The following is a 57671-nucleotide window of genomic DNA, read 5'->3' as shown; positions in this document are numbered from 1 at the left end:
CAAAGCATGAGAACCGACAATCACCACTCCAGTTGCTTGTGTAGAAGTAATTTTCAGTAATCTAGCCACCAAACCTGCGGTTAATCCTTGGAAAAACACCGTCATAATAATGGTCAAAAAAACCAATGCCTTGATTGAATCTCCGCCATTAAATCCCCTTTGAGTTAACAGAATCGCAAACAAAGAAGCAACGGAAGCAGAAACAATTCCTCTGGGTGCAATCCAACAGACAAATAGTTTTTGTCGCCAATTTAAGCCACTATTCCAAGTACAAAGAAGGATACTAATTGGGCGTACCACAAACATTAATACCAAAATGGTAAAAACGCTACCCCAACCTAAAACAAATAAACTGGCGATCGACAAATCTGCTGATAGCAAGATAAATAAAACAGAAACGCTTAAAATAGTCAACTGTCCTTTAAAGCGTCGGATTAAACGTTCTTCGGGAACGGCAGATGCTCGCAAAACAATTCCTGCAACTACAGTAGTCATCAGTCCCGATTCGCTGCGAATCATTTGCGCTAGGGTAAATAAACCCCACAAACCCGCCAAAACTACTAAGTTTTTCAGTTCTTCCGAAATAAAATTGGCTCTTTTCAGAATCCAACCCAGCAACCAACCACCACTAGCACCGATAATTCCCCCAATACCCAAGCGCAGGAATAGACCGCTGAAAGCTAAAAGCGGGTTAGCATTCGGGTTGAGGATGGTATCTAAAACCACCACTGCCAGAATCGCACCTACAGGGTCAATTAAAACCCCTTCTCCTTCTAAGAGGGTAGCAACTTGCCGATCGACCTTCACCTGTTTAAGCAACGGACTAACCACAGTTGGCCCTGTAACCACTACCAAAGAAGCATAAAGGAAAGCGATCGACCAAGGAAACTCACCCAACCAATGCGCCGCCATGCCACCGCCAATTAAAGTAATTAGCGTGCCGATAGTCACCAAATTTCGCAAACTACCAGAAACCCTTCCCAGTTCCCGTAATTCCAGGTTTAGTCCCCCTTCAAACAGAATCACAGCTACCGAGAGTGCCACAATTACCTCTAAACCAGTACCCAGCAAATTGGGATGCAACACACCCAAACCACTTGGCCCTAACGAAATGCCAAATACCAGTAAGAAGACGATACTAGGAACTTTCAGAAATTCCGCGATCGCCTGGGCACTTATGCCTGCGATGATAGTAATGACCATCAACAGGGTAATATCAAAGGATGCTTCCATAGGTCTTTATTAACTTGCAGGCTAACAATCAGAGCAGGGAACAGAGAACAGGAAAGTCTTAGGTTAAGCAATTTCTCCTTTTGTCCCTTTGTCTTCATATTTTGGGTTTGGTCAAAATGCCTCATTTATAATGCACAAATGCTTTGCCGATCTTGAGTGAGTACACGGATTAATATGGTGATTGTTACTACGAATAAATCGCCGCACCAAGGCTCGATCGCAGAGGTTTTTAGCGGAGAGGAAAAGAAATAAATTCTTCCTAAAGCCAAAAGTAGATTTAAAGTTTTTTTATTCTACTACCTGCTTTAATCATTTTTTCATTATGCAATGCTCCGTAAATATCTGCCAGCTGTTTAAGATAAGTACGTTGAGCGGCAAAATCAGGATTGCGAATAATTTTATCAGGATAGGGGTAAGGTGAAAGTGAGGATGTAAAGATAGAAATGCAATCCGTAAATTTTTCACTGCGCCAAGTAAATACTTCTTGGGTAATCACGCGCAACCCTGCCGCTTCCGCAGCAACACGGAAAGTCTGAGCGCTGACATCGAGCGATCGCCAACCAGTAAACTCATCTTTTTGTAAATCCGAGTATTCACCCATATTAGAATGATGAATCCAACCGCATCCGGTTTCTGTTAATTTAGCTGCAAGTTGTTGCAAATAAGCAGCTAAAGTCGGTTGGTCAGCATGAACTAAAGAATCAAAACTAAAAGCAAAATCGATCGAATTATCCTCAATCATTGCCAAAGAAGAACCATCATTGACAAAATAGCGAATATGGCTATGTTTCTCAAACCTTTCTTGGCAAATTTGCATACATTTCTTCGACAAATCGACTAAAATCAACTCTTGACACAAGTCTTTGAGAAATTCTGTCCACCGTCCCGCACCGGGCGCTATTTCCAAAATTCTGGCAGCTGGAACAAACGGATAAAGTCTGGGCATTAGCACTGCATACCATTGAATCGGAATATTACCCCAATTTCTCGACCATTCAGCACCACCCTCAGACCAATCATAGCTATCATTCCAAGTCTGGTAGTTCTCCTCTATAGTTGGCATTAATTACACTCCTCTCGCTGTCTTTATTGGGGATTGGGTACTGGGTGAGTTTAGAGTTAATGAATTTCCCCTAGTTCCTAGTCCCCTTCGTTAGTTTTGAGTTTTAAGTTTTGAGTTTTGAATTAATAACTTAAAACTCATAACTCAAAACTCAAAATTTTCCTAGTCCCCATTCACTCTTTGAGCAACAAATAATAAAGTTGCCCGCTACTCTTCATCACGCCTGCTCGATCGCCCGCTAACTGACCAGTTCCCATGAACACATCCACCCGACCTGCGCCTTTAATCGCACTTCCGGCATCTTGATCCAAGACAAAGCGGCTAACTTGGCGAAATTCCATCTCACCTCTGCGCTTGGGGAAAGGTAAGGAAGTGTTAATTAAGGCTAAAGCACCTGGGGGCATTAAATCTTTGTCGGTAGCGATCGACCTTTCCGGGGTCACTGGTACGTTAGTGTAGCCCGTTGCTGGCGCACCACCACTATCCCGGAAGAAAATAAACGGGTGATAACGTGGCAGATAAACGCTCAATTCTTGGGGATAATGGCGGAAAAAATCGATCATCACGGGCATTGATAGCCCTGATAGCGGTAATTTGCCATCTTTCGCCAGTTCTCTACCCACGCTGATGTAAGGATGATCGGTTTTACCTGCATACCCAACACTCATAATTCTGCCATCGGGTAATTGCAGACGGGCAGAACCTTGAATGTGAATTAGAAAAGCTTCCAGGCGATCGCGCAACCAAGCTAGTTCTAACCCTCTTAATCGCCCTTTTTCACCCTGTAAACCGTCTTTCCCTTCCAATTCCAATCTTGTTGGGTGCGGACGTTGCCAACTGGCAAAATCAGGTGGTAAGCGGTAAATCGGATAGCGGTAATTTTCATCTGGTGTCAGACTAGCTTGATAAATTGGCTCATAGTAGCCTGTAAATGTCACCGTTCCTCTGCGATCGTGACCGACGGATTGGTAAAAGACAAACTCTCGTCTTACAGCTGCTCTTAATTGTGCTGGAGAATCAGAGTTAATTACCAATTGGCGAAACCTTACCAAACTCCGTCGCACCCTAGCTAAAGTAATTCCCGTTACAGGATATTTAGCGTAAGCTGCCGCTGCTTTGGACGATCGCAAATATCGCAGACTATTGGCAATAGACTCCAATAAAGCCTGTTTATCTCCCCTTTGTCCGGGACTACCCCAGAGGCGATCGTCTAAACCTAACTGTTGCTCCTGTGGTTCCGTAATCGGTTGCAACGGTAAGCTACTGTTAGGAATCGGAATCTGAGCAAACATTATGCCCAAACTAAGGGCGAAAGAACCTAGCGTATTAATCATCAAGCTACTCGGTCAATACTGGATGTGAATATCGGTTCTAGTCGTCGAATCGTTCGACACTGGATGTGAACACTGGTTCTACTCGAATCGCCAATATCCGGGATGGTCGTACCACCATGTATTCTCCCTGAATGTTCTTAATTGGAACGTTAATAAAGTCATTGGAGGAAGATTTTGGCACCAGTTCCCCGCTGTACCACTTTTGAAAGTCTTGAATTGTCGGGAAACGCACCTCTTCCCTGTGACCACCTTCGATTAATAGGTGTACTGCATATTCAGAAGGAGTTCTGGGCATAACAGAAAACTATTCTCTACTGTATGGAAACATATTACGGGCAAAAGTTACTCGAACTGACAAAATTTTCAAGAACTGCCCAATTTAACAGCTTTAAGAAAATAAATTATACCTTGCTAGTTGCGCTTCGATCGCACTTGGCAGCATTTCCTCTAATTCTTCGGCATCTTTAAACGACAATCTTTGGTATTTTGGCAAGTCAAAGGGAAATTGTCCCCTCATTTCCGGTCGTTCCATTTGCGCTAACAAAATTTGTTCGCTACGCTTGCTTTGGAGCGCATAACCCAGTTCTAAGCAAACTTTGGGACTAGGAATTAATTGTGCTGGCGTTCCTTCACCTTCAAAACGAGCGATCGCTGTACTATCAGCAATAAACAATAAGCTTTTGCGGATTTTCCGCATCATCATCTCACTCAACCGCAGCGGGCTATCGGTAGGACGCTGTGATTCTACCAGTTTTAGTGTTAAACGCGATCGCTGATTCAAAATTTCTACCGTATTTTGCAACCCTTCCCGCAAAGCTTCACTCGCTAAAGCATATTCTTTTTGATAACACAGGAAAATTGTCGGTTCTAAATCCGCCATTACCGATTGTTTGGTGAAATAGATCTCATGACTGCATAAATCGATGTTGGCAATGGTATAGCCACCGCTACCCTCAATGTAAAATTCTACAGTTTCCCCATCCAAATATTTTTCAAACCAGGCCGATCGCTTGACTTCCTGGCTATCTTCCAAAAAATCTGCCCGCAACCCCGACTTTAACAAACTATTCTTACTGAGACGCAAATCATGGGTACGTTTCTCCAGTTCTTTCAGTGGCTCATACTTCTGGAGATACCAAGCTCTCAGCGCAATAATCGCCATAATACTTAATTTAATTCAAATAGCGAAGTTCAGACTTATATTTTAAAGTCTTTCTGCAAAACTCGCTTTTATCTTTGGAAATCCTTTACAACACAACAACACCCAAGCCTTACTTATCGAGTGATTTCCTGTGATTGGTAATACTATCTAGAGTTACATTGATTGAAAAACCATTGTATTACTCTCAGTTAACCAGCTTAGGAAATATCAATGTTCCGGTTGGGTGTTGTTTTCGGACGAGACAGACGTAAGTTAAACAGCTGTTTTTCCTCTTTTTTACTTAAGTAACTTGACACCAGGCTGTTTGATCTGCCAGGGAAGCTTTTCTTTGCTTCTATTGTTAGAATAACAGCCCTTTTATTGGAGAGCAAGCCTATGAAAATAAACTTTACTTTGATTAGTGCGAACACTCACAAAAATGTAATAACTTAGTTGCTAATTACTAAAAAATAAGTACGTTGTTGCGCTTCAGCGCTTTCATCTAAAGCGCTAAAGCGCAACAACGTACCCCAGCAACAACATTTTCTGATTAGACGATCGCTAAATTCCGAAAACTCAACAAATGAATTGAAAAGCTAATATTTCTGATCTCTACTCTCCCAACTAGACAAAGCAGAAACTCAAATGGGACACCAAATAAATAATCAAGCTACTACAGCAATAAGAAGTTTAAGTTAGCAGATTTAGATACAGTTGAGTCAGCAAGCCACTTCGATCGCCAAAAAAATAAATCTTTCCTCCCCTAGCTATTCCCAATTTTAGTAGGAGTAACTAACAGTATTGCGATACATCTTCACCGCATTCATCAGCTAAGTAACACAAAGCACGAAAGCGTAATAAAGATACCTCTTCATAAAGCGGATTCAACTTACACAAAGGCGGAATATGAAATAAACTCCGACCAAACAGTTTCACATCACGCTCAAAAGGACATTGCGCTGGAATCATCTCACACAAACGATGCGCTAATTCTGGATCTCGAACGTCTATATTGTTCAGTATCCGCCGCAAAGGTTGTAGCAAATCAAAGCGTTTTTTCGGACTTCGATGGTTACTTGTGTTTCCAACTGTAACATTTTCTTGATTTGTCCAAATCCAGGTTGTAACCTGAGTGTCTTCTATGGTAGATTGAGATACATTCATTTTTCATAACTCCAAGCTTCCCAAGAGGAGGTTATCTTCCTCTATGGTTTGACTACATGATCTCAAATGGTTTTGCCGGATTACTACAGCCATTTGATTGATCTTTTGCGGGTTGGAATTCCTAAAAACTCCAACTTACGGATGAGTTGTAGCTTTAGCTTTCCACAACTCCATTTTATACTGATTACAATCAGGATGTTTTTAATTCCGTAGGGCTTATACTTAGATGCGGTCAGAAAACAAGCGTTTCAGGATTTGTTAAGTCATTATTAATTGTTTTTGCTCAATAAATGACTAAGGCAATTGAAAGGTTATTTGATGACTTCGTACAGTATAACTCACTAGAAATTAAAGCCCGGTTTAGTATAGCCACTTTAGAGAAGCATTGACAAGCCATAAAATAAAGTTTGAGTAATTCTACTAATTATAAAAAGGCGATCGGTGAATAGGTATAATTACCAAATTCACCAATCACTAACTAGCGAATACCCAAGATGGAGTATATCTGGAACTAGAATTTCCTCTGGGAAATTTTCTTAGTTTCTTAAGAAGCTACTCTAGCGGTGACGCGACGACGACGACCAGTAACTTTAGAGGGGGGTAGTTCTGGTGTTTGTAACAGGAAGACTAATAGCGGACGACTTTGGAGTTCGCGGCGTAGTAGTCTAGCAATCGCCTGTTCTAGTTGAGCTTGTAAGCCAGTCCAGTCTACTTCTACTTCTTCAGTATCGAAGTTACGGGCAAATTCTCGCCAGCGATCGCTCAACAAGTTTTCGATGGTTTGTTGTACCAATTTTTGTAGTAAACTCTGCTCGACGGCTGTTACTACACCACGCAAATGTACTTCTGGTCTAGCTGCGAGTTTCCCATCCCAATCTACAGCAGCAGCGATGGTAACTACTCCATCTTCGGCTAATTGTTGCCGTTCTTTGAGGACATTATCGTGAACTACACCAGCACTATCTACCAGTTGTAAACCAGATGGGACTTTACCTGCGATCGCAATGCTATCTTCAGAAAGTTCGACCACATCGCCGTTATCTACAATTACCATATTTTCTGCCGGAACTCCCATATTTTGAGCAGTTTCGCTGTGTTTCACTAACATACGGTGTTCGCCGTGAACTGGTAAAAAGAATTTCGGACGAGTTAAAGCTAACATCAGTTTTTGGTCTTCTTGACAGGCGTGACCAGAAACGTGAATGCCTCTTTCTCTACCGTAAACTACGTTAGCACCTTGGATCATCAACTTGTCGATCGTATTGACAACTGCGATCGTATTTCCGGGAATTGGATTAGCAGAAAATATTACTGTGTCACCCTTGCGAATTTTAATATGGGGATGTTCTTGATTAGCAATGCGAGTCATCGCCGCTAAAGGTTCCCCTTGCGACCCAGTAGTAAGAATTAAAACTTGTTCGTCTGGTAAATTTCGCGCAACTTGCCAAGGTTGGAGTAAATTATCCTCACATTTGATATAACCTAAATTTCGCGCATGGGCAATCACATTTAACATAGATTTACCCAACACCGAAACAATCCGATTATGCTTTTTCGCCAACTCCAAAACAATATTGATTCGGTGTACCGAAGAAGCAAAAGTTGTCAGCATAATCCGTCCAGTAGCTTGACCAAAAATGCGGTCTAAATTCGGATAAACGGACATTTCCGAAGGTGTTTGTCCGGGGACTTCCGAGTTAGTTGAATCACTCACTAAACACAGAACACCTTTTTCGCCATGTTCCGCTAACCTTTGGAAATCAAACTTTTCGCCATCTACAGGAGTGTGGTCAATTTTAAAGTCACCTGTGTGAATAATCACTCCCACTGGGGTATGAATAGCCACTGTAAAACTATCGGCAATTGAGTGAGTATTGCGAATAAATTCTGCGAAAAAGTGAGTACCAATTCGCACAATATCACGAGGCAATACTGTTCTTAATTCAGTTTGTTTAGCAACTCCAGCTTCTTCAAGTTTACCCTGCAATAATGCCATTGCTAAACGTGGGCCATAAATCACCGGAATATCAAATTGTTTTAGATGATAAGGAATACCGCCAATATGGTCTTCATGACCGTGAGTGACGATCATGCCTTTAATTTTATGGCGATTTTCCTTCAAATAGGTAGTATCTGGTAAAACAATATTTACCCCGTGCATTCCATCTGTAGGAAAAGCTAAACCAGCATCTAAAAGAATAACTTCATCATCATATTCAAAAATGCAGGTGTTTTTTCCGATTTCATGTAATCCCCCCAACGGAATAATTTTTACTGTTTGAGTTGCTTTTGCAGAATTTGTATCTTGAGTCATTTGCATCCTTTGATTTTAGTAACAAGAAATTTGGTTTTGGTATATGCGGTAATTAGTAATTGGCTAATTTAATCCCAGATTGAATCTTCAATCTATCGCTTAAAATTTGCCCTATTCTCTTTACCTGTTAGCTCTTAATTTTTGTCTAACTGTCCAGAGTTTTATGGAAAGAAATATTCAATTGTCAAAAACTTGGCTTAGTCATTCCTGTTAAATTAAGGAAAGTTTTTCTAAAGCTGTTTTTAATTTGTGAATTTCTTCATTTGATGGTTCGCAAAGCGGCGGGCGAACGCTGCCAATATCCCAACCTTTTAATTTTAAAGCTGTTTTTACAAGAATTGGATTTGTGGTGATAAATAGTGACTTAAACAAGGGAAGAAGTTGTAAGTGTATTTTTAATGCTTCGGAAGTTTTACCTACTTCAAAGGCTTGCACCATTTGCTGAATTTCATTGCCGACTAAATGGCTGGCAACGCTAACTACTCCAGTTCCGCCAACTGCTAATAAGGGCAATGTCAAGGAATCATCTCCAGAGTAAATCTCAAATTCTGGCGGGGTGAGATTGCGAATTTGACTGACTTGATCCATACTGCCGCTTGCTTCTTTAATAGCGACAATGTTGGGAATTTCTGCCAAACGAGCCACTGTTTCTGGTGCCAAGTTTTGCCCGGTGCGACCAGGTATATTGTAGAGCATTATTGGCAGATCGGGAAAGCTTTTGGCGATCGCCTGAAAATGCTGGTAAAGTCCTTCTTGAGGTGGTTTGTTATAGTAAGGAACCACTTGCAGAGAACCATCTATTCCTATTTTAGCGGCTTTTTGGGTGGCTGCGATCGCTTCTTCAGTTGAATTAGAACCTGTTCCGGCAATAATTTTCGCTTTTCCGGCTACCGCTTGCTGTACTACCTGAAATAATTCTAATTCCTCTGCTAATTTCAGTGTTGGAGACTCACCCGTAGTCCCACAAATCACAAAAGCATCTGTACCATTTTCTGCCAAATGTCCGGCTAGTTGCTCTGCAACTGTATAATTTACACTGCCATCTTCATTAAAAGGTGTAACTAAAGCGGTTATTACCCTACCAAACTTTCCCACACTCTTTTTTCTCCTAATGATTTGCTTCCTAATTTATATCTTTACTTCTTGCCAGAAATAGCCAATTCTGGAGTTACCAGTGAATTTTCCTTCACTAATAATTCAGCAATTTGTACGGCATTCAAAGCTGCACCTTTGCGAATTTGATCGCCACTAAGCCATAGTTCTAACCCATTAGGATTAGAAATATCTTGCCGAATTCGACCTACTAAAACATCATCTTTACCGCTTGCTTCGATCGGCATCGGGAAATAATTAGCTTGCCAATCTTCTACCAGTTTAACCCCTGGTGACTGACTCAGAATTTCCCTGGCTTTTTCCACAGGAAAGGGTCTACCAAATTCTAGGTTAATCGCTTCTGAATGTGCCCGGAGTACGGGAACCCGAACGCAAGTTGCCGTAATTCGCATTTCTGGATTAGCAAAAATTTTCCTAGTTTCATTGACCATTTTCATCTCTTCTTCACAATACCCCAATTCGTTCAATTTGGAGTTATGAGGGAACAAATTAAATGCCAAAGGATAGGGGAAAATTTCTGTTTTTGCTGGTTCACCTTGTAAAATTGCCTGGGCTTGTGCTTTCATTTCTTCCATTGCTCTAGCACCCGCACCGCTAGCAGATTGGTAGGTTGCTGCTACTAGGCGCTGTATTGGCTCTAGTTGGTGTAGGGGCCAAACCACTACTGCCATTAAAATAGTCGTACAGTTGGGATTGGCAATAATTCCTTGGTGAGTAAATGCTGCTTGGGGATTAACTTCTGGGACGACTAAAGGTACATTGGGTTCCATACGAAAAGCGCTGGAATTATCAATTACTACTGCCCCAGATGCCATTGCTTTCGATGCCCAAATTCTGGAAGTAGAAGCGCCAGCAGATGCTAAAACTATATCTACATTGTTAAACACATCTTCGCTTACTGCTTCTACAGGCAGATTTTCTCCTGCGAACTGTATAGTACGTCCAGCAGAACGGGGAGAAGCCAATAATTTCAAGTCAGCTAGGGGAAATTGACGACTTGCCAATAATTCTAAAAACTCAGTACCGACTGCTCCTGTTGCTCCTAAAATTGCTACTCGATAGGTTTTTGCCAAAGTTGATTCCTCCGAAAATATTGTTTGCTGCTAAAAGGTTGAGAGTTCATTAAGTATAAGTTCTAGTTGTAAATTTTTCTACAACTATGGGGGTTTGGGTTTGCAGGAATTGAGCTTGTTTGCCTTAAACTTAGGGCGAGCAGAGACTCTTAACCTATTAAGTGTGTAAGTAATCAATACGATCGCTTATTTATTGTTTAGTTATATCGGTAATTTAAAAACATATACACTAATTATGCAAATTTTACAAAATTCTTGACTTTATAGATTAAAGATTAACCTGGGATTCGGCAACAAATGAGTATGCTATATGTACTATCATCAGATACGAACCCAAAACAGAAAAGCACCACCTCATGCTTGAGGCTGTAGTCAGAACTGACTTATGCTCGTCTAGTTTGGCAAATACCAGATTAGCTGGTTGCTTGCACCAGCATATCACGGTGTAAGACCTGCGATCGGGGATAGTCCAAAATTTGAGAGCATGATAGCCCTAAAACTGGGGCTAAAGTTAAGCTAACAGGCAGTGGCTGGAAAAGCCAGGGCAAGCATTACTGAAAAAGAAAGCCCTAGCCCCTGTTTTAGCCAAAAAATAATCAATTTCAGTTATTCGGAACCGGAAAATTCATGAAAGTTACCCAGGAAAAGCTTCCCGCTAGCCAGATTGGTCTGGAAATAGAAATTCCCCCTGAAATGTCCAAAAAAGCTTACGAGCACGTTATACAAGACTTGGCTCGCAATGCTAACATTCCTGGATTTCGCAAAGGCAAAGTACCCCGGCAAATACTTCTCCAGCGCTTTGGTGCGGCGAGACTTAAAGCAGCTGCGTTGGAAGATGTAATTCGCGATGGCGTACAACAGGCTGTGAAGCAAGAGAATATTAATGCTATTGGGGAATTCTATCTCGATACTCCCCAAGAGGAATTAGTGCAGAAGTTTCAACCAGGAGAAGCTTTAACTATATCTGTGAAGGTGGATGTGCCACCGGAAGTGAAATTAAACCAATATACTGGTTTAGATATTAAAGTTGAAGAAGTAAAGTATGACCCAGAGCAAGTTGAGCGATTTTTGAGCGATCGGCAAAAGGAAATTGCTACATTAATTCCTGTAGAAGGGAGAACCGCCCAAGAAGGAGACGTAGCTGTAGTAGATTTTCAGGGTCGGACAGTGAGTGAAGAGGAAGGCGGTGAGGATACCCCTATTCTCGGTGGTGAAGCCGAGGACTTTCAGGTAGAACTAACAGAGGGAAAGTTTATTGAAGGTTTTACAGATGGGATTTTGGGCATGAACCCAGGAGAAACTAAAGATATTTCAGTAAAATTTCCCCAGGAGTATCCACAAACTGATTTAGCAGGTAAATCCGCTATTTTTACAATTACTCTTAAGGAACTGAAAGAGAAAGAGTTACGAGAATTTAATGATGACTTTGCTCAAGAGGTTAGTGAGTTTCAAACTTTGGCAGAGTTAAGAGAAAGCTTGGAAAAGAGGTTTCAAGACACAGCGAAAAGTAAAACTGATACGAATAAAACAGAGGCGATTCTGCAAGCATTGCAAAACCAGATAGAAGTAGATTTGCCGGAAACTCTAATTCAACAGGAAGTAGATTCTATTTTGACTCAAACAGCAATCCGACTGAGTAATCAAGGAATTGATGTGAGAAAGCTGTTTACTCAGGATATGGTAACGCAAATGCGACAGGTATCGCGGGGTGATGCGATCGATCGTTTAAAGCGCAACCTAGCTCTTCAAAAAGTCGCTAAACTAGAATCTATCGAGGTAGAACCCGCTGCTATTGAAGCTAAAATGCGAGAGGTAAAGCAGGAATTTAACGATGAGGATAATATCGACCCAGAAAAGCTCCGAGAATTTGTAAAAGAAGACTTACTGAAAGAAAAAATCATTAACTGGCTGACAGAACATTCTAATATTGAGCTAGTGCCAGAAGGTACATTAGAAATCAGCACCCCAGAAGCATCTGAGTCCACCGCAGAAATAACTGTAACTCCAGAAGCAACTGATGAGTCCACCGCAGAAATAACTGTAACTCCAGAAGCAACTGATGAGTCCACCGCAGAAATAACTGCAACTCCAGAAGCAACTGAGTCTACAGCAGAAATAATTGTAACTCCAGAAGCAACTGAGTCCACAACGGAAGCATCTAGCACGGATGAGTAATTAATAGCAGGGATAAGCTGTTCCGCATTTAAATTGGATTGTTTGGAAACAGAAGAAAATTGGTCTAATTCTCTCCCCTGCCCCCCTGCTCCCTGCTCCCCTGCTCCCCTTCCCCCCTGCTCCTCTGCAATCTCAATAAGTGATTTAAATGCGTGACAGCAACTGGTGGGAATACATAATCAATTTATGAAAAACTTTGATTATGATTCTCACTAATCGGCAGTGGAAAAGTTCTTAAAAGCTGATTAAAATCTTCTAACTTCTTGTCTTGCCAATTTATCTTAATTAAAATTAATTAAAATTTGGATTTGCTTACGATCGTCCTAAGTTCAGTAATATCTAAAAATTAATAGCTGAAAATACAGTAAAATTTGCTAAGGATAGCGAAAAATTTTACCTAACTTAACTAAAGGTAGAGTCAAGGATTAGGAAAAACTTTGGGTGAGATGCCCAAAAATTAGAGTAATTCGATATAACGGATATAGATACCTATTCACTTAGCAATCCCAGTTAAGAAAATTAATTGTTAGCTCTCACCCATCGATCGTCTTTTTATGGTTTCATCAGACTATCCCATCTACTCATTTTCGAGCTTGCATCAAATGGAAATTCCGAACCAAAGCCCAAAGAATATGCTCCCAATGGTAGTAGAACAAACAGGCATGGGAGAAAGAGCTTATGATATTTACTCCCGACTGTTAAGAGAAAGAATAGTGTTTCTGGGTACACAAGTTGACGATGACGTAGCAGACTCATTAGTAGCTCAATTGCTATTCTTGGATGCTGAAGACCCAGAAAAAGACATCCAACTGTATATCAACTCTCCAGGGGGTTCAGTGACAGCAGGGATGGCAATCTACGATACCATACAGCAGATTCGCCCCAATGTAGTGACTATCTGTTACGGTTTAGCCGCTAGTATGGGAGCGTTTTTACTGACTGCGGGAACTCGTGGGAAACGGATGTCTCTGCCTAACTCGCGGATTATGATTCACCAACCGCTAGGTGGTGCCCAAGGTCAAGCAGTAGACATTGAGATTCAAGCCAAAGAAATTCTTTATCACAAACGTAAATTAAATGAATTATTGGCTTATCATACAGGTCAACCTCTAGATAAAGTAGAAGTAGATACCGATCGCGATTTCTTTATGTCAGCAGCTGAAGCTAAAGACTATGGTCTCATCGATCAGGTAATTACCAAGCAAAACATCCCCCTGTCGGCGAACGCCGCTACTACACTCAAGTAAGAGGCATTTATGTCTAAATACGACTCCCATTTAAAATGTTCCTTTTGTGGCAAATCTCAGGAGCAAGTACGCAAACTAATTGCTGGGCCGGGAGTCTATATCTGTGATGAATGTGTTGACCTGTGTAACGAAATATTAGAAGAGGAGTTGTTAGATACAAATCCGGCAACTCCCCAAGCAAACAGCAGGCAAGAACAACCACAGAAGCGGCGTTCCCGCTCGGCTCATCTTTCCTTGCATCAAATTCCCAAACCGAGAGAAATTAAGAAATATTTAGATGAATATGTAATCGGTCAGAATGAAGCTAAGAAAGTCCTGTCGGTAGCTGTCTATAACCATTACAAACGTCTCAGCTTTATTCAGTCAAAAAATAATGGCAAGGTCAGTGCTGACGACACCGTAGAATTACAAAAATCAAACATTTTGTTGATGGGGCCAACTGGCTGCGGGAAAACACTGTTGGCGCAAACTTTGGCAACGATGTTGGACGTGCCATTTGCGGTGGCAGATGCCACAACTCTCACAGAAGCGGGTTACGTTGGGGAAGATGTGGAAAATATCTTACTCCGATTGCTGCAAGTGGCAGATTTCGACGTGGAAGAAGCCCAAAGAGGAATTATCTACATCGATGAAATTGATAAGATTGCCCGCAAGAGTGAAAATCCTTCGATTACCAGAGATGTATCTGGGGAAGGTGTACAGCAAGCTTTGCTGAAAATGTTGGAAGGAACGGTAGCTAATGTGCCGCCTCAAGGTGGACGCAAGCACCCCTATCAAGACTGTATCCAACTCGATACCAGCAATATCTTGTTTATCTGCGGTGGTGCTTTCGTTGGGTTAGAAAAGATTATCGAACAACGGATTGGCAAACGCAGCTTTATGGGATTTGAGGTTGACTTAAATGGAGCGGAGATTAGTAAGCCAAGGGAAAAGAGAACGGCCGATCTTTTGAAGCATCTGGAACCGGATGATTTGGTAAAATTTGGTATGATTCCAGAGTTTATCGGTCGGATACCTGTGGTGGGAATGGTTGAGCCGTTGGATGAGGAAAGCTTGACGGTAATTTTGACTGAGCCTCGGAATGCTTTAGTTAAGCAGTACCAAAAACTGCTGAAGATGGATAATGTTCAGTTAGATTTTAAACCAGATGCGGTGCGAGCGATCGCTCAAGAAGCCTATCGTCGCAAAACTGGTGCTAGAGCATTACGGGGAATCGTGGAAGAGATTATGCTCGATGTCATGTACGAGTTACCTTCCCGGAAAGATGTCACTCGTTGCATGATTACCAAGGAAATGGTAGAAAAACGCTCTACCGCAGAACTCTTGTTACATCCTTCCTCTTTACCAAAACCAGAATCAGCGTAAAATGGTCGTTGGTCGTTGGTAGTGGGTAGTTGGTAGGAAACAATTAAATCTACATAACTACCTATTGAGTAAAAACGAATGACCAATGATTAATCACAAATGACCAATAACTAATGACCAATGCCATTAATTAAAATTCGTGGTGTCGAGCATTTTTACGAATGGATTCGCAGCGAAACTGGAAAAACAAAACCAGTAATGGTTTTTGTTCACGGTTGGGCGGGTTCTGGTAGATATTGGGAAAGTACGGCTCAAGCTTTAGCAGATGATTTTGATTGTTTACTCTACGATTTGCGAGGTTTTGGTCGTTCCCGTTTGCCTTTAATAGAAGCAGAAGATGCAGCTAAAATAACTTATGAATTGGAAGAATATGCTGAAGATTTAGCAGCATTATTAGATGCTTTCCAGTTGGAAAAAGTTTATCTTAATGCTCACTCAATGGGTGCTTCGGTAGCGACACTATTTTTAAATTTGTATCCCCAGCGAGTGGAAAAGGCAATTTTGACTTGTAGCGGCATTTTTGAGTATGACGAAAAAGCTTTTGCTGCTTTTCATAAATTTGGTGGTTATGTGGTAAAAGTTCGTCCCCGCTGGTTAGGAAAAATTCCCTTTGTGGATAAACTTTTCATGAAACGCTTTTTATATCGTCCCTTACCAAGTGCGATTAGTCGATCGTTTTTAGAAGATTTTCTCACAGCAGATTATGAAGCAGCTTTAGGAACTATTTTTACTTCTGTGAGTAAGGAAGCATCGGAAGTAATGCCGAAAGAATTTGTTAAATTAACAGTGCCAACCTTGTTAGTTTCGGGGGAATTTGACCAAATTATTCCCGCAGAAATGGGGCGACAAGCAGCAAATTTAAGTGATAAGGTTGAGTATGTTTTAATTCCGAAAACTGCTCATTTTCCCATGTTGGAAGATGCAGAAACTTACTTACAAAAGGTGAAAGTATTTTTGGGAGTTAATGATTGAAATAAGCTAATTTTGTTGAAATTGAGTTAATAACCACCTATAAACTTGTCCTTGATCCATTTGACGAGTGCGCCGAAAAGCTTCGTTTAATAATGAAATTTTTAATCCTGGTAATATGTGGGATTCAGTAATTCTACGACTGCCATTATTTTCAATCAAAAAAGCTATAACTTGGACGTTTGGTACATCAACAATCCAATATTCCTTTACTTTTAACTCTTCATATATTAAACGTTTTTCACCTTTATCATCTGCTAATGAAGTGTTAGCTACTTCTATAACTAAGGTTGGTGGAGGATAAGTATCTAAGTCAATAATTGAAGTTCCATAAGGAATTATGTTAGCATTTTCACCAATGTAATAAGATACGTCAGGTTGCACGTCTTGAACCCCTGTTTTACGGTAAGTGCAGTTATCTTTACCAGTTAAAGCAATTTGTTTAAGTGCAGCAAATAAGCCGACAGCAACAATAATTACAGTATGATCGCTGGCATGGTCGTTTCCTACTGGTGACATTTCAATCCTCATTTTTCCATTGTGATAGTAGCATTTTGCTTTTTCATAGTTGGGATTGTCAACTATTTCTATATATTCATTCCAACTAGCTTTTATCCAGGTGTCAGTTACTATTTCCGTCAAACTTTTGCTCATAATTCACCTTTATTTAAATCAAGGTAGAAATAACTCAGATTTACCGATCTTCAATTGGATTTAATTTAACTAAAACTTAACCAACTAAAAATTTGTTTAGCTGTTAGTTCTAGGGGAATTCCATTAATTACTGGTAACTGATTAGTACCTTGAAAAATTTCGATTTGCTGACCGGGAAACATGGCGATAATACTTTCGGTGTCTAAGTCGATCAACCAACCTAATTCTGTGCCGTTTTGGGAGCAATGCAACAATTTACTTAGGACTAATGTTTGTTTTTGGTCAGGGGAAAGAATTTCGATCGCCCAATCAGGATAAATTTCAAATCGATTAGCAATTCTTCCCGATGATTTAGTGGGAATTCTTTCCCATCTAAATACTGAAACATCAGGGACGATCGATTCACCACCAAAAGTGCAGCGTAGTTCGGGAAATGCTATAGCAATTTTTGGTTTTTTCGCTACTCGGTTAATCTCTTCACAAATTTCTAGTTGCAGTAGACTATGTTCGCCTTGTCGAATTGGTTTTTGAATGATTTCTCCCTTAATGAATTCTGATGCTGGATTAGTTTCGGGAGATTTAAAAAAATCTTCTAGACTGCTCTTAGATTGAATATTTCCGGTCATAGTTTCTTTATCCTAAACCTAATTCTCGCTTGAGTAAGTTAATGGAATTAATCCCAATGTAGTTTTCACAACAGATTAATTGAGGAGGGCGAATTAAATCATCTCTTGCTTCAGCAACCACAGCTTTAACAGTAGCAAAACTAGCTTGGTCGCTAACAATAACTCTGGCGCTGCGAACTAAAGCATTAAGTTTATAAGTATCGCCTTTTTGGGCTGTCATTACTAGTAAATCTTCTCCGCGTAAACTGTGAACGATCACTTCGGCGGCGCGAAGAATACCAGAACTGAGACTAACTAAACCTAAACAACTATCTTTTGGTAAAGTGCTGACAATTTGAATTTCTTTACTGTAGTCGTAGATGTCGATCGGAATTACTCGCACAGATTTGGGAGCAACGATCGCTTCTGCTTCACCAATAAAATAGCGACTAGTAACCACTGTACCAGAATGAGTTTGTTCTAAAGATTTTGCTAGTTGTTCTAATGGAACTAATTGTACGGGAATTCCCAATGCTTGTTCTAATTCCTGTACCATTAATTCACCAACTCCAATATCATAAATTGGGGCAGTGACAAGAACGCGAGCGCTACAACGTAAACGCCAATCAATTTCTCCTAAAAACAACTCTCTGGCTTGGCTGAGATTACAACCTTGTGCTAAAAGTTTATCTAAACTTTCTTGGACAATTTTACTAGCATCGGGGTATTGTTCTAAAATGGGCGACTTAATTTTAGTTCCGCCTTCGTGACCTTGAGCGCGAACGTAAATTCCCGACCCAGCTTGAGAGTCTACTAATCCTATCTCTTCTAAATGACGATAGACTTTGCTAATAGTGTTGCGGTGTAAACCCGTTTGCATGGCTAATGCTCTGGTGCTAGGAAGGCGATGTCCAGGGGGAAATTGACGGGATGCGATCGCGAACCTAATCTGATTAAATAGTTGGGTAGAAGCCGGAATTTCACTATCAGGCTGAATATGAAATTGAACCATACCAGAGCCTCCAAGGACTCCAAATAATTAATTAACTGAGTTGACGTACACACCAAGACACCAAAAATCCTTATTTTTGTCTGTATCTCCAGTTTATGGTCATCCTACCCAAAAATGTCTATCCAAAAATTGCCATAACTGCATCGTATCCTTTCCCAAGCTAATTCCCTGGTAAACTCCAAAACAGCTAGTAAATCGCCATCTAGGTTTTCCTGTGCTTAGAGTAGCAAAAAATGGATAAGTTCTAAAATAGTTATGGAAAACTCGGCGCTGCAAATACTGAAGCTTTTTGATAGCACAGTGGAGTTAAAAAATCAACATTATGCAAATGACGAAGATTGTTTCTTGGTTCAGTCGATCGATCGAATATAGCCTTATCCTTCTCTTGGCAGTAGCCATTTTTTGGAGTGCAATGGCAGTATTACCTTCCGCAGCAATGGCACAAAATCAAGTAGAGATTTTGGATACAACATCTCTACCGAAGAATTTATCGACAGCGGAACCCCAAAAGGCAAGCATCGATTCCTTACAAAGGAACAGTAGTTTTGTCACCGCAGCAGTTAATCGCGTTGGTTCAGCAGTAGTAAGAATTGATACCGAACGTACTATTAACCGTACTGTCGATCCATTTTTTGACGATCCATTTTTCCGGCGTTTTTTTGGTGAAGACTTTGCCACACCAAGAGGTCCCCAACAAGGATTAATGAGGGGTCAAGGTAGTGGTTTTATTATCGATAAAAATGGTGTAATTCTGACTAATGCTCATGTAGTTGACCAAGCAGATAAAGTTACTGTGACGTTGAAAGATGGGCGAACTTTTGCGGGTAAAGTGCAGGGAGTTGATGAAGTAACTGATTTAGCAGTGGTGAAAATTGACCCTAAAGGCAAATTTTTACCTGTAGCACCTTTAGGAAATTCTTCTGCCGTACAAGTGGGAGATTGGGCGATCGCAGTTGGTAATCCATTAGGATTAGATAACACCGTTACCCTTGGCATTGTCAGTACCTTAAAACGACCCTCCGTAGAAGTGGGAGTTCCCGATAAACGACTTGATTTTATTCAAACTGATGCCGCAATTAATCCAGGTAATTCTGGCGGTCCCTTATTAAATAGTTCGGGAGAAGTAATCGGAATTAATACTGCCATTCGTGCCGGAGCAACGGGAATTGGTTTTGCAATTCCGATCGATAAAGCCAAACAAATAACTGCTCAATTAATCAGAGGCGAAACAGTCGCTCATCCCTACATTGGCATTCAAATGGTGACATTAACGCCTGAATTGGCAAAAGAAAACAACAACGACCCCAATTCTCCCCTTACAGTACCAGAGATTTCTGGTGTATTAGTTATGGGAATTTTGCCTAATACTCCGGCGGCTCAAAGTGGTTTACGTCGCGGAGATGTGATTGTAGAAGTTGACGGTCAACCCGTGAATAATGCCACAGTTTTGCAAAATATTGTGGAAAACTCTTCTCTGGGTCAAAACCTAAAATTAACCGTACAGCGTGGTAATCAAACCCAACAAATAGCAGTACGCACAGGACAATTACAGTCTTAATATCAAAAATTCCTGAGTAGGGATAATTCATGAATTATCCCTACTCAGGAATTTTTATTAAATGAGTTTTGAATTGAATTAATAATAACTCAAAACTCAAAACTCATAACTTAAAACTATTCAAAATCGTCATCTTCATCGTCTTCCATTTCATCATCCCCATACATTTCATCATCAATTAATTCATCAGCATCAGCTAGGAAAGAGTAATTGTTACGACCTTTAGTAGTAGTGGGTTCGACATCGCGATCGTCCTTAGTGATGTTGTCCATGCGATAATTGCGGGCAGTTCGATCGTCCAACACCACCTCAGACAAATTCACCTCATCATCAAGCACACCACTACCGTCATAACCTAGATCGATATCTGGAATAGACATCGCCTCTTCATAAGCATTGAATCCAGTACCAGCAGGAATCAACCGTCCAATAATCACATTTTCTTTCAGTCCCCGCAACCAATCAGACTTGCCTTCAATAGCCGCTTCCGTCAATACTCTAGTCGTTTCTTGGAACGAAGCAGCTGAAATGAAGCTATCAGTATTCAAGCTGGCTTTTGTAATCCCTAACAGCACCGGAGTATACTGAGCCGTAGCTGCACCAGTAATAGACATCGCCTCATTGACTTGCTCAACTTGCCGCAGTTCTACCAATTCCCCAGGCAACATTACGGTATCACCTCCGTCATCAATCCTGACTTTAGAGGTCATTTGGCGGACAATTACTTCAATGTGTTTATCAGAAATTTCAATCCCTTGAGATTGATAAACGGATTGCACCTCGTTGACTAAGAAAGTTTGACAAGCTCTTAAAGCAGCTAGTGAAGCTTCGTAAGTGCCGCGACTTTCCCGATTCAGTTCAAAGAAGATTTCCAGAATTTCATGGGGATTTGATGGACCATCAGTTAAAGGTTCCCCAGCATCTACTTCTTGTCCATCGCCAACGATAACGTTTTGTCCCAGCCCAATAGGATATTCAGCTATTACGCCATCAGATTCAATGACTTTGATTTCGTGAGGTTCGTCATCACCATAGACAATTTGTACGGTTCCAGGGCGACGGGCGAGAATACAAGCTTCTTTTGGTTTTCTGGCTTCTAGGAGTTCTTCAATTCTAGGTAAACCTTGAATGATATCTCCGGTTTTGGTTCTTTCAAACACCAGTAAAACTAAATTGTCTCCCCGTTGTACCAAATCCCCGTCATCAATATGCAAAATCGCTCCACTAGATACCCGATAAGGACGAGCAATTCGCATTACGACTTGTATACCATTCTCACCTCCTTTAATATCAACTACCATGCCAGAGGAAGGTGCTTCTATACCTGGAGCTACTGGTGTGCCATCGGTAATTAAATCGTTGACTTTAACAAAAAGCTCTGATTTATTGGTGAGGGTGGTTTCTATGGTAATTAAATCGGTATCTCTAACTACTAAGACCCGACGAATAGCTTCTGCCCCTTCCCGAATCCCGCGAATTTCTCCAGCTTCTTTACACTGAATTTCGGTGCGGGCGACTACTGCTCCAGGGGGGATTTGTTGCCCGTTCTGTACTAGTAAGCGAGTGTGCGTGCTGCCTTGGGTGGCATCTGCGGCTACATCTCGACGAATGACTAATGATTCTAGAATCACCAGTTGCAGACGCATTACTTCTGAGTCATCTTCGTCTGGAATTAGCTCAATATCTGCTGCCAGCTGGGGCGCATCTCTGCCAATCTCTAAAACTAGTTGAGTCCGCAGTAAGTCTAAACCTTCTACAGATTTGACTCGCTCTCCATCTTTGTAAGGTAGTCTTTGGACAGCCCGCAGTTCTAAGGATTGGGCTGCGTCTACCCCCCCTGTTTCTCCCCCGTTGCCGGAGGGGACTAAAGGGGGGGTAAGGGCAAGGGTAGTATTTTCTGTTTCGGAGTCTGAGTCTCCTGCTGCTTTTGATGATGCTTTTTGGGTGGGAACGTTTGGATGATTGGGGATATGAAACTCCTGAACTGGGCGCAGTAAGAGGGCTGGGCCTTCGGGGGTTTCGATGTATTCTACGTAGCGCAACTCTTGGGGGTTGATGTCGGGATAGATTTCTTGTCCTGGGTGGACGAGACTGCCCACGCCTTCGGTCATGATGGAACGGAAGTCAGGTGCGATCGCTTCCAGGTCATCAATTAAGTGTAAGTCTCCCGGTTTAATCACGATTTCCCGGAGAATATCGTTCTTCTGAACGACTTCAATTACCCCAGAACTGGCACAGAAGATGTCTTTGACTACTTCTGTTCCGGCTTCGATAAATTGTCCATCTTCAACTAAAAGTAGTGAGATGTCTTTGTTAACTTCGTGAGCTTCTTCGGGTATCCAAAGCAGTGTGCCGCCTTGAACTACTTCATAACCTTGTTTGGCTTTGCCGCGTTTGGCTACTTCGACTCCGGCATATTTGATGATACCGCCTGTGTTGGTGCGGTAGCGATCGTCTATCAATTCCGCTACTACTTGGTTATTTTGTACTTTTGTCCCGGGTGCAGCTTTTAAGGAGAAGAGTTGTCCGCCTTGGGTTTCAATCAGGTAATGATCGACTCCTTGGTATTTTTCCGCACGCACTCTGGCTGTATCTAAAAGTACAGAAGCGGTGATAATTTCTATTTCCCGCGCTAATCCAGTATTGTTATTTTCTTGCGGTAAACGAACTACGCCACCATGTTCGCTGACCAGTTTGGTTTCGGCGAGGACGCTGTTAGCTGCGATTTTGTTGTTGTTTTTAACTACTGGTTCGGCTCCAGGTGGTAAGTTGTATACTTCTCCTGAGAGTACCCAGACTAGTCCCCCACGTTGGGCGATTCTGGTAGTGTTGCCTTGGCGATCGGTTTTTTCTTCCGGGATCAGATCGGCAAATTTGATTTCTCCGGCTAAGTCAGAAGCCACATCTTTTACTGCTTTTTCGGTACTCCGACGGACGTTGCGCCCAGTAATCGGTACTTCTGCAAGCGTTCTCCCTGGTTTAACTTTGCTGTTGTCTGCGGCTAGGAGAGTTGAACCTTGGACGATCGAGAAGGTTTCGCTATTCGGGGTTGGGGGTTGGGGGTTGGGGGTTGGGGAAGAGTCTTTTTCCCTAACCCCTACACCCTGACCGTTCGGCTGACGCTCACGGAAGCCCCTATCCCCTCCTGTAACAGTGATTTCGCCGTTAGTTTCGGCTATGAAGGCTTCTTCACCATGACGGGTACGGTGGGGACGAACTCGGAGGCTGCGACTATATTTAACTGTGCCTTCGATGCTGGATTTGATGACTTTGGCTACTTCCCCAGTAAATACCCCCCCTGTGTGGAAGGTTCTCATGGTTAGCTGAGTTCCGGGTTCCCCGATCGACTGCGCTGCAATAATCCCCACAGCTTCGCCCAAGTCTACCATTTTGGCGTGAGCCAGACTCCAGCCGTAACAAGCTTGACAGACAGAACGGGCGGCTTCACAGGTGAGAGGACTGCGAAGCATCACTTCCTCTACTTTAGCTTTGCCGAATTCGGCAGCTAAGTCATCGTCGATCGCTTGGTTACGTTTGGCAATGATTTCTCCGGTGCTAGGGTGGATGACATCAAGGGCTAACATCCGTCCTAATAGGCGGTCTTTTAGGGGGATGAGAACGCGATCGCCATCAGTCATCGGCTTCATCGAAATGCCCCGATTCGTACCGCAGTCTAATTCCCGAATAATCACATCTTGGGAAACGTCTACCAAGCGACGAGTCAAGTAACCAGAATCCGCCGTTCTTAACGCCGTATCTACCAACCCCTTACGAGCACCGTAAGAAGAAATAATGTATTCAGTAACCGTTAATCCTTCCCGGAAATTAGTTTTAATTGGTAAGTCAATGATTCGTCCTTGAGGATCTGCCATCAATCCCCGCATTCCTACCAGCTGGCGCACCTGAGAAATGTTACCTCTAGCACCGGAAAACGCCATCATATAAACAGAGTTCAGCGGGTCTTTTTTGCGGAAGTTAGTAACAACTTCATCTTTAAGAGTTTCTGAAGTACTGTTCCAAGTATCAATTACTTTTTGAAAGCGTTCTACTTCGGTAATTTCCCCTCTAGAATAACGCTGTTCGGTGTTCCGAATTTCTTCTTCTGCTGCTTCTAAAAGTTGGCGTTTGCTTTCCGGTACTTTTAAATCATCTACAGATATAGATACTCCAGCTTTAGTAGCATAGCGGAAACCTAAATCTTTCAGTTTGTCTGCAATTTGGGCAGTTCTGGCAGTTCCATAATTGATAAATGCCCAGGTAATTAATTTTTTTAATTGACCTTTGTCTACAACGTGATTACGAAATACTTGTTCTTCTGTCATGACACTTTTTAGTTTTGAGTTTTAAGTTTTGAGTTTTGAGTAGGGGCAATTCATAAATTGCCTCTACTTAAAACTTTTCTAACGGATAGCGTTTTCGATCGTCTTATTGAAGATAATTCTTCCTGGAGTTGTGCGAATATATTGGCTAATTAAATTACCTTCCGCATCTTCCCGGACTCGGCGTAAAACTGCACCACTTTTCTCACTCACATAAATTTTAAGCACAAACTGTCCATCCTCAGAACGCTCTTCACTTTCCAGTTTTTCTGGTTCCTGATGTACAACTTTGCCATTAAATCTCACCATGATATTTGAATGCAGATTAATTTGTTTTTGTTCGTAGGCAATAATTACATCATCAAAAGTAGGAAAATAACGGTCTTTATCCTTAGCAAAAGCCGGATTTTCAGCCGTCAAATAATAACAACCCAGAACCATATCTTGGCTAGGAGTAACAATGGGACGACCAGTTGCCGGAGACAAGATATTATTAGAAGCTAACATCAGCAATCTTGCTTCCGCTTGAGATTCCAAAGACAAAGGAACGTGAACCGCCATTTGGTCGCCATCAAAGTCAGCGTTAAATGCGGGACAAACTAAAGGGTGTAATTGAATCGCCCTTCCTTCCACCAAAATTGGTTCAAAAGCTTGAATCCCTAATCTGTGTAGCGTAGGAGCACGATTTAATAATACGGGATGTCCTTCAATTACCTCTTCCAAAACACTCCAAACACTTGGATCGTTGCGTTGAATTAACTTTTTCGCTGCCTTAATATTATTGACTAAGCCTTGGCGAATTAAGCGATGGATGACGAAGGGTTGGAAAAGTTCGATCGCCATTTCCCTCGGCAACCCACACTGGTGAATCTTTAATTTCGGCCCCACCACAATTACCGAACGACCAGAATAATCCACCCGTTTACCTAACAAGTTTTGCCGGAAACGTCCTTGCTTCCCTTCAATAATATCCGACAAAGATTTCAGCGGACGATTATTAGCACCAACCACCGTTCTACCACGCCGACCATTATCAATTAACGCATCGACAGCTTCTTGTAACATCCGTTTTTCGTTACGGACAATGATTTCAGGAGCTAAAATTTCCTGTAATCTAGCTAAACGGTTATTCCGATTAATTACCCGACGATACAAATCATTTAAATCCGAAGTCGCAAACCGACCACCATCTAACTGCACCATCGGACGTAAATCAGGCGGAATCACCGGAATAACTTCCAAAACCATCCAATCTGGCTTAGAACCAGTAGCGACAAAGTTATCCATTACACGCAATCTTTTAATCAGTTTGGCGCGTTTTTGTCCCTTAGCCGAAGCAATTTCTTCGCGTAATTGTTCCGCCTCTTTTTCCAAATTCAAATCTTGCAATAACCGTTGCAACGCCTCCGCACCAATCCCCACCTCTACACCTGCAAGTTGGGTATCCTCACTATAAATTTGATCCTCAATTTCCATCCACTGATCTTCACTCAGTAGTTGCTTATAAGTGAGGTTAGGCGCATTACCAGGATCGAGAACTACATAGGCATTAAAGTAAACAATTTGTTCCACATCCCGCAACGGCATATCCAAGAGAATCGCAATATAAGAAGGAATTCCCTTGAGATACCAAACATGGGCAACTGGCGCTGCCAATTTAATATAGCCCATGCGATGCCGACGCACTCTAGATTCAGTTACTTCTACGCCGCAACGTTCGCAAACAATACCTCTATGTCTGACTCTTTTGTATTTACCGCAATGACATTCCCAATCTTTTGCAGGGCCAAAAATGCGCTCGCAAAATAAGCCATCCATTTCTGGCTTCAGGGTACGGTAGTTAATAGTTTCTGGCTTGGTTACTTCACCAACAATTTGTCCATTAGGTAGAGTTCTTTCTCCCCAGATGCGAATTCTTTCTGGTGAAGCAATACCAATTTTTACATAATCAAAACGCTGTTCCAGCTTTGCCATCTTTTCTTCCTAATTACTCATAATCCTGGGTATTGGGGACTGGGGACTGGGGACTGGGTACTGGGTACTGGGAATGCTTGATTTTTATCTTCCCCAATCCCTAGTCCCTAGTCCCCAGTCCCTCTCATGAAATTATTCTTCTTCCTCTACCAAATCCTCACGAGTCAAAGACTCATAAGTTGGCTTGCTAGGAGTCCGACGACCTCCTACATCTGCCATCAAATCAACTTCTACATCTCTGGTGCTACCATCCTCTTGGGTTTCCACCTTATGTACGGCAATATCCAATCCCAAAGATTGCAATTCCCGCATTAATACTTTGAAAGATTCTGGTGTACCGGGACGAGGAATTGCCTTACCCTTAACAATGGCGTTGAGGGCTTCATTCCGCCCCTGCATATCGTCAGATTTTACCGTCAGCAATTCTTGTAAAGTGTAAGCTGCGCCGAATGCTTCTAGCGCCCACACTTCCATTTCTCCAAACCGCTGACCGCCTTGTTGCGCTTTACCACCCAAAGGTTGTTGTGTTACTAGAGAGTATGGGCCAGTAGAACGGGCGTGAATCTTATCATCGACCAAGTGTACCAATTTCAGCATATAAGCTTTTCCTACTGTCACAGGCCGATCGAACGGTTCCCCAGTGCGCCCATCATAGACGACAATCTTACCCGGGTGTTCTGGTCGAAACAGCCACTCTTTCCCTGTTTCATCCCTCGCTTGATCTAACTTGCCATGAACCGTCGCCCGTGAAGCCTCCTGTCCGTAGCGTTCGTCAAACGGGATAATCTTAAACCGATAGCCCAAATTTTCTCCCGCCCAAGAAAGCAAGCATTCAAAAACTTGTCCCACATTCATCCGCGAAGGCACGCCCAAAGGATTCAACACAATATCTACCGGAGTACCATCTGGCAAGTAAGGCATATCTTCCACAGGCAGAATCCGAGAAATAATCCCTTTATTACCATGACGACCTGCCATTTTATCGCCCACTTGGATTTTCCGTTTTTGGGCAACATAAACGCGAACGACCATGTTTGCGCCTGGGGGTAGTTCGTCGCCTTGTTCGCGAGTAAACACCCGCACATCCACAACCCGACCTTTTTCACCGTTCGGTACTCGCAGGGAGTTATCCCGCACATCTCTAGCTTTTTCCCCGAAAATTGCCCGCAGAAGTTTTTCTTCAGGGGGTTGGTCAGATTCTCCTTTCGGTGTAACTTTACCAACCAGAATATCTCCCGATTCTACCCAAGCCCCAATCCGAATAATTCCGGTTTCATCCAGTTGTCGGAGGGCATCTTCCCCAACGTTGGGAATTTCACGAGTAATTTCTTCTGGCCCTAATTTAGTTTGTCTGGCTTCAATTTCAAATTTTTCAACGTGAATTGAAGTGTAAATATCCTGACAGACTAGACGTTCGCAAATCAGGATCGCATCTTCGTAGTTATAGCCTTCCCAAGGCATATAAGCTGCCAAGATGTTATGTCCTAATGCTAGTTCGCCGCCTTCTGTAGCTGAACCGTCTGCCATTACTTGACCCGCTTGGACGCGATCGCCGACATGAACTAAAGGTCTTTGATTCAAGCAAGTATCTTGGTTAGAACGTTGATATTTTTGCAGAACGTACTCAATCTCTTTCGGTTGTTCTTCTTTCCCGTTGCTTCCTTGTATTAATGCCGGACGAACTCTGATTCTTTCCGCATCAACATAAGTAACTTCGCCATCAGTCCGGGAAACAATCACCATCCCGCTATCTCTAGCAGCTTGGGCTTCTAGTCCTGTACCTACTAAAGGTCGTTCCGGTCTAAGTAATGGTACCGCTTGTCGCTGCATATTGGAACCCATCAGCGCCCGGTTCGCGTCGTCATGTTCTAAGAAGGGAATCAAAGAAGTAGCAACGGAAATAATCTGTACCGGAGAAACAGCTACATAGTCTACTTGGTCTGGACTAGTGGTAGTAAATTCTTGCCGATAGCGTACTGGAACGGTATCACCTAAAATTCTGCCATTTTCGTCGATCGGAATATCCCCAGGTGCTACCCGCTTGTCGTCTTCTTCGTCAGCGGTCATGTAAGCTGGAGCCAAGTGAGATTGCACTATAGCATTTTCTACTCGCCAGAAGGGGGTTTCCAAAAAGCCATACTGGTTAACTCTAGCATGGGTAGCCAAGGAACTGATTAACCCGGCGTTCGGCCCTTCTGGAGTTTCAATAGGACAAACCCGCCCGTAGTGTGAGGGGTGAATATCCCGAACGGCAAACCCCGCCCTTTCTCTGGTCAATCCTCCAGGGCCGAGTGCAGAAAGTCGCCGTTTGTGGGTTAATTCTGCTAGGGGGTTAGTTTGATCCATGAACTGCGAGAGTTGAGACGAACCAAAGAATTCTTTAATCGCCGCAACTAAGGGTTTGGGGTTAACTAAAGATGCAGGTGTCAAAACTTCCGCATCCGAAACGGTCATCCGTTCTCTGATTATCCGTTCTAAACGGTTTAACCCCACGCGGACTTGGTTTTGCAGCAGTTCCCCCACACTACGAACGCGACGGTTGCCTAAGTGGTCGATGTCGTCTGTGTTGCCAATGTCAAATTCCAGGTTGATTAGGTAGTCAATGCTGGCAAGAATGTCTTGAGGTGTGAGTACTCGCATCGTGTCTGGAACACTGAGGCGGAGTTTGCGGTTGAGTTTGTAGCGCCCAACTCTACCTAAGTCGTAGCGTTTGGGGTCGAAGAACCGCGAATCTAAGAGTTGTTGACCACCGGAAACGGTAGGTGGTTCTCCGGGACGCAGTTTGCGGTAGAGTTCCATTAAGGCTTCTTCTTCGGAAGGGTTGCCTTCTTTTTCCAGGGTTTTTTGGAAGTATTCTGGGTGACGTAGGGCATCGAAGATTTCGTTGTCTGCTAGTCCCAAGGATTTTAAGAGGACTTGGGCGGAAAGTTTGCGGGTTTTGTCAATTCTGACCCAAACTAGGTCGTTTTTGTCAGTTTCAAATTTTAGCCATGCGCCTCGGTTGGGGATGAGGGAGGCGGAGTAGGTACGCCGACCGTTTTTATCTACTTCTGATTTGTAGTAAACTCCAGGGGAACGGACGATTTGGTTGACGATGACTCGTTCGGCACCGTTGATGATGAAGGTGCCTCGGTCTGTCATTAAGGGTAAGTCGCCGATGAAGACTTCTTGTTCTTTGATTTGTCCGGTTTCTTTGTTAATTAATCGGGTGGGTACGTACATTTGGACGGCGTAGGTACTATCTCGGCGTTTGGCTTCGTCTACGTCGTATTTTGGTCTTTTGAGTTTGTAGTCTTTGCCTAAAAAGTGTAGTTCTAGCTTTCCTGTATAGTCGGTGATGGGGGAGAAGCTATTGAGTTCTTCGATTAATCCTTCTTCTAGGAACCAACGAAAGCTGGATCGTTGAATTTCTACTAGGTCAGGTAGTGTAACATTGTAAGGAGCGACTTGGGTGGTATCGTTCATTTGGTCAGCAAGCATAGTTATTTTTTAAGTTGTAGGCGATCGCAAACAGAACAGATCAATCAACTGATTTTAGATTTTCAACTTGGGATTTGTTGATTAAGCGAAAACCTAAAATCAAAAATCGAAAATCCTTGGGATGAAGCATCCTCAATCCTGAATCGAAGGTAGGGAAATCTGTGTAGTTGTTTAATTGCAAGTCTTGAATCTCAGCAAAGGTTTTGTTGATTACCACTAAACAATCCCAAATTCAAAAAATCGATTTTTATTTCTGAATTGTGCTTGTGAGCATTTTGCATTGACTAAGTTTTGTCACAGAATGCTGCTCTTGGGTTTAAAAGTTACCATTACCTCGTTAAACTAAATTTAGCTGGGAGTGCGAAATCTCTCTTCAGATAGTCGGCTGTTTGTTGTCCAATAACGTAAGTTCCCTTCGCGCCAGCTTGTGCGACAGCACGTATCGAGTCGATCGTACTTGATGATATTGATATCGCTTTCAAGACTGCTCTCATAAAGTTAAACGTTGGTGGTTAGTAGAAAAAGGCTCTAAGACAGAAGGCAGAGGAGAAGGAAAAAAGATTTATACACTCACCTTTCTTACCTTTTTTTGGTTATTTCTGCCGCGTTGCACTAAGCGAGCAAATTTAAAAATATCAGGCTTTTCACCTCTGGTGTCGGTAGAGCAGTCTGCTGTCAGGCTTATCTCTGTCATTTGCCTTCGTACTTCTTTTGTGGCTATGATATTGTAGCGTAGCAATAGTGTTTAGGCTAACTCGTAGATTCACGGTTGTTCCCCCACTGTATTTTCCCCCTTAAACATTATGGCGCAATGTTACCCATATTGGTTGACTAAAAACGGTTTTTTTAGTACGGGAAGCCAGAATTTTTTAATTGGTGCTTGGTGGCATTAACTATCTTCAGTTGAAAAAGGTAAAAGAGCTTTGTTTAAGCTGATTTGAGCCTTTTGGTTTCTGCTTTTTTACACTGGTCTGTTGTAGCAAGTTACGGTTTACACTCCATTCGCCGTAATTGGCAGACTAAATAATTGACAAGCGTTTTTAGTTGTGGTAATTGCGATCGCTTCTGGTGTCACGCCGCGTAAATCAGCTACAAATTCTGCCACATAGCGAACGTAAGCTGGTTCGTTGCGTTTCCCGCGCTTGGGAACTGGGGCAAGAAATGGGCAATCAGTTTCCACTAGCAACCGATCTTCAGGAATCATTTTGGCTGATTCTTGAATTGCGATCGCATTTTTGAATGTTACTACACCACTCAGGCTAATATAGAAACCTAAGTCTAAAAACCAGATGGTTTCTGCGGGAGTGCCGCCCCAACAGTGCATAACTCCGGCAACTGAACCAGAATTTGCCCAAAAATCCTGCATGAGATCTCGCATTCGCGAGGCTGCGTCTCTACAATGAATAATCACTGGCTTTTGCAATTTCCGGGCAATTCCCAGTTGAGCGAGAAAAACTTCTTCTTGCTGTTGTTGGTTTTGCGCCTTGTAAAAATCCAATCCCATTTCGCCTATAGCGACTACTTTGGGATCGGAACTACATAAAGATAATATTTGCTCTTGGGTGTTGACTGTCCACTTTTCGGCATCCAACGGATGTAGACCTACAGCAAAAAACAGTTCGGGAAAGCGTCTAGAAAGCGCTTGAATGGCTGAGAATTCTCCTGGATGGACGCAAGAGTGGACTAGTGAGATAACTCCCGCATCGCGCCAGCGTTGTCCAACAGCATCTAAGTCTGCTTCAAACACATCAAAATTGATGTGTACGTGGGTGTCAATCAACTGCATGGTTAGGAGAAAGTTTTAAGTTTTGAGTTTTGAGTTTTGAGTTAGAAAGATAGTTTAGGAAGTTTTGGGTTAATAAAATTTGCCCATCTTCCCATCTCCCTATCTCCCCATCTCCCCTGCCTTCTAGGAAGCTGTTGCTGTTGCTGGATTAGTATGACGCTTTAGGGTTTTCGCCAGACGAGATTTTTTCCGTGACCCATTGTTGGGATGTATTACGCCTTTTTTCACGGCTTTGTCGATTTTACTGTAGGCAGCTGACATCCGCTGCTGTACTTCTGTGAGCGATTCTGGGGTAGGATTAGCAGCGTAGGTGTCTACAGCTGCAAAATATCCCTTCATCAGCGTTCTAACGGCTGATTTGTATGCTTTATTACGCAAACGGTTGCGTTCGGCAATTTTTACGCGCTTGATAGCGGATTTAATATTAGCCACTGCTGTTCTTCCGAAGCTACTCTATCTAAATAAACATTGAAAGTCCTAGAAAAACTAATATAACATCTATGCTGACGCGGGAGCGATCCGCGATCGAAATCTCAAGTTAAGCTAGAGAAACAAATTATTGGGCAAGCCTGGAAAGTAGGGACGAGTTGATCAAACATCCTGAATCTAACAATACAGATGGTTGGACAACTAACCCCGCAAAATTACCAGGGTGGCTGTGCCCCCAAACACAAACGGGTAACTTCCTAAGATTGCATTCCTAACTCCATGCTGCGAATCATCACTGAGCGGACTGAGGCAGAAGCAGAATTGCGGCGTATCCGCGATCGCACTTCTACTGACCAGATTGTTCACAAAGAAGCAACGGTTCGGGAAGTCCTTCAGCGCATTAAAGCGCAAGGCGACCGAGCGGTATTGCATTATACGGCGGAATTCGATCGACAAAACTTAACACCAGAAGAGTTGCGGGTCAGCGGTTCCGAAATGGATGCTGCTTATCAGCAGGTGTCGAAAGAGTTGCTAAATGCGATTCTTCTGGCAAAAGAACAGGTTGAAGCTTTCCACCGACAGCGAGTACCGAAATCCTGGGTACAATTTAAAGATGACGAAGTAGTGTTGGGTAAACGTTACAGACCAGTAGACAAAGCAGGAATTTACATTCCCGGTGGTCGTGCCGCTTATCCCAGTACTGTGATCATGAATGCGATTCCGGCTAAAGTAGCTGGAGTACCTCGCATCGTCATGGTTACGCCTCCAGGGGTAGATACAACGATTTCCCCCGCTGTGTTGGTGGCAGCACAGGAAGCAGGGATTACGGAAATTTACCGCGTTGGGGGGGCGCAAGCGATCGCTGCTCTAGCTTATGGGACAGAAACTATACCTAAAGTAGATGTGATTACTGGGCCTGGTAACATTTATGTCACGCTGGCGAAAAAACTGGTTTATGGTACTGTGGGCATAGACTCGTTAGCAGGGCCATCAGAAGTGCTGGTGATTGCTGATAAAACAGCTAATCCAGTTCATGTGGCGGCTGATTTGTTGGCGCAGGCGGAACACGATTCAATGGCTTCCGCAATTCTAGTGACTACTGATTCTACTTTGGCGCATAAGGTGCAAGCTGAGGTGGAACTGCAATTAGTGGATCATCCGCGCCGAACTCTGACGGAAAAAGCGATCGCTCACTATGGCTTAATTGTTCTGGTAGAGTCTCTAGCCTTAGCTGCTGAACTGTCTAACGAATTTGCTCCCGAACACCTAGAACTAGAAGTAGAAGACCCTTGGTCAACTCTGGATTTAATTCGCCATGCTGGAGCTATCTTCCTGGGTCATTCTACCCCAGAAGCCGTCGGCGATTACTTAGCAGGGCCAAATCATACCTTACCAACTTCTGGTGCTGCCCGCTATGCCTCAGCTTTGGGTGTGGAAACCTTTTTGAAACACTCTAGCCTGATTCAATATTCCCCTACTGCACTTCAAAAAGTAGCTAGTGCGATCGAAGTCTTAGCAAATGCAGAGGGACTACCTTCTCACGCCGACTCAGTACGAATGAGGGTTTCCCGACGCGACTCTGGTCAAGATGGCAATGCTAAATCTTCATCTTAACAAAAGTTGACACTACAGTTTAGTTAACTTTCACTTAATCCCCTTTCCAGGTAGGTGAGTACTACAAATAATTAATTGCCAAAAATAAATTTAGTATAGTTCTGTCCGTTTCCTACTTTGACCGGGAAATATCTACGGTCTAGGATAATCCTTACTAATTGCCAGGAAGTAATGGAGTTAAGTCCTAAGTTTTGATTTGCTGTCAGAATGCCTCATCAGAGTTTTGTGTTTAGGAGGCAAGGGTTTTATGATTAGGCCAGTGCGAAATCCCAAAAATAGATAAACCCGCCTTCATTTAATTCACAATTGAAGATATTTTTAGGAATTGAAACAGAAAACTCAAAACTCACAACTACTCACGAAGGAGGCATAGTTCGTGCTGAAAACGATTCTGGTAGCATTGGATGGGACAGAACTATCTGAACAGGTAATTCTCAGCCTGGATGAAATTAATTTACAGCCAGAAACAAAAATTATTTTGTCTCACGTTATTCCACCAATGGAAGATCAGGTAGAATGGTCTGCGGATCGACCTCACGGCATCGCAGAGGAAATTCCCTACCGGAAAGCGGAAAAGCAGTTACAGTCCTATCAGACTAGATTGCCTTATCAAAGTGAATTAGAAATAGTTACGGGCGACCCCGCAGAAGAAATCGTCCGTCTTGCCAATATTCACCATGCCGATCTAATTATTATTGGTAGTCGTGGGTTGACGGGGCTGAAACGGATTTTAGAGCGATCGGTAAGCAGTCAAGTCATAGAAGATGCTCCTTGTTCTGTACTCCTGATTAAGCCACGATAAGCAATAGCTTAAATTTTAAGCGTAAGCTATTAATGATTTAAATTGCTTAGAGGAGCAGGAGGGCATAAGAGCGATCGATCGGGTAATTTGAGAGGAAATGTTTCAGGCTTGTACTCAAAATACTAAGTATCTGAAACAATTTTTGCTGAAATTGAGTCAAATTAAAATATATTAGCTCAAAAAATTTTGGTCTGGTTCAGCCAAGTTTGCTTCCAAATAATAAAACGGCAAGATTTATGAATAAAGATCGTCAACAGAATCCCTGGATTTTAAGTGTCGTATCAATTCTATTACTTCAATTAGTTGCTACTAGTAGTAGCGCCAATAATCTGCTATTTAAACGCTTATCAATTGGGTTCAATGCACCAGTTTTGGCTCAATCTTTACCCGCTAATATCCAATATAGCCCGCCCGATCGCGGCGCACCAGGAGCCACAGGATCGGGTGGTGCAAGAGCTTATGAAAAACCCACTATCTTAGAATCTGACGAGAATTTTACCAGAACTAGAGGTAGTTCCACACCTGCTCCAGAAACTCTGCAAACTGTACCAAAAGAATGTGCTTCTACAACACCAACTCTTTTAGTTCCTCAAAATCATATAGGATTAACTACTTCTAGTAATCCCACATTGCTTTGGTATTTACCAAGTAAGGATGCAGAAATCATGATATTTGAATTGCGAAAAGCTGGAGAAAAAGAACCTATTTATGCTGAACAATTACAGCCTTCAGCCGGAATAATTCAAATGCAATTACCGAAAGATAAAGTGAAATTAGAAATAGGAGCAGAATATAATTGGGCTGTGTCAGTTTCCTGCGTTGTTGAAGGAAAAAGACGTAAAATCTCAGTGGAAGCAGGAATTAAGCGAGTAGCTCCTACGCCAGAATTAACTGGACAATTATCTAAAGCAAATACGCCTCAACAAAAAGCTAGAGTTTTTGCTCAAAAAGGTTATTGGTATGATGCTCTAGAAACGCTTAGTACTGCTTTTACAACTAATCCCAATCAATCTACTTATGCTGACATTCTCTCTTTGTTAGATCAAGTGGGATTAAATGAAATAGCAAAAAAAGAACGCCAGCAACAATAAAAGTTTGTTGTAAATATTGAGTGTGTTCCAGCGCTGAAGCGCTTACAACAAACTATTTAAAAGGTTCGTTATTGGCACTTTAGCGCTTCAGCGATCGCAACGAACGACTAAGGTTTAGTTTGATTTATTTGTGAGAAATTCTCTTAATCGCAATAAACCGAAAGTTTGGGCTAAATTTAATGGGAGTAAAGAGATACCTTCTAGACGAGATTGTACCCAACCATTGCCCCAATACCATTCGTGAAAACCATCAATTCCTTGACTTAAAATTAAGCGAAGATGGTTAGATTCAGCGACATCAACTTGGTGTTGAATTGCGATCGGGCCAAGCCAACTAGTAAACTTTAATCCAGCATGAAATTCTTCTGGTAAATTAGCATCAAAACTTTGGGGCCATAACCACTGCTGCAATTTCCGGGGATAGAGCAAACTCTCTCGGATTGTATTTTCCTCTGCTTCCACTTCAATTCGCAAATTACTATGTTGAAAATTACCCAGCATAAATTAAATTATTACCAAACTAGGAATTTCTTCTGTACCTTAGCATTTCCTTCTCAGTCTTGGTAGACGTAGCATTACAAGTTGAAAATTGCCAAATTATCGATCGCCACTCTCCAAGTCAGCCACTTACAATGGAAGATGTTAAGAAATGTAAGGAAATTACATGGCCGATCAGTTAATTAGAGCCACTGCTGCTGATGGAGGAATTCGCGCCGTTGGTGTGATTACAACTCGCCTCACAGATGAAGCGAAACGGCGACATCAACTTTCCTACGTAGCAACAGCTGCTTTGGGGCGCACAATGTCAGCAGGATTGTTGTTAGCTTCTAGTATGAAGCGACCTGAATCAAGAGTAAATATTCGGGTGAAAGGAAATGGCCCTTTAGGGGGAATTTTAATCGATGCTGGGTTAGATGGTACAGTGCGGGGTTACGTGGAAAACCCCAAAATTGAACTACCACCAAACGCCAAAGGCAAACTAGATGTAGGTGGGGCAGTAGGTAGGGAAGGATATCTCTATGTAGTTAGGGATATGGGCTACGGTTATCCTTACTCCAGTACAGTAGAATTGGTTTCTGGAGAAATAGGCGAAGATGTGACCTATTACCTAGCAACTTCCGAACAGACACCTTCGGCTGTAGTAGTCGGTGTGTTTGTCGAGGCGGAAATAGTTACCGCCTCCGGGGGAATTTTAATCCAAGTTATGCCCAAAGCAGCATCGGACGAAGCTTTGGTACAAACTTTAGAATCGAGAGTAGCGGCTTTGTCAGGATTTACGCCTTTGTTACAAGCAGGTAAGACATTACCGGATATTTTTCAGCAATTGCTGGGAGATATGGGGTTGGTACAATTACCGGAAGTGCAACTGCTCCGCTTTCAGTGTAACTGCTCCTACGAGAGAGTTTTAGGAGCGCTTAAGCTTTTGGGAGAAGCGGAATTGCAGGACATGATCGAAAAGGATAATGGTGCTGAGGCTACTTGCCATTTCTGTGGAGAAGTTTATCAAGCCAGCAGCGATGAACTAGCTCAACTAATTTCCGATTTACGAGCAGAATCCTCTGTCTAAAAATGGGTGACAAATTGTTTAGATGATGGTAATTAGAATATTATGTTGCCTAAGATCTAGCTTTTTTGGAATTAGAGGGGTAGGATAGCTACCACTACCTATTCGAGCTAGCCTGGTCTAATGCACGATTATTTTGGTGTGAGCTATGAGAGAACGGGGAAATCCGAACCAATGGTCGCCGATGGGAGCGTCAGAGCAGGGAAAAAATCGATCGCCAATTCCGCCTCTGATTCCAAATAATGCTGTCACGCCTCATGGCACTCTGCACGAAAAACCAACCGTTGAAGCTTCCGTTTCGCCAGATAGCAACGAGTATGAACGCCCAGCAGAAGGGACTGACAAAAATTCAGAAAGTGGAGCTTCCAAGAATGGGAAACTCAGGCGAATCAGTAAAAGGTTAAAACAAGTGCAGATCAAAATTTCTCCGGTAGTACAACAGTTAACAGGGAAATGGCAATTTTGGGTGGCGTTAGCAACAGTGAGTGCTGGCGGAATCGGAACATTAGCAGTAACTTTGTTGTTAACGCTACCAGCACAGCCCAACTGTTCGGCAATAAACTTAATGACCGCTTCGGCATCAGAGCGGATTTCTTGTGCGGAAATATTAGCGAATAAGCAGACGCTAAAAGGTTTGCTCGATGCAATTGCTCTGGTAAAAACTCTGCCTGTAGATCACCCATTGCGGGATGAAGCAAACTCGCTGATTAATGGATGGTCGCAAGATATTTTAAAGTTGGCAGATAAGTCTTTTGAAAATGGTAGGTTAGATGATGCGATCGCTACAGCGAAAAAAATTCCCTCTGATGTTCCCGCTTATGCCTTGGTAGAAAAACGCATCCAGCGTTGGCGTGGTGTTTGGGCTCAAGCTGAAGGTTACTATCGAGCAGCCGAAGCAGAAGTAAGAAAAGAAAACTGGACTCAAGCCTTTCGGGAAGCAGTAAAGTTGTTATACATCGGTAATAGACATTGGGAAACAACCAAATATGAGGAACTTACCCAAATTATTGCCGCCTCTAGACAAGATGGCGAAACTTTAACCAAAGCTCGGAATGTGGCACGGGCTGGTGGGGTAAAAAACTTATTAGAAGCGATTAAACTAGCTCAAGGAATTGGTTCTAAAAGTTATCTTTATGAAGCTTCTAAAACTGCCATTCTGGAATTTGGGCGGAAAATGCTTGACTTAGCACAAATCCAACTGGATAACCAAGATGTAGATGGAGCATTATCGATCGTCCGGCAAATTCCCTCAATAATCAACTTGCAAGGCGATATAGAAGACTTCACCAACTTGGCACAAGCATTAAGTTTAGCTCAAGATGGCACAGTCAGTAGTTTAGATGCGGCTATTAACCAAGTACAAAGAATTAGCCCCAATCGACCTTTGTATAATAAAGCTCAAGATTGGTTATTACGTTGGCAAAAAGAGCAACAAGACGTAGCAATTTTAGATAAAGCCCGCCAGATGGCAAGTATGGGTAGTGTCAGTGACTTAGCAGCAGCAATTACAGAAGCACAACAAATTCCAGAGAATAATCCCAGAGCCAAGGAAGCAAAACAACAAATTGTGGCTTGGGTAGCTCAGATTCAAACAATTGAAGACCGTCCAGTGTTAAGTCGTGCCCAACAAGTAGCCAGTTTGGGAGATACTGCTTCTTTGGCAGCCGCAGTTGATGAAGCGGCTAAAATTACCAGAGGTAGAGCGTTGTATCCCGAAGCTCAAAGTAAAATTTCTCAATGGACTGCTCAAATTCAACGCATTCAAGACCAACCATTTTTAGATCAGGCGAGACAATTAGCTAATTCGGGTAATTTTGCCGATGCAATTAATACTGCTCAACAAATTAGACCAGGTAGGTCGCTGTCTAATCAAGCACAGTCGGCAATTCAAGAGTGGCAAGGGCAAGCCAGATCACAACAGAATTGGCAACAAGCGCAACAATTAGCAAGTACTGGTACGCCAGATTCTCTAGTGTCGGCAATTCAGTTGTTAAGGAGTATTCCCAGAAGTTCGGCGTTGCGATCGGAAGCAGAAAATGCCATGAATCAATGGAGTTACCAAATTCTCTCCCAAGCGCAAGACCGAGCAAATTATGATTTGCCAGGAGCAATTTCTATTGCTAGAAGTATCCCACCTGGAACTAGTGCTTATGCAGAAGCAAAAGCACAAATTGAAGTCTGGAAAAATATCTTGAATCCTCCACCGCCCCCAAGTCCTGATTACTTTACGCCCAAACAGCAGCAAACAGTGATTACTCCAGAAGCTTCGCCACCAGCGGAAAGTACCCCAGCGGCTAGTCCTTAGATTGGGGACTGGGGACTGGGAGAGTTTTGAGTTTTGAGTTTTGAGTTAAGAAGAGTTGGAGAGTTTTAAGTTTTAAATTCTCCCCTGCACCCCTGCACCCCTGCACCCCTGCACCCCTGCACCCCTACCCTCTGCTTTGGGAAATTTGACGAACGACGGTGAGGGCGGAGTAGGAAACGCCAGCAGTTCCTTCGCCGGGATGGGTGGAGTCACCGACTAGCCAGAGATGGTTAATGGGTGTACGATTGGCAAATCCAAAGGGGCCAAAAGTGGGGATGCGTTGACCGATACCACCGACTACGCCGCGATCGCGTCCAGTAAAACGAGCAAAAGTGCGGGGTGTAGCGGCTTCGGTGTGGAGAATTGTTTCGGGGGTGAGGTGGAAATATTGACCCAGTTTGCTTAAAGCTTCTTGGGTGTATTTACTTTTTAAGGTTTCGTAATCTGAGGAATTCCACCAAATTCTGGTATCTGTAAATGAGGAGGCTGTAATTGTGGCTTTACCTTCTGGCGCACGTCCATCTCCCGGACGACTCACGGACACAAACAGGGAATTATTTTCGCCGATCGGCCCTTCGTAATCGTAGAAAAATTGTAAATGTGGTGGACAATCAGAGGGAATAGCTGTTTCATCTACTCCTAAATAGATGACAAAAGCACCACTAGCGGGTGGTAGTTTGTCTACGCGATAACGATAGCCTTTTGGTGCTGTTTCTCCTAATAATTGCACTAGGTTTTGGACGGTGACATTAGCAATTATCTGATCTGCTGTTTCTGTCCAAGTTTCTCCGGTTTTTTGGTTGTAGATTTGAACCGCTGTTGCTTTGCCATTTTCTGTGTAAATTTGTTTTACTGTGTGGCGCATTAATAATTTTCCGCCATCTCGTTCTAGAGCGGTTACTAGGCGATCGCTCAACACCTGCATACTACCCTTTAAGTGATACAATCCTTGTGGCGCTTGACTCACACTCAACGCAGTCGCCGCATAAAGTAAAGCGGTTTCTTCTGCATCCACTTGGGAATAAAGCTTTAACTGTAAATCTAAAAAAGTTCGTAACCTGAAATTTTCAGCTAAACCAAAATAACGTAACGCATCTCCAACTGTAGAGAAAGTGTAAGGTAAAGTTAATAAAGTATCAGGTCTAACTGCTTTAGTTAATTGCCACAAATCCCAGAAATTTCGCGGTGGTAAAACTGGATTCCGCGATTGAAATGCCCAACTGTAACGAAATAAATTATTTAATAACTGCCAAAATTTCTCACTTCCGGGAAACTGTCGCTGACGTTCTGCTTGCCATTTTTGCGGATCTCGCCACACATTAATCGGTTCAGTTTCCCCAGGCAAAAATACCGCACAAGCAGGATCGCAATATGTCGCCTCTGGCAAGTCTATTTCTAATTCTGAGAATATTTGATGATGAATGCCACACGGTTCTAACCCAGCAACTTGAGTCGCACCCACATCAAAAGTAAAACCGCGCCGTTGAAAAGTGGAAGCGCATCCTCCGGGAACTATGGCTCCATCTAACACTAAAACTTGGTAGCCTCGATGAGCAAGTAAGGCAGCAGCAGTTAAACCACCGATTCCGGCACCAATGACAATTACTTTGTTGTTGCGATCGGTCTTCATAAAATTTTACTTTTATTTACATTTCTTATTTTAATTTAACTGATGTAGTAATTCTCACTATTCACCGTTCCCCGTTGACTACTCTGTAGTTAAGATGAAGGAAGCGTTACATTAACCCTGAAGTTTGATGACCTCGATTTTGCTCAAGTCTCCTTCTCTTAATGCCCCGACTGTATATCAGTTATCTAATGGGTTGACGATCGTTGCTGAACAAATGCCGATCGAAGCTGTAAATTTAAGTATCTGGTTAGATGTTGGTTCTGCTGTAGAGTCAGATCAAATAAATGGTATGGCTCACTTTTTAGAACACATGGTTTTTAAGGGAACCGAAAATTTAGCCAGTGGTGAATTTGAGCGTTTGGTTGAAGAGAGAGGTGCTGTCACTAACGCTGCTACCAGTCAGGATTATACTCAGTTTTATATTACAACTGCGCCCAAAGATTTTGCTGATTTAGCACCTTTACAAATTGATGTAGTTTTGAATCCTACTATTCCCGACGAAGCATTTGAGCGAGAAAAATTAGTAGTTTTAGAAGAGATTCGTCGTGCAGAAGATAACCCCCGTCGGCGTACTTATCAAAGAACGATCGAAACAGCTTTCACTAAATTACCTTATCGTCGTCCAGTATTAGGCCCAAAATCAGTAATTGAATCTCTCACACCTCAACAAATGCGAGATTTTCACTCTAATTGGTATCAACCTCAGTCAATTACAGCAGCTGTGGTGGGTAATTTACCAGTAGAACAGTTAAAGGAAATTGTTGTTGAAGGTTTTACTAAAACCGAGTCAAATTTAAGTTCTATTCCTAACAGTTTTGTTATTCCCGAATGGCAACCAGAAGCACCTTTTACAGAAATTGTCAGACGGGAATATGTGGATGAAACTTTACAGCAAGCCAGATTAATTATGATGTGGCGAGTACCGGGAATGATGCAGTTATCCCAAACTTATCCTTTAGATGTTTTGGCAGCAATTCTAGGACAAGGACGTAGTTCTAGATTAGTAGGGGATTTGCGCGAAACCAAACATTTAGTAACGCATATTTCTGCCAGCAATTTAACTCATAATTACCAAGGAATTTTCCAAATTTCGGCTAATTTACCAGCAGAAAATCTAGAAGCAGCAGAATTGGCGATCGCAGAACACATCCGCAATTTGCAAAAAGAACCTGTCACCAAAGCCGAAATTTCTCGCGTGCGAACTCAAGTAGCAAATAGATTCATCTTTGCTTCGGAAACTCCTAGCGATCGCGCTGGAATGTACGGTTACTATCAATCAATGGTTAAAGATTTAACTCATGCGCTGAATTATCCAGCTAGAATTCAAGCAGTTGATGAGGAAGAATTGCAATTTACTGCTAACACTTTCCTCTCTCCAGAAGCTTATGGTGTGGTAATAATTAAACCGGAGTAAAAGGGACTGGGGACTGGGGACTGGGGACAAGGGCAGGACGTTAGACTTACGCGCTCTTAGAACTCTTCTGCATTGTAATAGTGAAATAAAGATTCTCTACTTATGTGGACAGAAATTGCCGAACATATTAGTCAAGAAATAGGCGGGAAATTTATAATAGAAAACCGCCGTTCTGTGGGTGGTGGTTGTATTAATCAAGGATATGCGATCGACGATCGCGATCGCACTTATTTTGTCAAAATAAACCAAGCTTCCCAAGTTGATATGTTTGCCGCTGAAGCTTTGGGATTAAAAGAAATGTGGTTAACTAAAACTATTCGCGTACCCCAACCAATTTGTTACGGAACAACCAATAATTCAGCTTACATCGTACAGGAATATTTAGAACTAGGGCGGGGTGGTGGTAATAATGCTTGGGAAGAAATGGGGTGTAAATTAGCAGCAATGCACAAAAATATTAGTAATAAAGGATTTGGTTGGGAAATAAATAATACTATTGGTTCTACACCACAAATTAATACTTGGACATCAAATTGGGCCGAATTTTTTGCTGAACATCGAATTGGTTATCAACTGAAATTAGCTAAACGGCGAGGCGGGCAATTTAGTCAAGGAGAAAATTTAATTAAAGCGATTCCTAAATTATTAGCAAATCATCATCCCCAACCATCTTTAGTACATGGAGATTTATGGTCAGGAAATGCTTCAGTGACAGCAGAGAATGAACCTGTAATTTTTGATCCTGCAACTTATTATGGCGATCGCGAAGTCGATATCGCCATGACAGAATTATTCGGCAGATTTCCAGCTGCTTTTTATCAGGGATATAACGCCGTTTGGTCTTTAGAACCAGGCTATGAATTACGCAAAACTTTATACAATCTCTACCACATTATTAACCACTTTAATTTGTTCGGTGGTAGTTACGAATCCCAAGCAAATCGTATGATTAGCCAATTATTAAGCAAAGTTTAGAGTTAGGGAGAAGGTTCAAAGTTTTACTCAAATTTTACACCAGAGGAGGTAGAACCTCCCAAATCCTCGTTCCCAGGTTCAACCTGGGAACGAAAAATTGCCTCTAAGCTGTTCCGCATTTAAATTGGATTGTTTGGAAACAGAAGAAAATTCGTCTAATTCTCTCCCCTGCCCCCCTGCCCCCCTGCCCCCCTGCTCCCCTGCAATCTTAATAAGTGATTTAAATGCGTGACAGCTTACGACTCCGTAGCGCAGACATCTTGACTATCATCCTCCGTTCCCTGTTTCCTTTCTTTATGAGGAAACTGCCAAACAAAAGTGAGAATTGTCTGTAATATTGCTAACTTTTGCTCTGCTATTTTTCACGGAACGGAGGTTAGATTTTTTTCCGGGTAATTTTTGACCATCCCAGTTACGATATTTCCAGGCGAGTTCCAAAAGCTCCATCCATTGCTTTTGGACTTGTTTGAGCGACCATTTTAAATCTTTGGCAATTTCTTCATCAAATTTGTTGACTTTTTTCAGTTGCAACAATTCCCGATGTTGGGGCGAAAGTTGATCTAAAAATTCTTGCCATTGTTGAGAAGACATTCCCAATTTTTGGTCTACATCTGCGCCTAACCATTGATGAACTAATTTCCAGTGGGATGCACGGGCGAACTTATCTACATGATACTTAAAGCGTTGTTGTAGATAATCTCGTTCGCGGGGAGTTAAATTGAGAACCTGGTCAATATCTGGAGCAGAATAGTCTTGGAGTTTTAAGAGTAGGTAGTTTACACAGTCTGATTGATCTTGAGATTCCAGATAGTTTAACAGTTCTGTGATGATTCGATCGCGCAACATTCCCTCAGAAGGATCGACTGTTTCCGTCATAATTTGCGATCGAACCTGCTGCATCGCTGAAGCAGACCAAGCACTTTGTTGATCGTACTCTCCCTTGGGTGTTTCTACCGCTTGTTCAATATCTACAGAAGTTTCCACAGGTTGACGTTTGACAAAAGCCTGCACTCGCAACACAATCAATTGTTGACTGGTGCCATTTGGCAAGGTAATGCGACGCTTAGCATAATTTTCTGTAAAAGCCAAATACTCTGCTAATTCTAGCTGCGTCCGGGGTTGAAAATTGGGTAACTCATACTCCCGACGAAAAGCATTAATAGAAGCAAAGTAAAACTCTTGTAAAAAGTCATCAATCAGATTTTTCCGCCCTTGAAAACCCAACTGAGATTGAGACGGTGCCACATAACGATAAATCATAGCCGTTAAACTGCTATGTAGTTCAATCCGTCCCTGTTTTGCGCCTAAGTGGTAGTAAGACAAGCATTTGTGTAATCTATTACGTCCCAAGATCAATTGCCAAGTGTAAACTTCTCCAGAAGTTTGGATGCGCGGACTTTTATGGCACATCCGTTCTACCTCTGTAGAAATTCTTGTCGCTACTCCTAATACACTCTGGGACATTGAGCCAACTTTTTGGGAAAGTTCATCTAAGATTATTTCCTGTAAACTTGGTTCATCTTTTTGGTATGAGAGATCCGGACAATTGGCGTTAACGGGAGTAGTTATATTTGGAATACTATTAGCTTGAAACTGCATGGTACTGCCCCTAAACATTCAAGTTACAAATTGCACTAACAGTTAAGAAAATTTACTTCAGGTGCGATCGCCCTTTCGGGTGATTTCACTTTTTGATCCGACTTAGATATTGACAGTAGGCACCAAGGATGAAAACTTTTACCGGGAACTTCTCTGTCAACTACACTCAACTAATCAGGTACTTTTTCGCTAATAAGTTTATCTTTGCTTTACTTAAGGAAGAAAAATTTGAAGATTTTCCGAAGCAAATAGTTAACGATTACCTTAACCACTAGCGAGCGATCAATTTAATAAAATGTTGATTTCAGAGAGGTTAATTACCTAACAACAAACTCTAGTTATTGAATACTTATATATCAGGTAAGATAAATTGCTATAAGCCCAGCATTTACTACCTATTGATTTAGTATCCAATGTCTGGATTGTCTGGTTAAAATTCTTGTTTTATCTGGATTGCAGGAATTTTTAATTTGAAAATGCTGTGATTTTTTACAATGATTTAAATACAAAGGAACCAGAGAATATGTTTTTTTCTGCATATCTAGTAAAGTCTCAATATCTGTACTTTCACCTTATAAATATAGTTTCTTGCAAATTCAAAGATCTGTCGATAAGGAAAAAGTAGGTAGTTTTTTTACCTCAGTTTAAGTAAGAAAAAAACAGAAAACCTCAGAAAAGCTCAGGGTGGATCAGGTAGAGGTAGGAAAAAGTCAGTAAAAGTCAGGTTATACTATGAATGAACCAGTACTAAATAATCATAAATTGGCTCTCATGGATGTAGAAGCAGCACTAAAAATTGTCGATGAAGCAGTGTTTGCAAAGAAGAAAAGGCGTTTAAAGCACGTTGAAATAATAGTATTCAAAGGAGCTTGGTTACGGCAAAGTTATGCTGAGATTGCTAAAGAATCTGGCTACACCTTGACTTACATCAGACAAGATATTGGTTCTAAATTATGGAGACTGCTAACTGAAGTTTTGGCAGAACCAGTCAGTAAAATAAATCTTCAGGCAGCGGTGGAACGGGAGCGGGAACGGCAAAGACTAGCGAACTCAGACAAAACGACTGAAAAACCGACTGAAGAACCATCCCGTTCTATAGAGTTACAACCTGAATTAATCGTACCTGAACCTGAACCGAAAGCTTCTTTGAACCCCAATTTCATTGGACGACAGCGGGAAATTGCTGACTTAAATGCTTTTGTCCAACAAGGGGCGAAAATCATTTTGGTTTATGGTAAAGGTGGTGTAGGTAAGTCTTTGTTTTCGTGGAAATACTTCACCTCTCAACATTTTGACTTGAGGCTGGAAGTGTGGATGGCGAAAGAGACAGAGAAAATTACTAGTGCCAAAAGTATTGTTGAAGAATGGTTAAAGGGACACTTTCAGGAGGAACCTAGAGGAGATTTTGGCGTAACCTTGGAGTTATTGCGGCAAAAGCTACGTGACCCAAATCGGCGGGTAGGAGTTTTGATTGATAATTTGGAGCCAGCTTTAGATAGACATGGGAGATTAATTCCTGCCCATCGGGACTATGTAGAGTTATTCCGAGTGTTAGCCGATCCAGCCGGAAATTGTGTAACTTTAATTACTAGTAGGGAAAGACTTGGGGAGTCTGCTGTAACTTTTCAGGATTATCGATTAGAAGGGTTAGAGATATCGGATTGGAAAGAGTTTTTTAGGAATCGGCATATAGAGTCTCATTCCGGTGTGTTGCTGGCAATGCACCAAGCTTATGGTGGAAATGCTAAGGCGATGCACATCTTGAGTGGGGCGATCAAAACTGATTGGTCTGGTGATGTGGAAAGTTATTGGCAAGCAAATCAGAAGAATTTGTTAATTGAATCTGATTTACAAGATTTGGTTGTGAGTCAGTTTAAGCGGTTGCAGGAAGTTGATCCTGATGCTTATAAGTTGCTTTGCCGTTTGGGGTGTTTCCGCTATCAAGATGTACGTGCGGTACAGCGGGATGGGATGATGTGTTTGTTGTGGGATGTTCCAGATTCGCAAAGGATTCGAGTGGTGAAGTCTTTGCGCGATCGATCTTTGGTAGACTTTCTCAAAGGAGAATATTGGTTACACCCTGTAATTCGTGCCGAAGCTAGAACGAGACTTAAAGCTAGTGAAGATTGGAAAACTGTCAACATAAAAGCTGCCGAATTTTGGACGCAGAGTGTAGAAACAGTAGATACTACAGAAGATGCGCTCAAAGCTTTGGAAGCTTATTATCATTATGTTGATATTGGAGAGTTTGAATTAGCTTGCCAAGTGCTTTTAAACGAAAGAAAGTATAAATTGAATTATCAAGGGGAACCAGAAGCACTAACAGTTTATTTTGGTATATTGGGCTTAATTCAACATATTCTTTCTGTGAGTTTGGAAATTACAAATATACTTAAGCATGGTATTCCTTTAATCATGCTTTACGGTCATATTGGCGGACTTTACCATCAAATGGGTGATATTCAAACTGCGATCGCCTACTACCAAAAATGTAGTTTAATGGCAAAAGAATATCTCGATTCTCAGCCCAAAGACAGTATCGACCCGCAAATCAAATATAAACTAGAAACTACTAGAATAGGAACTCTCTTTACAACTAGTTCTTGTATAGAAGCTCTCTGGGAAGTTGAAGCAGCAATTAAATCTTATGAGGAAGTAATTGCTTTAGCAGAAAATACAAATTGGCATATATATGCTATATTTTCTCAGTTTAGTATAGCTTTACTATATTCCCATAACAGTTCGGAAACTGAACAACAAAAAGCGTTGGAATTACTACATAAAAGTTACCAAGCTTATCAGCTACTTCCTGAAAGAATGCTGGGTACGTGGAGTAACGTCTACAGCTTTTTCTCTATGGGGATAGTCAATACTAATTTGGGGCGAAATGAACAAGCATTAACCATGTTCAACCGTGCCTTAAATTATGCGGAAAATAGCAATTATGTGCGAGCTATTGGTCAAATTATCACTGGTTTAGCGATGGTGAGTCGCAATCAAGGTAAATATGAGGAGGCGATCGAATATCATAGTAGAGCGATCGGCATTTTGCAAAGAATCACCGCTAAAAAAGACCTAGCCGACGCTTACTACGAATTAGCACGAACCTACCAAAAAATCGGTGAAATAGAAAAAAGTAACAGCAACTTCCAAGCCGCCATACAAATTTATGAAAAAATGGGCGCACCCAAACAAGTACAGAAAATCAAAAAAGCCATAGAAAACTTACCCGTAATATTCCATTGAACATCAAAAACCCGCCAGGAAAATTAATTTTATGGCGGGTTAAAAACAAATAAAAAAACCTGAAATCACAAACAGATTTTACTTGTAGATCAGTTTTTTCTACACCCTACAGTAACAACTAAAACCCCGGAACTGTTAGGTTTACTTCCAATTGGAATCCAGCATTATTCAAAGCTCCCACAGGTGTATTCTTAATCACAGCCAAGAACTCATTACTACCAGAAAGTTGGAGAATAGTATCATTTGCGTTAGCACCTGTACCTTGAGTCAATATAGCTAAAGTTTGCCCATTAATTTGGACAAATCTGGAATTAGGATTGCTTGGATTAATAACAACTTGAAGCGGTGTAGCAAAAGAATCAAGCGGTTCTGGTGGATTAAGATCCAACACAGGAACTAAAGCTAAAGCAATCTTATCTTCAGCTATATTAAAATCAGCAACTACATCAGCTGTAGCAACATTTTCTCCACCATCTAAACGAGCAAATACAAAAGTATCTGCACCTGAACCACCAGTTAGTAAATCTGCTCCTCTAGCACCTGCAATTCTGTCATTTCCTGGCCCACCATTAATATTATTAGCCAATTCATTACCAAAAATTTCATCATTACCTTGAGAACCAACTAAGTTTTCAATTTTAGTTCCAAAAGCAATGCTGATAGTGTAAGCAGTAGTTCTGTAAACAATTGGAGGAAGAGGCTCTTCTTCGGTGCTATCAGGATTAGGTAAAGAATAAGTTGCTCCCGTAGGAGTAGGAGAAATATAGTTAGGAGGATTTGCTCGTGGTAAGGCAGATTGCGCTGTATTCTGTCCTCCTTCATTCATATCAAAGTAATAGTCTAAGTTGCGAATCCGAAAATTTTCTGTGGGGAAAAAGGGAATCCATCCAGAAAAGTCCAAGGTATCAATACCACCTGCATCCCAAATAGTCCTTTTTTGTGGAAGACCTTGGTTACTAACCCTATAAATTGTATTTCCACTATTCCAATCACTAGCTCCATAAAGATACTGTAATGCCCGAATGTCATCTGGCATCGGTGTAACTGCAAATGACCCACCACTGTAGTTATCTGTAAAGTTACCAGTCATTACAGTATTTGTGTTGTTATCTCTTGCCAGCGGAAGGGTTGGCTCAAAATCGGTATCTATTGTAGTAATATCCTTTTGTCGTTGTGGCTGTTCCAAACCCAAAGCAGCACCCATTAGAAAAAATAGGGCTTCGTAAGCTTCATTAGCTTGAACAGGAGTGTCTAGATTGATAATAAAAGGATCGCCTGGAATGTCTGGAGTATCTGGAAATAAATTAGCTGCCGCTTCAAATTCACGTACTTTTTGCGGATTCAAATGTACGTCACCAGGTAAACCTGAACCAGCAAAATCTGTAGGTGCATAGGCATAGCCATAAGAATTAATACCATTAAGTGTTACTATTTGCGGGTTAGGCGATCCTTCAGAAAACATAATTCTGATTCGACCTGCATTAGGTGGTCTGTCAGGAACTTCCTCCAACTTAATGCCCATGACTTTCCCGTACTCTTTCATCACTTCTCGAACTAAAGCTTTAATTGCAGGAGTTACTTCACTGACACCTCTTTCAAGACCTTCATATAAAAAGGCGTTAGGGGTAGAAACAAAGCTGTAGGTGAGAGTTCCCCTAGTAGGAATGTTTTGCCATTTAGCTGCATTTAAAAGCCATTGAGGTAAACCCCAGTCATCTGCAACACCTCTAAATCTTGTAGCAACTAAAGGCGCAATGGCGTTTGGTTGAAATACAATTGATGCTGGACGTGCTAAATTAAAACCAGTGGTTTGGAAATCCTGAAAGCCTTCTTCAAAGGTCAGATTTCTAGCAGCTAAATCAGGGTTATTAGCGATATAATAACCTGGATCGAACATTACAGAAGGACGGCGACCTTCTTTTATTCCATAATCGATAAAATGCCGAAATGCTTGTGCAGGTGTTAAATTTCGCAGATCGTAATTGTTATTCCTGTAATAATTCAGGTCAAAAAATTGAGAAAAAGGACGATTTTCTGCCAACCCAAATCTGAGGAAATGTTCGATCGATCGGCTTTCGTTGCTTCTAAATCCAGCTGCAAGTAAGTCTGGGTTATTATTCACATAGAAACTGGCATCGAAGTAAGGTGAAAATTTGCGTCCTTCTTGTAAACCAGCATTTTGGAAATGTTGGATTAATTCTGCGTCCGTTAACGATGCTAAATCGGGGTTAGCTTTTTTGTAAAACTTCAAATCCAATAAATTGGATAAAGCTACTCCGCTAGACAACCCAGAAAGTTGGAAGTTTTCAAACAAATCTCTGTTGCTGAGAGTTTGAAATCTGGAGTTAGTATTCCGATAGGAGTTTAAGTCAACAACTGATGAAAAGCGACGACCTTCATTTAACCCAAAAGTTTCCAAATGTTCAAGTAATTGTTTGTTATTCAGCGTTGCTAAATCTGGGTTGCTGGCGCGGTAAAAGTTCAAATCAACCAAAGAAGAAAAAGGTCGTCCTTGGAAAATCCCAACATTTTCTAAGTTAGTAAGTAACTGAGTGTTGTTGAGATTTGCTAAGTCAGAATTGTTGCTTTTGTAGTAAGTTAGATCGACAAAAGGTGAAAATCTGCGACCTTGGGGTAGTCCGTTAATCAAAAATTGTTCGAGTAATTGCCTGTTGTTTAGGGAGTTGGCAAGGTCGGAATTAGCGGCGCGAAAGAAAGTGATATCAAAGAAAGGAGAAAATTCTCGACTTTGTTCAATTCCTGTAGTTTGAACGTGAAAAAATGCTTGTTTGTTACTTAGTTGTGCTAAGTCGGGGTTAGCATAGCGATAAAAATCGGAGTCAAAAATTAGGGTGGATTTACGACCTTCATTTGCGCCGGAATCACGAAAATGTACTAATAATTCTCTGTTACTTAATTGAGCTAAATCTGGATTGCTGGCGCGATAAACGTCTAAATCAAAGTAGGGAGAAAATTTCAAACCTGCGTCAATTCCCCGATTTAGAAAATCATCAACTAATTGCCTATTGCTAAGATTGGCTAAAGATGGATTACTAAGCTTGTAAAAATCGACATCAAAGTAGGGTGAAAAATTTCGCCCTTCTGTAAGTCCAACAGTTAAGAAATGTTGATACAATTCTCTGCTGCTTAAGGTAGTTAAATCTGAGTATCTTGCGCGATAGAAATTCTCGTCGTATAAGTCTGTTAAGCTTAATGGCAAATTTGCGGTAGCCATATTTTGATTCCTTTAGGTAAATAGTGAATGAGTAGAAAGCGAAAGAACAAGTAAGCTGTTGATTTTTTCAGCCAAAAAATATAGCAATAAAGGATGAGACGCACCCAGAGTTTTCACTCTTAGACAGGAATTAAATCAGCAAAGCTTACTGAAGATGCAGGAAGATTTCTCAAAATTGCTAAGTACTCGCCTGTGCTAGGAACGGAGATTAAAGTGTTAACAGCATTTGCACCTGTTCCTTGAGTAATAGCAATTGATGATGATGGTAAACCTAAGCTTAAACCAATCTTATCTACACCCGGTTGGAAGTCAGTGATTACGTTTGCTGCTGCGAGATTTTTACTGCCATCTCCTAAAGCGAAAATGAATATATCGCTGCCGTCACCACCAGTCAAAATATCTGTTCCGCGACCACCAGTGATACTATCATTACCAGACCCACCATTAATATTATTACCCAAATCATTGCCTAAAATTTCATCATCCCCCTGCGAACCAATGAGGTTTTCAATTAGTGTTCCAAAAGCAATTGTGGTGCCGAAACTGTCAGTAAGTACTGGAATAGGTGGTTGAGGATTCTCAGTAGTGCTATTGGGATTAGCAATGGTGTAAACAGAGCCATTAAGGGCTAATTGAGTTGTATTTTGTCCCCCTTCATTGATGTTGAAATAATAGCCACCTGTAATTGCTGGTAAAGCGGCAAAGTTGAGGGTATCAGTACCACCACTGTCCCAAATTGTTTGTTTGAAACTGTTTCTACCATTACTTTGATTTGGCCCAATAAAGTTGTTGATATCAAAGGTATAAACTGTGTCGCCTTGGTTGTAATTAGTCGTGCCATACAAATACTGTAAAGCCCGAACATCATAAGCCATTGGTGTAATACTGTAAGAACCGTTATAGTTAGTAGGAAAAAAGTTATAGGTCATTACAGTATTTGTATTGTTATCTTTTCCTTGAGGAAGTGTATAAGTGAAGGGATTTTCCTCTGGATCGTCTTGGAAAGGATGTTTCAAACCTAAAGCATGACCTATTTCGTGGACTAGGGCATTGTAAGCAAAACTGCCTGGGCCAGCGCTAAAATCGACTAAACCACGATCGGGATTTAAATGTATATCTCCTGCAAGACCTGTTCCAGGTGCGTCGGAAGGTAAGTAGGCATAGGCATAAACATTTCCATCACGAGATAAACCTGCTGGCCCGTTAGAAAACATGATTCGGATTCTACCAACGTTAGGCGGTCTATCAGGAACCTCGACAAAATTAAGCGGGATATATTGTGAAAGAGTCCGCATAATATTGCGAACGTTATTTTTAACTTCCGGTGTTACTTCGCTAACTCCAGATTCTGGGCCTTCATACAAACGTCCGCTGGCTGAGGTGACAAAGCTATAAGTTATTGTGCCTCCAGCACGGATATCTTGCCATTTGTCTGCTCTTGCTAACCAATCATTTATGAGTATTCCTTGTGTTTGTTCTGTTTCAGTTAGTCTCACGTTTAGTAAGGGAACGATCGCATCTGGATCGAACCATACAGAGGCCGATCGTGCTTGATCAAATCCCTCGCGTTGGAACTGCACAAAAGCATCTTTATAAGAGATTTGTTGGGCAGCTAAATCCGGGTTATTTGCTAAATAATATACCGGATCGTATAACACCGATGCACGACGACCTTCATTAATACCAAAGTTTAAAAAGTGATTGAATGCTTGTCCAGGTGTCAACCCAGCAGCCCGTAAATCCGGGTTATTCCCCAAATAATAACTTATATCAATAAATTGAGAAAAGCGTCTGCCTTCGTTAACTCCGGCACTTCTAAAATGATCGTAAGCTTGTCGCCCAGTAGTTAAACCAGCTGCAACTAAGTCTGGATTACTATCTAGGTAAGTATTAACATTAAAATACGGGCCGAATATTCGCTTTTCATTTAAACCATTAGTCAAAAAGTGATTAATTAGTTCAGCATTTGTGACTACTCCATCTGCGAATAGAGGTGATGGATTTCTGGACAAATCTGGATTAGTAGCCCGATAAAAATTGACATCAAATAATGGCAAAGAAGGTCTACCTTCATTTAACCCCCCGTTAATAAATTGAGTGAACAATTCTCGATTACTTAAACCCGCTAAATCTGGGTTAGCTGTCCGATAATAATTGATATCAATTAACTGGTTAAAGTTCCGTCCTTCATTTAATCCAGCAGTAAGAAAATGCTTAAATAATTGGTTGTTATCTAAGCTTGCTAAATCTGGGTTAGCACGGCGATAGTAATTGAGATCGAAAATAGGCGAAAATTGTACTCCTGCGGGAAGCCCTATATCGAAAAAGTTTTGTAACGCTATACGATTATTGGAGTTTTCTAAAGTGGGATTATTGGTTTCAAAAAAGGCTAAATCAAAAAATTGCGAGAACCTTCTACCTTCTTGTAAGCCGTATAGTCGTAAATGTTGTAATGCTTGTTGTTCGTTTAACCCTGCTAAGTCTGGATTTTGCTGGATATAGTAATTGTAATCGAAAATATCTTCTAGTCTTAAACGAGTATCAGCCATGATTGCTCTACCTTTTCCAATCTAATTCAATGTTTGTTTGATACTGCAATATAACTTTTCCATTGCCGTTAATTTAGTAACACCTAAATTTAGGCAGGAAATATTTTGCGCTTTGGTGATGAGATTCACTCAAATCGCAGTGGATAAATACCAATTCGCGGTGAGAATCTTCCGAAAATTGAGGGGTTATGACAGGGAAATTTTTCCTTTTAAGAATCAAGCGAATTAGTATAACCAAGTTATGATGTTATATCAAATTTTCAAAAATTGGTTTGATTGGGCAAGAATTTTAATAATCACTTGGAAAAATTAAGATTTAGTTCATTATTGCTGAATTAATGGTTGAGACTCTCCCTGATAGAATGAGTAATTTGCCAGGATTTTTGATTCCTGGCTCGTAGCTGTTGGTCAAAGGAAAAAAACTGGTTTATTAAATGACGATCGCCCTGCAAAACTCAAGTATAAACCAATCAACCGTTAGCTTAACCACCTAATAAATTTTTCCTAGCTCTTTGGGCACGAGATTCCGCTGAATCCATTACCTCAGCCATATTTTCTAACATTTCTCCGGGATAGTTTTCTAGAACTTTGGTAGAAAGAGAAATCCGGCTTTTTCCTTCATCCAAATTTACAACCATTGCTTTAATTGGCTGACCTATTTGGAATAAATTGGTTAAGGATTCAATGTAGTTTTGGCTAATTTGTTTAATATGAAGTAAACCACTAGTACCGCCTAAATCTACAAATAAACCAAAGGGTTTAATACTAGAAATTGTTCCTTCTACTAATTGAGCCAATTCTATTTCGCTAAATCGAGCAGACTGACTAGCTAAACGTTGGGAAAGTACGAGTTTACCACGACTTTGATCTATCTCGATAAAAGTAGCGCTAAGAGCTTGACCGATTAAATCTTCTAGATTATTGCGATCGATCAAATGCGATCGAGGAATGAATCCCCGCAACCCTTCCACATCTACAGTTACCCCACCCTTATTCACACCACTAACTCTTACTTGAACTGACTGAGCGCTATCTTGCAACTCATTGAGTCTATCCCACTTTTCTTTAATTTCTAACTGCTTCACAGAAACAGTGACTTGTCCTTCCGCGTCTTGTTCCCGAATAATTAAAAATTCCCTTTCTGACTGCAAAGGTAATAACACAGATAAATCTGTAATCCCTTGCAGCGAAGCTTCTCTAATAGGTAAAAAAGCTGGAGATTTACCTCCTATATCTATAAATGCTCCATCACTACTATACTCGTGGACTCTACCGCGTACTATTTGTCCCTTCTCAAATCCGTAATTTTGCGCTTCTAGAGCTTTGGCAAAATCATCTCTAGAAAAGGATAGATTTTCTGCTGGAGAAGGAGTCGAATTGGATGTCATCTTGCAATCTAAATTAGTTTGTTGTTATCGTGCCAGCGGCATCACTATATAAATACCACTAACAACTGTTGATTTGGCTGATAAACTCAGCATAATTTAATAGTGGCAAACGCTATAAAAGGGTTTACCACATTCTCAGTAACATTAATTCTCGACTACGAGATTCATTTGAAACAATTGTTTAACTTGTTGCCAAGCTGCTTCAGCCGCTTCTGCATTATAACTACTACGATGGTCACAGAAGAAACCATGATCTGCTCCATCGTAGCGAAAGACACGATGATGAATGTGATTATTTGTTAACTCGGATTCAATCTGGTTAACCTGTTCTGACGGAATACTAGCATCAGCCATGCCAAAAAAGGCATAAATTGTCCCTTTAATATCTTTAGTCCGAGTAATAGTTGGATTGCCACCACCAGGAGTCATAGTGGTAATACCTGCACCATAGAAAGAAGCAGTAGCTTTAATATCAGGTAAAGTTGCAGCTAAATAAGCAACATGACCGCCAAAACAAAAACCAATGCAACCAAAACCATCAGTTTTAACTTCAAGAAGATTCTTGAGATAATCAATTGTGGCTTGAATATCGCCAAGTAATTCATCAGCTTTGGTTTGCGCTTTATATTTTCTTCCCTCTTCTATATCTTCAGGAGTATAACCAGCTTCATATCCAGGTGCTTGACGTTGGTAAATAGCGGGTGCGATCGCTACATAACCTTCCTTAGCAATGCGTTCAGTTACCTCGCGAATGTGAGCATTCACCCCGAAAATTTCTTGAATTACTATTATCCCCGGAAAAGACAACTGACCCGTAGGTTCAGCTAAGTAAGCATCTATTTCCAGACCGCTACCTGGAATTTTTACATACTTTGTCTGAATCTCTATATCTGTCATAATGATTTGCCACCCTCGTGATATTACCGTTTAGATTTTAATTGATTAACTTGTAAAGAAAGCAAGGAGATTTAGTAAAGTAGATTTGTGGTCAACTAAGCTAGGATCGTCAATATTGATAGTCTGTAAATAATGATTGGATCTAAAGACGAAATTTTTCCTGACTTTGAGACAGAGGAAGAACCAGATTTGATTGATAGTGCTAAAACTTTGAAAAAAGCGCCCACACCCGATAGTGTAGACCATATCCACACTCATCATTCCCATCATGATGACTTACCACATAGCAGCACAGGTCATCATCACGTACATTCAGAAGAATCCCTGCGAAGGATAGTTAATCGCCTATCTCGCATCGAAGGACACATTCGCGGCATTAAATCAATGGTACAAGAAAGCCGTTCCTGCCCTGATGTACTGGTACAGATCGCCGCTGTTAGAGGTGCTCTCGATCGAGTAGCGCGAATGATTTTAGATGAACATTTGACTGATTGTATAGGTCGGGCGGCAAAAGAGGGTAATATCGAAGCCGAAATAGAAGAGTTGAAAGCAGCTTTAGATCGGTTTTTACCTTAGATACAAATTTATTCTCCCAAATTTTGCGGTTTCTCCCGGATTTGGGCAAGCTTTATTGGTAGAAACAATACTAGATGCACCCTGATAATTCTAACCCCAGCCTGAAAAACTGGGGTTTTTTCGCATATTAATTTTGACTAGCTATCTGCAACTCTTCCTTAAGCATTCGCTGATAAATTTCTGGTAAATATTGCGACATAGAGTTATCTTCAATACCGTATCCCAAACTCGTCCAAGTCCCAGAAAGTAGACGTAATACTTCTTCAATTTTTCCTTGGCGTAAGAGATTAGCAATATCGACTCCCCAAGCTTGGCGATCGCTCAACCAAGCATAGACGATCGCATCTTGATATTCTGGTTCAAAACTATACGCAGTCCAAAATAAAAAAGGCGACGGCTTAGGATGATACCGTTCCGCTTTTTCTACCCAAGTCTTGTATAATATTTGATACCGTCCAGCTGCTGTACTACATTTCCCCCGATTCGGTCCGGTGGCAATAGTTACACATAACTGCGGATGATGGCTCAAGTCCTGTACCTGCTGACCACCATAAAGTACTGCGTAAGGATTTGGTTGATTAGACTCACTTGCCGAAATAGTTCGCATCAAAGCGCGAATATAAGGATCGCCACCAGTCATCGTTAACGGTGGAACGATTACATCTGCTGGACTAGTCGCAGTATTAGCAAAAAGTGTATCCCGGAGTAAATCTGCGGCAGATCTTGGTTCGGAAAGCTCTTTTTGACCTTGTTGCCAATAAAAATAACCTGTTGACCT

The 57671-nt window shown here is 41.6% G+C and carries 38 protein-coding genes and 1 pseudogene (2 of these 39 running past the window's edge); 14 read left to right on the top strand and 25 right to left on the bottom strand.

The annotated features are described in order from the left end of the window. The 9 genes from ACE1CA_RS26715 to ACE1CA_RS26675 form a co-directional block, all read right to left on the bottom strand. A protein-coding gene (locus ACE1CA_RS26715) for a cation:proton antiporter (protein ID WP_413279285.1) crosses the window boundary here: on the bottom strand, positions 1 to 1233 show its 5' portion. It extends 690 nt beyond the left edge of the window; only the first 1233 of its 1923 coding nucleotides appear in the window; the start codon lies at positions 1231 to 1233; the stop codon falls past the left edge of the window. Between the two features lie 277 nt (positions 1234 to 1510). Further along, the gene (locus ACE1CA_RS26710) at positions 1511 to 2296 is read right to left on the bottom strand and encodes a class I SAM-dependent methyltransferase (protein ID WP_413279286.1); all 786 of its coding nucleotides are present in this window, start codon (positions 2294 to 2296) and stop codon (positions 1511 to 1513) included. A gap of 173 nt (positions 2297 to 2469) precedes the next feature. Continuing rightward, complete coding sequence (mltA, locus tag ACE1CA_RS26705; RefSeq protein ID WP_413279287.1) at positions 2470 to 3630, bottom strand: murein transglycosylase A; 1161 nt, start codon at positions 3628 to 3630, stop codon at positions 2470 to 2472. A gap of 37 nt (positions 3631 to 3667) precedes the next feature. Next, complete coding sequence (locus ACE1CA_RS26700; protein ID WP_413279288.1) at positions 3668 to 3925, bottom strand: hypothetical protein; 258 nt, start codon at positions 3923 to 3925, stop codon at positions 3668 to 3670. Between the two features lie 93 nt (positions 3926 to 4018). After that, on the bottom strand, positions 4019 to 4792 hold the full coding sequence (locus ACE1CA_RS26695; RefSeq protein WP_413279289.1) for a hypothetical protein: 774 nt from the start codon (positions 4790 to 4792) through the stop codon (positions 4019 to 4021). Positions 4793 to 5563: 771 nt separating this feature from the next. Further along, positions 5564 to 5935 carry a Mo-dependent nitrogenase C-terminal domain-containing protein gene (locus ACE1CA_RS26690; protein WP_413279290.1) on the bottom strand — a complete coding sequence of 124 codons (372 nt, stop codon included), beginning with the start codon at positions 5933 to 5935 and terminating at the stop codon, positions 5564 to 5566. Between the two features lie 544 nt (positions 5936 to 6479). Further along, complete coding sequence (locus ACE1CA_RS26685; RefSeq protein WP_413279291.1) at positions 6480 to 8249, bottom strand: ribonuclease J; 1770 nt, start codon at positions 8247 to 8249, stop codon at positions 6480 to 6482. 210 nt (positions 8250 to 8459) lie between these two features. Next, on the bottom strand, positions 8460 to 9344 hold the full coding sequence (gene dapA, locus ACE1CA_RS26680) for a 4-hydroxy-tetrahydrodipicolinate synthase (RefSeq protein WP_413279292.1): 885 nt from the start codon (positions 9342 to 9344) through the stop codon (positions 8460 to 8462). A gap of 41 nt (positions 9345 to 9385) precedes the next feature. Further along, on the bottom strand, positions 9386 to 10435 hold the full coding sequence (locus tag ACE1CA_RS26675) for an aspartate-semialdehyde dehydrogenase (protein WP_413279293.1): 1050 nt from the start codon (positions 10433 to 10435) through the stop codon (positions 9386 to 9388). A 627-nt stretch (positions 10436 to 11062) separates the two neighbouring features. Between ACE1CA_RS26675 and tig the strand changes: the two genes are divergently transcribed. The 4 genes from tig (at position 11063) to ACE1CA_RS26655 (ending at position 16194) form a co-directional block, all read left to right on the top strand. Beyond that, on the top strand, positions 11063 to 12610 hold the full coding sequence (gene tig / locus ACE1CA_RS26670; protein ID WP_486517549.1) for a trigger factor: 1548 nt from the start codon (positions 11063 to 11065) through the stop codon (positions 12608 to 12610). Positions 12611 to 13212: 602 nt separating this feature from the next. Further along, the gene (clpP, locus tag ACE1CA_RS26665) at positions 13213 to 13857 is read left to right on the top strand and encodes an ATP-dependent Clp endopeptidase proteolytic subunit ClpP (protein WP_413279295.1); all 645 of its coding nucleotides are present in this window, start codon (positions 13213 to 13215) and stop codon (positions 13855 to 13857) included. Between the two features lie 9 nt (positions 13858 to 13866). Next, a complete protein-coding gene (gene clpX / locus ACE1CA_RS26660) occupies positions 13867 to 15222 on the top strand; it encodes an ATP-dependent protease ATP-binding subunit ClpX (protein ID WP_413279296.1) in 1356 nt (451 codons plus the stop codon). Between the two features lie 120 nt (positions 15223 to 15342). Next, positions 15343 to 16194 (top strand): alpha/beta fold hydrolase, encoded by an 852-nt coding sequence (locus tag ACE1CA_RS26655; protein WP_413279297.1) that lies wholly within the window; start codon positions 15343 to 15345, stop codon positions 16192 to 16194. A gap of 6 nt (positions 16195 to 16200) precedes the next feature. On the opposite strand, the gene ACE1CA_RS26650 is transcribed toward ACE1CA_RS26655, so the two are convergent. The 3 genes from ACE1CA_RS26650 to ACE1CA_RS26640 form a co-directional block, all read right to left on the bottom strand. Continuing rightward, positions 16201 to 16845 carry a Uma2 family endonuclease gene (locus ACE1CA_RS26650; protein ID WP_413279298.1) on the bottom strand — a complete coding sequence of 215 codons (645 nt, stop codon included), beginning with the start codon at positions 16843 to 16845 and terminating at the stop codon, positions 16201 to 16203. A 65-nt stretch (positions 16846 to 16910) separates the two neighbouring features. Then, positions 16911 to 17471, bottom strand: a complete 561-nt coding sequence (locus ACE1CA_RS26645) for a Uma2 family endonuclease (protein ID WP_413279299.1) — start codon at positions 17469 to 17471, stop codon at positions 16911 to 16913. 7 nt (positions 17472 to 17478) lie between these two features. Beyond that, positions 17479 to 18462, bottom strand: coding sequence for a GntR family transcriptional regulator (locus ACE1CA_RS26640; RefSeq protein ID WP_413279300.1), 984 nt, complete (start codon positions 18460 to 18462; stop codon positions 17479 to 17481). A 322-nt stretch (positions 18463 to 18784) separates the two neighbouring features. Here ACE1CA_RS26640 and ACE1CA_RS26635 point away from each other — a divergent pair, with 322 nt between their 5' ends. Continuing rightward, the gene (locus ACE1CA_RS26635) at positions 18785 to 20020 is read left to right on the top strand and encodes an HhoA/HhoB/HtrA family serine endopeptidase (protein ID WP_413279301.1); all 1236 of its coding nucleotides are present in this window, start codon (positions 18785 to 18787) and stop codon (positions 20018 to 20020) included. A 116-nt stretch (positions 20021 to 20136) separates the two neighbouring features. On the opposite strand, the pseudogene ACE1CA_RS26630 reads toward ACE1CA_RS26635, so the two are convergent. The 5 genes and pseudogenes from ACE1CA_RS26630 to rpsT form a co-directional block, all read right to left on the bottom strand. Then, positions 20137 to 26313: pseudogene (locus ACE1CA_RS26630) on the bottom strand (DNA-directed RNA polymerase subunit beta''). Between the two features lie 132 nt (positions 26314 to 26445). Beyond that, positions 26446 to 29793 carry a DNA-directed RNA polymerase subunit beta gene (rpoB, locus tag ACE1CA_RS26625; protein ID WP_459563655.1) on the bottom strand — a complete coding sequence of 1116 codons (3348 nt, stop codon included), beginning with the start codon at positions 29791 to 29793 and terminating at the stop codon, positions 26446 to 26448. Positions 29794 to 30355: 562 nt separating this feature from the next. Next, positions 30356 to 30487: a hypothetical protein gene (locus ACE1CA_RS26620; protein ID WP_413279302.1), complete on the bottom strand. Its 132-nt coding sequence runs from the start codon at positions 30485 to 30487 to the stop codon at positions 30356 to 30358. A 297-nt stretch (positions 30488 to 30784) separates the two neighbouring features. Then, positions 30785 to 31579, bottom strand: a complete 795-nt coding sequence (locus tag ACE1CA_RS26615) for a TatD family hydrolase (protein ID WP_413279303.1) — start codon at positions 31577 to 31579, stop codon at positions 30785 to 30787. A gap of 123 nt (positions 31580 to 31702) precedes the next feature. Next, on the bottom strand, positions 31703 to 32011 hold the full coding sequence (rpsT, locus tag ACE1CA_RS26610; RefSeq protein WP_413279304.1) for a 30S ribosomal protein S20: 309 nt from the start codon (positions 32009 to 32011) through the stop codon (positions 31703 to 31705). Between the two features lie 276 nt (positions 32012 to 32287). Between rpsT and hisD the strand changes: the two genes are divergently transcribed. The 3 genes from hisD to ACE1CA_RS26595 all read left to right on the top strand — a co-directional run bounded on the left by hisD (position 32288) and on the right by ACE1CA_RS26595 (position 35515). Next, a complete protein-coding gene (gene hisD, locus ACE1CA_RS26605) occupies positions 32288 to 33622 on the top strand; it encodes a histidinol dehydrogenase (protein WP_413279305.1) in 1335 nt (444 codons plus the stop codon). A 376-nt stretch (positions 33623 to 33998) separates the two neighbouring features. Continuing rightward, entirely contained in the window at positions 33999 to 34424 is a 426-nt protein-coding gene (locus ACE1CA_RS26600) for a universal stress protein (protein ID WP_413279306.1), read from the top strand. 236 nt (positions 34425 to 34660) lie between these two features. Continuing rightward, positions 34661 to 35515, top strand: coding sequence for a DUF928 domain-containing protein (locus ACE1CA_RS26595; RefSeq protein ID WP_486517548.1), 855 nt, complete (start codon positions 34661 to 34663; stop codon positions 35513 to 35515). A 114-nt stretch (positions 35516 to 35629) separates the two neighbouring features. Here the strand turns inward: ACE1CA_RS26595 and ACE1CA_RS26590 are convergent, their stop codons facing one another. After that, positions 35630 to 36016: a hypothetical protein gene (locus tag ACE1CA_RS26590; protein WP_413279308.1), complete on the bottom strand. Its 387-nt coding sequence runs from the start codon at positions 36014 to 36016 to the stop codon at positions 35630 to 35632. A 163-nt stretch (positions 36017 to 36179) separates the two neighbouring features. On the opposite strand from ACE1CA_RS26590, the gene hslO reads away from it, so the two are divergent. Together hslO and ACE1CA_RS26580 are read left to right on the top strand one after the other, a co-directional pair. Beyond that, a complete protein-coding gene (hslO, locus tag ACE1CA_RS26585; protein ID WP_413279309.1) occupies positions 36180 to 37082 on the top strand; it encodes an Hsp33 family molecular chaperone HslO in 903 nt (300 codons plus the stop codon). A gap of 145 nt (positions 37083 to 37227) precedes the next feature. Continuing rightward, complete coding sequence (locus ACE1CA_RS26580) at positions 37228 to 39384, top strand: hypothetical protein (protein ID WP_413279310.1); 2157 nt, start codon at positions 37228 to 37230, stop codon at positions 39382 to 39384. Between the two features lie 124 nt (positions 39385 to 39508). Here the strand turns inward: ACE1CA_RS26580 and crtD are convergent, their stop codons facing one another. Then, positions 39509 to 41014, bottom strand: a complete 1506-nt coding sequence (gene crtD / locus ACE1CA_RS26575) for a C-3',4' desaturase CrtD (RefSeq protein WP_413279311.1) — start codon at positions 41012 to 41014, stop codon at positions 39509 to 39511. Between the two features lie 127 nt (positions 41015 to 41141). On the opposite strand from crtD, the gene ACE1CA_RS26570 reads away from it, so the two are divergent. Further along, complete coding sequence (locus tag ACE1CA_RS26570; RefSeq protein ID WP_413279312.1) at positions 41142 to 42428, top strand: M16 family metallopeptidase; 1287 nt, start codon at positions 41142 to 41144, stop codon at positions 42426 to 42428. Positions 42429 to 42530: 102 nt separating this feature from the next. Then, positions 42531 to 43403, top strand: coding sequence for a fructosamine kinase family protein (locus ACE1CA_RS26565; RefSeq protein ID WP_413279313.1), 873 nt, complete (start codon positions 42531 to 42533; stop codon positions 43401 to 43403). Between the two features lie 294 nt (positions 43404 to 43697). On the opposite strand, the gene ACE1CA_RS26560 is transcribed toward ACE1CA_RS26565, so the two are convergent. Further along, on the bottom strand, positions 43698 to 45002 hold the full coding sequence (locus tag ACE1CA_RS26560) for a hypothetical protein (protein WP_413279314.1): 1305 nt from the start codon (positions 45000 to 45002) through the stop codon (positions 43698 to 43700). Between the two features lie 732 nt (positions 45003 to 45734). Here ACE1CA_RS26560 and ACE1CA_RS26555 point away from each other — a divergent pair. Next, positions 45735 to 48248 carry a helix-turn-helix domain-containing protein gene (locus ACE1CA_RS26555; RefSeq protein ID WP_413279315.1) on the top strand — a complete coding sequence of 838 codons (2514 nt, stop codon included), beginning with the start codon at positions 45735 to 45737 and terminating at the stop codon, positions 48246 to 48248. A 118-nt stretch (positions 48249 to 48366) separates the two neighbouring features. On the opposite strand, the gene ACE1CA_RS26550 is transcribed toward ACE1CA_RS26555, so the two are convergent. From ACE1CA_RS26550 to ACE1CA_RS26535, 4 genes are all read right to left on the bottom strand, one after another. Further along, a complete protein-coding gene (locus ACE1CA_RS26550) occupies positions 48367 to 51483 on the bottom strand; it encodes a M10 family metallopeptidase C-terminal domain-containing protein (RefSeq protein ID WP_413279316.1) in 3117 nt (1038 codons plus the stop codon). Positions 51484 to 51602: 119 nt separating this feature from the next. Continuing rightward, positions 51603 to 54032, bottom strand: a complete 2430-nt coding sequence (locus ACE1CA_RS26545) for a M10 family metallopeptidase (RefSeq protein ID WP_413279317.1) — start codon at positions 54030 to 54032, stop codon at positions 51603 to 51605. Between the two features lie 482 nt (positions 54033 to 54514). Then, the gene (locus ACE1CA_RS26540) at positions 54515 to 55420 is read right to left on the bottom strand and encodes a S1 RNA-binding domain-containing protein (protein WP_413279318.1); all 906 of its coding nucleotides are present in this window, start codon (positions 55418 to 55420) and stop codon (positions 54515 to 54517) included. Between the two features lie 144 nt (positions 55421 to 55564). Further along, positions 55565 to 56317, bottom strand: a complete 753-nt coding sequence (locus ACE1CA_RS26535; protein ID WP_413279319.1) for a dienelactone hydrolase family protein — start codon at positions 56315 to 56317, stop codon at positions 55565 to 55567. 132 nt (positions 56318 to 56449) lie between these two features. Between ACE1CA_RS26535 and ACE1CA_RS26530 the strand changes: the two genes are divergently transcribed. Then, complete coding sequence (locus ACE1CA_RS26530) at positions 56450 to 56893, top strand: metal-sensing transcriptional repressor (RefSeq protein ID WP_459563656.1); 444 nt, start codon at positions 56450 to 56452, stop codon at positions 56891 to 56893. Positions 56894 to 57020: 127 nt separating this feature from the next. Here the strand turns inward: ACE1CA_RS26530 and ACE1CA_RS26525 are convergent, their stop codons facing one another. Then, positions 57021 to 57671 carry the 3' portion of a glycoside hydrolase family 24 protein gene (locus ACE1CA_RS26525; RefSeq protein ID WP_413279320.1) on the bottom strand. Its footprint extends 138 nt past the window's final position, so 651 of the gene's 789 nt are visible here — the last part of the coding sequence; its start codon lies beyond the right edge, outside the window — the gene reads right to left on this strand; it ends in the stop codon at positions 57021 to 57023.

It is taken from the genome of Floridaenema evergladense BLCC-F167 (assembly GCF_041929205.2).
In the GTDB taxonomy this organism is placed as follows: domain Bacteria; phylum Cyanobacteriota; class Cyanobacteriia; order Cyanobacteriales; family Aerosakkonemataceae; genus Floridanema; species Floridanema evergladense.
The sequence above is the reverse complement of the archived record's forward strand: the minus strand, read 5'-3'. Positions and strand labels throughout refer to the sequence as shown.

Bases quoted from the DNA above. Each gene is read 5' to 3' on its own strand.
- ACE1CA_RS26710 (WP_413279286.1), bottom strand. From the start codon at position 2,296: ATGCCAACTATAGAGGAGAACTACCAGACTTGGAATGATAGCTATGAT.
- mltA (WP_413279287.1), bottom strand. From the start codon at position 3,630: ATGATTAATACGCTAGGTTCTTTCGCCCTTAGTTTGGGCATAATGTTT.
- ACE1CA_RS26700 (WP_413279288.1), bottom strand. From the start codon at position 3,925: ATGCCCAGAACTCCTTCTGAATATGCAGTACACCTATTAATCGAAGGT.
- ACE1CA_RS26695 (WP_413279289.1), bottom strand. From the start codon at position 4,792: ATGGCGATTATTGCGCTGAGAGCTTGGTATCTCCAGAAGTATGAGCCA.
- ACE1CA_RS26690 (WP_413279290.1), bottom strand. From the start codon at position 5,935: ATGAATGTATCTCAATCTACCATAGAAGACACTCAGGTTACAACCTGG.
- ACE1CA_RS26685 (WP_413279291.1), bottom strand. From the start codon at position 8,249: ATGACTCAAGATACAAATTCTGCAAAAGCAACTCAAACAGTAAAAATT.
- tig (WP_486517549.1), top strand. From the start codon at position 11,063: ATGAAAGTTACCCAGGAAAAGCTTCCCGCTAGCCAGATTGGTCTGGAA.
- clpP (WP_413279295.1), top strand. From the start codon at position 13,213: ATGGAAATTCCGAACCAAAGCCCAAAGAATATGCTCCCAATGGTAGTA.
- clpX (WP_413279296.1), top strand. From the start codon at position 13,867: ATGTCTAAATACGACTCCCATTTAAAATGTTCCTTTTGTGGCAAATCT.
- ACE1CA_RS26655 (WP_413279297.1), top strand. From the start codon at position 15,343: ATGCCATTAATTAAAATTCGTGGTGTCGAGCATTTTTACGAATGGATT.
- ACE1CA_RS26650 (WP_413279298.1), bottom strand. From the start codon at position 16,845: ATGAGCAAAAGTTTGACGGAAATAGTAACTGACACCTGGATAAAAGCT.
- ACE1CA_RS26645 (WP_413279299.1), bottom strand. From the start codon at position 17,471: ATGACCGGAAATATTCAATCTAAGAGCAGTCTAGAAGATTTTTTTAAA.
- ACE1CA_RS26640 (WP_413279300.1), bottom strand. From the start codon at position 18,462: ATGGTTCAATTTCATATTCAGCCTGATAGTGAAATTCCGGCTTCTACC.
- ACE1CA_RS26635 (WP_413279301.1), top strand. From the start codon at position 18,785: ATGCAAATGACGAAGATTGTTTCTTGGTTCAGTCGATCGATCGAATAT.
- rpoB (WP_459563655.1), bottom strand. From the start codon at position 29,793: ATGCTTGCTGACCAAATGAACGATACCACCCAAGTCGCTCCTTACAAT.
- ACE1CA_RS26620 (WP_413279302.1), bottom strand. From the start codon at position 30,487: ATGACAGAGATAAGCCTGACAGCAGACTGCTCTACCGACACCAGAGGT.
- ACE1CA_RS26615 (WP_413279303.1), bottom strand. From the start codon at position 31,579: ATGCAGTTGATTGACACCCACGTACACATCAATTTTGATGTGTTTGAA.
- hisD (WP_413279305.1), top strand. From the start codon at position 32,288: ATGCTGCGAATCATCACTGAGCGGACTGAGGCAGAAGCAGAATTGCGG.
- ACE1CA_RS26595 (WP_486517548.1), top strand. From the start codon at position 34,661: ATGAATAAAGATCGTCAACAGAATCCCTGGATTTTAAGTGTCGTATCA.
- ACE1CA_RS26590 (WP_413279308.1), bottom strand. From the start codon at position 36,016: ATGCTGGGTAATTTTCAACATAGTAATTTGCGAATTGAAGTGGAAGCA.
- hslO (WP_413279309.1), top strand. From the start codon at position 36,180: ATGGCCGATCAGTTAATTAGAGCCACTGCTGCTGATGGAGGAATTCGC.
- ACE1CA_RS26580 (WP_413279310.1), top strand. From the start codon at position 37,228: ATGAGAGAACGGGGAAATCCGAACCAATGGTCGCCGATGGGAGCGTCA.
- crtD (WP_413279311.1), bottom strand. From the start codon at position 41,014: ATGAAGACCGATCGCAACAACAAAGTAATTGTCATTGGTGCCGGAATC.
- ACE1CA_RS26570 (WP_413279312.1), top strand. From the start codon at position 41,142: ATGACCTCGATTTTGCTCAAGTCTCCTTCTCTTAATGCCCCGACTGTA.
- ACE1CA_RS26565 (WP_413279313.1), top strand. From the start codon at position 42,531: ATGTGGACAGAAATTGCCGAACATATTAGTCAAGAAATAGGCGGGAAA.
- ACE1CA_RS26560 (WP_413279314.1), bottom strand. From the start codon at position 45,002: ATGCAGTTTCAAGCTAATAGTATTCCAAATATAACTACTCCCGTTAAC.
- ACE1CA_RS26555 (WP_413279315.1), top strand. From the start codon at position 45,735: ATGAATGAACCAGTACTAAATAATCATAAATTGGCTCTCATGGATGTA.
- ACE1CA_RS26550 (WP_413279316.1), bottom strand. From the start codon at position 51,483: ATGGCTACCGCAAATTTGCCATTAAGCTTAACAGACTTATACGACGAG.
- ACE1CA_RS26545 (WP_413279317.1), bottom strand. From the start codon at position 54,032: ATGGCTGATACTCGTTTAAGACTAGAAGATATTTTCGATTACAATTAC.
- ACE1CA_RS26540 (WP_413279318.1), bottom strand. From the start codon at position 55,420: ATGACATCCAATTCGACTCCTTCTCCAGCAGAAAATCTATCCTTTTCT.
- ACE1CA_RS26535 (WP_413279319.1), bottom strand. From the start codon at position 56,317: ATGACAGATATAGAGATTCAGACAAAGTATGTAAAAATTCCAGGTAGC.
- ACE1CA_RS26530 (WP_459563656.1), top strand. From the start codon at position 56,450: ATGATTGGATCTAAAGACGAAATTTTTCCTGACTTTGAGACAGAGGAA.